Source organism: Boseongicola aestuarii (assembly GCF_900184815.1).
In the GTDB taxonomy this organism is placed as follows: Bacteria; Pseudomonadota; Alphaproteobacteria; order Rhodobacterales; family Rhodobacteraceae; genus Boseongicola; species Boseongicola aestuarii.
The window spans coordinates 1-56,806 of record NZ_FXXQ01000009.1 but is presented as its reverse complement, the minus strand read 5'-3'; the positions used below and the strand labels follow the sequence as shown (position 1 = coordinate 56,806).

52 protein-coding genes (1 of these 52 cut by a window edge) are annotated in these 56,806 nt (G+C 57.3%); 17 read left to right on the top strand and 35 right to left on the bottom strand.

Features of this window, described 5'->3' with window-relative positions; genetic code table 11:
- Positions 1–915, bottom strand: the 5' portion of a protein-coding gene (gpmI, locus tag BOA8489_RS13195) for a 2,3-bisphosphoglycerate-independent phosphoglycerate mutase (protein ID WP_093974523.1). 606 nt of this gene lie to the left of the window's left edge; the window shows 915 of its 1,521 coding nt (coding positions 1–915); its start codon is at positions 913–915; its stop codon lies off the left edge, out of view.
- A gap of 72 nt (positions 916–987) precedes the next feature.
- Entirely contained in the window at positions 988–1,986 is a 999-nt protein-coding gene (locus BOA8489_RS13190; protein ID WP_093974521.1) for a ligase-associated DNA damage response exonuclease, read from the bottom strand.
- A gap of 139 nt (positions 1,987–2,125) precedes the next feature.
- Here BOA8489_RS13190 and BOA8489_RS13185 point away from each other — a divergent pair, with 139 nt between their 5' ends.
- Genes BOA8489_RS13185 through BOA8489_RS13175 form a run of 3 tightly spaced genes read left to right on the top strand, consistent with a single transcriptional unit; the run spans position 2,126 to position 5,315 of the window.
- On the top strand, positions 2,126–3,547 hold the full coding sequence (locus BOA8489_RS13185; RefSeq protein WP_093974519.1) for a circularly permuted type 2 ATP-grasp protein: 1,422 nt from the start codon (positions 2,126–2,128) through the stop codon (positions 3,545–3,547).
- A complete protein-coding gene (locus tag BOA8489_RS13180; protein WP_093974516.1) occupies positions 3,544–4,506 on the top strand; it encodes an alpha-E domain-containing protein in 963 nt (320 codons plus the stop codon). Before BOA8489_RS13185 ends, BOA8489_RS13180 begins: the two co-directional genes overlap by 4 nt.
- Entirely contained in the window at positions 4,506–5,315 is an 810-nt protein-coding gene (locus BOA8489_RS13175; protein ID WP_093974514.1) for a transglutaminase family protein, read from the top strand. Before BOA8489_RS13180 ends, BOA8489_RS13175 begins: the two co-directional genes overlap by 1 nt.
- Before the next feature lie 352 nt (positions 5,316–5,667).
- Here BOA8489_RS13175 and BOA8489_RS13170 read toward each other — a convergent pair whose 3' ends face one another.
- The 7 genes from BOA8489_RS13170 to BOA8489_RS13140 all read right to left on the bottom strand — a co-directional run bounded on the left by BOA8489_RS13170 (position 5,668) and on the right by BOA8489_RS13140 (position 14,170).
- A complete protein-coding gene (locus BOA8489_RS13170; RefSeq protein ID WP_176440301.1) occupies positions 5,668–6,981 on the bottom strand; it encodes a M16 family metallopeptidase in 1,314 nt (437 codons plus the stop codon).
- Positions 6,978–8,321 carry a M16 family metallopeptidase gene (locus BOA8489_RS13165; protein ID WP_093974512.1) on the bottom strand — a complete coding sequence of 448 codons (1,344 nt, stop codon included), beginning with the start codon at positions 8,319–8,321 and terminating at the stop codon, positions 6,978–6,980. The genes BOA8489_RS13170 and BOA8489_RS13165 overlap by 4 nt, the downstream gene beginning before the upstream one ends.
- Positions 8,322–8,411: 90 nt before the next feature.
- Complete coding sequence (locus BOA8489_RS13160) at positions 8,412–8,927, bottom strand: DUF3035 domain-containing protein (protein WP_093974510.1); 516 nt, start codon at positions 8,925–8,927, stop codon at positions 8,412–8,414.
- Between the two features lie 30 nt (positions 8,928–8,957).
- Entirely contained in the window at positions 8,958–9,443 is a 486-nt protein-coding gene (gene lspA, locus BOA8489_RS13155; RefSeq protein ID WP_245813831.1) for a signal peptidase II, read from the bottom strand.
- Positions 9,444–9,460: 17 nt separating this feature from the next.
- Positions 9,461–11,047, bottom strand: a complete 1,587-nt coding sequence (gene purH / locus BOA8489_RS13150) for a bifunctional phosphoribosylaminoimidazolecarboxamide formyltransferase/IMP cyclohydrolase (protein WP_093974506.1) — start codon at positions 11,045–11,047, stop codon at positions 9,461–9,463.
- Positions 11,048–11,069: 22 nt separating this feature from the next.
- Positions 11,070–12,776 (bottom strand): heparinase II/III family protein, encoded by a 1,707-nt coding sequence (locus BOA8489_RS13145; RefSeq protein WP_093974791.1) that lies wholly within the window; start codon positions 12,774–12,776, stop codon positions 11,070–11,072.
- A 134-nt stretch (positions 12,777–12,910) separates the two neighbouring features.
- Positions 12,911–14,170 (bottom strand): RsmB/NOP family class I SAM-dependent RNA methyltransferase, encoded by a 1,260-nt coding sequence (locus BOA8489_RS13140; RefSeq protein WP_093974789.1) that lies wholly within the window; start codon positions 14,168–14,170, stop codon positions 12,911–12,913.
- A gap of 76 nt (positions 14,171–14,246) precedes the next feature.
- Between BOA8489_RS13140 and BOA8489_RS13135 the strand changes: the two genes are divergently transcribed.
- Complete coding sequence (locus BOA8489_RS13135) at positions 14,247–14,423, top strand: DUF1674 domain-containing protein (RefSeq protein ID WP_093974504.1); 177 nt, start codon at positions 14,247–14,249, stop codon at positions 14,421–14,423.
- 21 nt (positions 14,424–14,444) lie between these two features.
- On the opposite strand, the gene BOA8489_RS13130 is transcribed toward BOA8489_RS13135, so the two are convergent.
- Together BOA8489_RS13130 and dapB are read right to left on the bottom strand one after the other, a co-directional pair.
- A complete protein-coding gene (locus BOA8489_RS13130; RefSeq protein WP_093974502.1) occupies positions 14,445–14,816 on the bottom strand; it encodes a hypothetical protein in 372 nt (123 codons plus the stop codon).
- 52 nt (positions 14,817–14,868) lie between these two features.
- Complete coding sequence (gene dapB, locus BOA8489_RS13125) at positions 14,869–15,681, bottom strand: 4-hydroxy-tetrahydrodipicolinate reductase (protein WP_093974501.1); 813 nt, start codon at positions 15,679–15,681, stop codon at positions 14,869–14,871.
- Positions 15,682–15,775: 94 nt separating this feature from the next.
- On the opposite strand from dapB, the gene rbfA reads away from it, so the two are divergent.
- Genes rbfA through BOA8489_RS13105 form a run of 4 tightly spaced genes read left to right on the top strand, consistent with a single transcriptional unit; the run spans position 15,776 to position 18,397 of the window.
- Positions 15,776–16,174 carry a 30S ribosome-binding factor RbfA gene (gene rbfA, locus BOA8489_RS13120; RefSeq protein WP_093974499.1) on the top strand — a complete coding sequence of 133 codons (399 nt, stop codon included), beginning with the start codon at positions 15,776–15,778 and terminating at the stop codon, positions 16,172–16,174.
- Positions 16,146–16,883: a phosphodiester glycosidase family protein gene (locus tag BOA8489_RS13115; protein WP_093974497.1), complete on the top strand. Its 738-nt coding sequence runs from the start codon at positions 16,146–16,148 to the stop codon at positions 16,881–16,883. The genes rbfA and BOA8489_RS13115 overlap by 29 nt, the downstream gene beginning before the upstream one ends.
- A gap of 60 nt (positions 16,884–16,943) precedes the next feature.
- On the top strand, positions 16,944–17,849 hold the full coding sequence (gene truB / locus BOA8489_RS13110; RefSeq protein ID WP_093974495.1) for a tRNA pseudouridine(55) synthase TruB: 906 nt from the start codon (positions 16,944–16,946) through the stop codon (positions 17,847–17,849).
- Complete coding sequence (locus BOA8489_RS13105; protein ID WP_370807201.1) at positions 17,846–18,397, top strand: DUF1643 domain-containing protein; 552 nt, start codon at positions 17,846–17,848, stop codon at positions 18,395–18,397. Before truB ends, BOA8489_RS13105 begins: the two co-directional genes overlap by 4 nt.
- Here BOA8489_RS13105 and BOA8489_RS13100 read toward each other — a convergent pair.
- Positions 18,360–19,202 carry a hypothetical protein gene (locus BOA8489_RS13100; protein ID WP_141138298.1) on the bottom strand — a complete coding sequence of 281 codons (843 nt, stop codon included), beginning with the start codon at positions 19,200–19,202 and terminating at the stop codon, positions 18,360–18,362. The two genes, BOA8489_RS13105 and BOA8489_RS13100, sit on opposite strands and share 38 nt — an antisense overlap.
- A 96-nt stretch (positions 19,203–19,298) precedes the next feature.
- Positions 19,299–20,234, bottom strand: coding sequence for a calcium-binding protein (locus BOA8489_RS13095; protein WP_093974491.1), 936 nt, complete (start codon positions 20,232–20,234; stop codon positions 19,299–19,301).
- A gap of 219 nt (positions 20,235–20,453) precedes the next feature.
- Between BOA8489_RS13095 and rpsO the strand changes: the two genes are divergently transcribed.
- Entirely contained in the window at positions 20,454–20,723 is a 270-nt protein-coding gene (rpsO, locus tag BOA8489_RS13090) for a 30S ribosomal protein S15 (protein WP_093974490.1), read from the top strand.
- 76 nt (positions 20,724–20,799) lie between these two features.
- Here the strand turns inward: rpsO and BOA8489_RS13085 are convergent, their stop codons facing one another.
- From BOA8489_RS13085 to BOA8489_RS13075, 3 genes are all read right to left on the bottom strand, one after another.
- A complete protein-coding gene (locus BOA8489_RS13085; protein WP_093974489.1) occupies positions 20,800–22,458 on the bottom strand; it encodes an alpha-glucosidase in 1,659 nt (552 codons plus the stop codon).
- Between the two features lie 154 nt (positions 22,459–22,612).
- On the bottom strand, positions 22,613–23,080 hold the full coding sequence (locus tag BOA8489_RS13080) for a copper chaperone PCu(A)C (protein ID WP_093974488.1): 468 nt from the start codon (positions 23,078–23,080) through the stop codon (positions 22,613–22,615).
- Between the two features lie 93 nt (positions 23,081–23,173).
- Positions 23,174–23,938: a hypothetical protein gene (locus BOA8489_RS13075; RefSeq protein ID WP_141138297.1), complete on the bottom strand. Its 765-nt coding sequence runs from the start codon at positions 23,936–23,938 to the stop codon at positions 23,174–23,176.
- 190 nt (positions 23,939–24,128) lie between these two features.
- Here BOA8489_RS13075 and pnp point away from each other — a divergent pair, with 190 nt between their 5' ends.
- Positions 24,129–26,261, top strand: coding sequence for a polyribonucleotide nucleotidyltransferase (gene pnp, locus BOA8489_RS13070; RefSeq protein WP_093974486.1), 2,133 nt, complete (start codon positions 24,129–24,131; stop codon positions 26,259–26,261).
- 87 nt (positions 26,262–26,348) lie between these two features.
- On the opposite strand, the gene BOA8489_RS13065 is transcribed toward pnp, so the two are convergent.
- On the bottom strand, positions 26,349–26,804 hold the full coding sequence (locus BOA8489_RS13065) for a hypothetical protein (RefSeq protein ID WP_093974485.1): 456 nt from the start codon (positions 26,802–26,804) through the stop codon (positions 26,349–26,351).
- A gap of 74 nt (positions 26,805–26,878) precedes the next feature.
- Positions 26,879–27,859 carry a TraB/GumN family protein gene (locus BOA8489_RS13060; protein WP_093974484.1) on the bottom strand — a complete coding sequence of 327 codons (981 nt, stop codon included), beginning with the start codon at positions 27,857–27,859 and terminating at the stop codon, positions 26,879–26,881.
- A 266-nt stretch (positions 27,860–28,125) separates the two neighbouring features.
- Between BOA8489_RS13060 and BOA8489_RS13055 the strand changes: the two genes are divergently transcribed.
- Both BOA8489_RS13055 and groL read left to right on the top strand, forming a co-directional pair.
- Positions 28,126–28,413 (top strand): co-chaperone GroES, encoded by a 288-nt coding sequence (locus tag BOA8489_RS13055; RefSeq protein WP_093974483.1) that lies wholly within the window; start codon positions 28,126–28,128, stop codon positions 28,411–28,413.
- Between the two features lie 54 nt (positions 28,414–28,467).
- Positions 28,468–30,111 (top strand): chaperonin GroEL, encoded by a 1,644-nt coding sequence (gene groL / locus BOA8489_RS13050; protein ID WP_093974482.1) that lies wholly within the window; start codon positions 28,468–28,470, stop codon positions 30,109–30,111.
- A 151-nt stretch (positions 30,112–30,262) separates the two neighbouring features.
- Here groL and BOA8489_RS13045 read toward each other — a convergent pair whose 3' ends face one another.
- A complete protein-coding gene (locus BOA8489_RS13045; RefSeq protein WP_093974481.1) occupies positions 30,263–31,177 on the bottom strand; it encodes a glycerophosphodiester phosphodiesterase family protein in 915 nt (304 codons plus the stop codon).
- A gap of 240 nt (positions 31,178–31,417) precedes the next feature.
- On the opposite strand from BOA8489_RS13045, the gene BOA8489_RS13040 reads away from it, so the two are divergent.
- On the top strand, positions 31,418–33,100 hold the full coding sequence (locus tag BOA8489_RS13040; protein ID WP_093974480.1) for an acyl-CoA dehydrogenase family protein: 1,683 nt from the start codon (positions 31,418–31,420) through the stop codon (positions 33,098–33,100).
- Here BOA8489_RS13040 and recO read toward each other — a convergent pair.
- From recO to BOA8489_RS13015, 5 genes are all read right to left on the bottom strand, one after another.
- Complete coding sequence (gene recO, locus BOA8489_RS13035; protein ID WP_093974479.1) at positions 33,075–33,818, bottom strand: DNA repair protein RecO; 744 nt, start codon at positions 33,816–33,818, stop codon at positions 33,075–33,077. The two genes, BOA8489_RS13040 and recO, sit on opposite strands and share 26 nt — an antisense overlap.
- A 99-nt stretch (positions 33,819–33,917) precedes the next feature.
- Positions 33,918–34,250: a DUF1491 family protein gene (locus BOA8489_RS13030; protein ID WP_093974478.1), complete on the bottom strand. Its 333-nt coding sequence runs from the start codon at positions 34,248–34,250 to the stop codon at positions 33,918–33,920.
- Positions 34,250–35,170 (bottom strand): GTPase Era, encoded by a 921-nt coding sequence (gene era / locus BOA8489_RS13025; RefSeq protein WP_093974477.1) that lies wholly within the window; start codon positions 35,168–35,170, stop codon positions 34,250–34,252. Before era ends, BOA8489_RS13030 begins: the two co-directional genes overlap by 1 nt.
- A 135-nt stretch (positions 35,171–35,305) precedes the next feature.
- Entirely contained in the window at positions 35,306–35,881 is a 576-nt protein-coding gene (locus BOA8489_RS21095; protein WP_093974476.1) for a patatin-like phospholipase family protein, read from the bottom strand.
- Positions 35,882–36,473: 592 nt separating this feature from the next.
- Positions 36,474–39,869: an acyl-[ACP]--phospholipid O-acyltransferase gene (locus BOA8489_RS13015; RefSeq protein ID WP_093974475.1), complete on the bottom strand. Its 3,396-nt coding sequence runs from the start codon at positions 39,867–39,869 to the stop codon at positions 36,474–36,476.
- A 576-nt stretch (positions 39,870–40,445) separates the two neighbouring features.
- On the opposite strand from BOA8489_RS13015, the gene BOA8489_RS13010 reads away from it, so the two are divergent.
- Positions 40,446–41,132 carry an MvaI/BcnI family restriction endonuclease gene (locus BOA8489_RS13010; RefSeq protein WP_093974474.1) on the top strand — a complete coding sequence of 229 codons (687 nt, stop codon included), beginning with the start codon at positions 40,446–40,448 and terminating at the stop codon, positions 41,130–41,132.
- 627 nt (positions 41,133–41,759) lie between these two features.
- Here BOA8489_RS13010 and BOA8489_RS13005 read toward each other — a convergent pair.
- From BOA8489_RS13005 to BOA8489_RS12960, 11 genes are all read right to left on the bottom strand, one after another.
- A complete protein-coding gene (locus BOA8489_RS13005; RefSeq protein WP_093974473.1) occupies positions 41,760–42,830 on the bottom strand; it encodes an S-methyl thiohydantoin desulfurase family protein in 1,071 nt (356 codons plus the stop codon).
- Between the two features lie 8 nt (positions 42,831–42,838).
- Positions 42,839–44,374: a hydantoinase/oxoprolinase N-terminal domain-containing protein gene (locus BOA8489_RS13000; protein WP_093974472.1), complete on the bottom strand. Its 1,536-nt coding sequence runs from the start codon at positions 44,372–44,374 to the stop codon at positions 42,839–42,841.
- The gene (locus BOA8489_RS12995; RefSeq protein WP_093974471.1) at positions 44,371–45,441 is read right to left on the bottom strand and encodes an ABC transporter ATP-binding protein; all 1,071 of its coding nucleotides are present in this window, start codon (positions 45,439–45,441) and stop codon (positions 44,371–44,373) included. Before BOA8489_RS12995 ends, BOA8489_RS13000 begins: the two co-directional genes overlap by 4 nt.
- A gap of 50 nt (positions 45,442–45,491) precedes the next feature.
- Entirely contained in the window at positions 45,492–46,598 is a 1,107-nt protein-coding gene (locus BOA8489_RS12990; protein ID WP_093974470.1) for a twin-arginine translocation signal domain-containing protein, read from the bottom strand.
- 29 nt (positions 46,599–46,627) lie between these two features.
- Positions 46,628–47,434: an ABC transporter permease gene (locus BOA8489_RS12985; protein WP_093974469.1), complete on the bottom strand. Its 807-nt coding sequence runs from the start codon at positions 47,432–47,434 to the stop codon at positions 46,628–46,630.
- Positions 47,434–48,324 carry an ABC transporter permease gene (locus tag BOA8489_RS12980; protein ID WP_093974468.1) on the bottom strand — a complete coding sequence of 297 codons (891 nt, stop codon included), beginning with the start codon at positions 48,322–48,324 and terminating at the stop codon, positions 47,434–47,436. The genes BOA8489_RS12985 and BOA8489_RS12980 overlap by 1 nt, the downstream gene beginning before the upstream one ends.
- Positions 48,317–49,054 carry an aspartate/glutamate racemase family protein gene (locus BOA8489_RS12975; RefSeq protein WP_093974467.1) on the bottom strand — a complete coding sequence of 246 codons (738 nt, stop codon included), beginning with the start codon at positions 49,052–49,054 and terminating at the stop codon, positions 48,317–48,319. Before BOA8489_RS12975 ends, BOA8489_RS12980 begins: the two co-directional genes overlap by 8 nt.
- An 84-nt stretch (positions 49,055–49,138) precedes the next feature.
- The gene (locus BOA8489_RS12970; RefSeq protein WP_141138296.1) at positions 49,139–50,677 is read right to left on the bottom strand and encodes a LuxR C-terminal-related transcriptional regulator; all 1,539 of its coding nucleotides are present in this window, start codon (positions 50,675–50,677) and stop codon (positions 49,139–49,141) included.
- Positions 50,678–51,182: 505 nt separating this feature from the next.
- Entirely contained in the window at positions 51,183–52,190 is a 1,008-nt protein-coding gene (locus tag BOA8489_RS12965) for an LLM class flavin-dependent oxidoreductase (RefSeq protein ID WP_093974465.1), read from the bottom strand.
- Positions 52,191–52,386: 196 nt separating this feature from the next.
- A complete protein-coding gene (locus BOA8489_RS20480; protein WP_176440300.1) occupies positions 52,387–52,551 on the bottom strand; it encodes a hypothetical protein in 165 nt (54 codons plus the stop codon).
- 43 nt (positions 52,552–52,594) lie between these two features.
- Complete coding sequence (locus tag BOA8489_RS12960; protein ID WP_093974784.1) at positions 52,595–53,140, bottom strand: histidine phosphatase family protein; 546 nt, start codon at positions 53,138–53,140, stop codon at positions 52,595–52,597.
- An 838-nt stretch (positions 53,141–53,978) separates the two neighbouring features.
- Here BOA8489_RS12960 and BOA8489_RS20220 point away from each other — a divergent pair.
- The 3 genes from BOA8489_RS20220 (at position 53,979) to BOA8489_RS12930 (ending at position 56,413) form a co-directional block, all read left to right on the top strand.
- Positions 53,979–54,443, top strand: a complete 465-nt coding sequence (locus BOA8489_RS20220; RefSeq protein WP_141138295.1) for a hypothetical protein — start codon at positions 53,979–53,981, stop codon at positions 54,441–54,443.
- A 462-nt stretch (positions 54,444–54,905) separates the two neighbouring features.
- Positions 54,906–55,544, top strand: a complete 639-nt coding sequence (locus BOA8489_RS12940) for an ankyrin repeat domain-containing protein (RefSeq protein WP_093974461.1) — start codon at positions 54,906–54,908, stop codon at positions 55,542–55,544.
- Positions 55,545–55,963: 419 nt separating this feature from the next.
- A complete protein-coding gene (locus BOA8489_RS12930) occupies positions 55,964–56,413 on the top strand; it encodes a hypothetical protein (protein ID WP_141138294.1) in 450 nt (149 codons plus the stop codon).
- Positions 56,414–56,806: the final 393 nt, after the last annotated feature.

Genomic DNA, 56,806 nt, shown 5'->3' with positions numbered 1-56,806 from the left:
CTGCTTGGGGAAGACGGTGGTCATGAAAGCGTTGTGGGCTTCGGAATAGTCGACCATGCCGAGGCGAGCGGTCAGGTTCGGGCGCGGCCCGGTGTCGAAGGCGTCGAAGTTGGGATCGCCGATCGCGCTGAGAATTTCGCGGGCGCGGTCGGCGCGGAAGTTCAGGCACCAGAAGCCGTCGCCGTCGTGCATACCGTCGTAACCGGCAATGACTGTGGGCAGGATGAATTCGTCAACGGTATTGGCGGCGTATGAGGTTTCGATGGCCGCAATAGGAGTGTCGGACTGGACCCCCTGCCCTTTGACCATGGCATCGAAGGCTTTACTGACACGGTCCCATCGGGTGTCGCGGTCCATGGCGTAATAGCGGCCATTGACGGTGGCGATGAAGGCGTTGGTGGGGAGGTTTTCGCCAAGGGTTTTCATGTAACCGAGCGCTGATTGCGGTGGGACGTCGCGCCCGTCGGTGACGGCGTGGATCGCGACGGGGACGCCCCGGTCCGAGAGCGCTTTGGCGGAGGCGATGACATGAGTAAGGTGGCCGTGGACACCGCCGTCGGAAACCACGCCCATGAGGTGCGCGGTGCCGTTGGTTTTCAGGAGTGCGTCCGCGAAGTCCGCAATTTCCGATTTTTCGAAGAAGCTGCCGTCTTCGATGGCGAGGTCGATCTGGCCCAGATCCATCGCTACCACGCGGCCTGCGCCGATGTTGGTGTGGCCGACTTCCGAGTTACCCATCTGCCCGCTGGGCAGGCCGACGTCGGGGCCGTGGGTGATAAGCTGCGCGTTCGGGCAGGTCGCCATGATGTGGTCGAAGGTCGGCGTGTCTGCCAGCGCGGGAGCGTTTGCAGAGGTGTCGGGGTTGATTCCCCAGCCGTCGAGGATGCAAAGGACGACTGGTTTCGGGATGCTCATGCCATGACTCATTTTTCTGATTTCGGCATAGCATACAGAAAGTGGCGGGCGAGGAAAACCTGCCTCGGATATCTAAGAGTCGTCTTCTTCACCGTACTCGGTTTCAACAACGCCCGCATCATAGCCTTGGGTTTCCAGCCAGCGGCGGAATACGGAGGTGTAGCCGTGCGTGACAAAGACGCGTTCGGCTTCGGTGGCTTTGATCGCATTGTTCAGGCCGTTCCAGTCGGCGTGGTCGGACATCACGAAACCGCGGTCGGCAGAGCGGCGGCGGCGCACGCCCCGGAGTGCCATCCAACCGCTGGCGAAGGCGGTGGAGGACGGGCGGAATTTGTTCGCCCATGTGCTGTTCATCGCGGATGGGACGGTGAGGATGAAGGCGCCTGGGTGGTCGTTGGGGTTCACGTCAGGTGTGACGCGGATGGTTTCCGGCAAGGTGATGCCCTGGGCGCGCAGAACCTCGTTTGTGTTCTCGATCGCGCCGTGAGTCAGGATCGGGCCAATGTTGGTGTCGAGGCTGGCAAGAATGCGTTGAGCTTTGCCCAGCGCATAGGCGCCGCAGATCGAGAAACGCCCATCGGCCGCGTTTCTGGCCCACCATGCGTTGATCTCGGCGGCAACGGCTTTGGGGGCATCCCAGTTGAAGACGGGAAGGCCGAAGGTGCATTCCGAGATGAAAGTGTGGCATTTGACTGGTTCGAAGGGTTCGGAGACGCCATCTGAGACGACTTTGTAGTCGCCAGAGACGACCCAGACTTCTCCGCCAACTTCGACGCGGATTTGGGCGGAACCGGGAACGTGGCCTGCCGGGTGAAAGCTGACGCGGGCGTCGCCGATCTGGTGAATTTCGCCGTAGGGCGTGGTGTCGAGAGCGATGTCGCCAAGGCGGTGGCGCATAACGGGGGCGGCGGTTTCGGTGGCAAGGTAGCGGTTCATTCCGCTGCGCGCATGGTCGGCGTGGCCGTGCGTAATGAGAGCGCGATCCACGGAGCGCCATGGGTCGATATAGAAGTCTCCAGCCGGGCAATAGACACCGGATTTCGTGAAGGTCAAAACGGGAAGTTTGCTCATGAAAGGCAAGATAGCCTGTGAATTGTGCCTGAACAGCGGGCATTTGTTCAAAATAGGTCACAGGACGCGCGCAGGGACAAAGACTGACCCTTTAACTTTCCGTGCACTGTGACCATACTTGTTGGCAACAAGGGGATTAATGTTGGAAAAACCTATATATTTCAATGAAATGGGTATGGATGGTGCGGTGCGTCCACCCTATGCGGGCCTGGATACATGGGCGGCGAATATGCCCGAGGAGTTCCGCAATACCAAGCAATCCGAGGCCGAGGCTTTGTTTCGCCGGATCGGCATCACGTTTGCGGTCTATGGCGAGGGCGGCGACCCGGATCGCCTCATTCCCTTTGACATGTTTCCGCGGATTTTTGCTGCGGACGAATGGCGCAAACTGGATCTTGGCGTCAAGCAGCGTGCCAAGGCCCTGAACGCGTTCCTTCTGGACGTCTATGGACGCGGAGAGATCGTGAAGGCGGGGAAAATTCCGGGGCGTCTGGTCTATCAGAACGAAGCATATGAAAAGGCGGTCGTCGGGATCAAACCTCCGCGCGGCGTGTACAGCCATATCGTCGGCGTCGATCTGGTGCGTACCGGGCCGGATGAATTTTTCGTGCTGGAAGACAATTGCCGCACCCCGTCGGGCGTGTCTTACATGCTGGAAAACCGCGAGATCATGATGCGGATGTTCCCACAGCTTTTCCGTCAGAACCGGATTGCGCCGGTCGAGAATTATCCCGCCCTGCTGCGGCGCACGCTTGACAGCGTCGCACCCGAGAAATGCGAGGGCGCGCCGACTGTGGCGATCCTGACGCCGGGGCATTTCAATTCGGCCTATTACGAGCACAGCTTTCTGGCCGACATGATGGGTGTCGCCCTGGTCGAAGGACAGGATTTGTTCGTCAAAGGCGACTTTTGCTACATGCGCACGACGGAAGGTCCAAAGAAGGTTGATGTGATTTACCGGCGGATCGACGACGCCTATATCGACCCGCTTTGCTTCCGCCCGGATTCCATGCTGGGCGTTCCGGGGCTGATGAATGTCTATCGCTCGGGCGGTGTGGCGATTGCCAGCGCGCCTGGCGCGGGCGTTGCCGATGACAAGGCGATTTATACTTTCGTGCCCGAGATGATCCGCTTTTATCTGGGCGAGGAGCCAATCCTGAACAACGTGCCGACATGGCAGTGCGGCAAGCCTGACGACCTGAAGTACGTCCTTGAGAATCTGAAAGATCTGGTGGTGAAGGAAGTGCATGGCTCGGGTGGCTATGGGATGCTGGTCGGGCCGCGCTCGACCAAGGAGCAGATCGATATCTTTTATGCGAAAATCGTGGAAAACCCCGGAAATTACATCGCACAACCGACGCTGGCGCTGTCGACTTGTCCAACATTCGTCGAGGAAGGGATCGCGCCGCGGCATGTGGATTTGCGGCCCTATTGCCTTGTCGGTGAGAACATCGAGCTGGTGCCGGGGGGCCTGACACGCGTGGCGTTGACCGAGGGGTCTTTGGTGGTGAATTCCAGTCAGGGCGGCGGCGTCAAGGATACATGGGTGATGGCAGAATGACACTTTTAGCACGTCACGCCGAGAACCTTTTCTGGATTGGCCGTTTTGTCGAGCGGGCCGAAACCGTGGCCCGTTTGCTTGAAGTCGGATCGCGCAATTCGCTGCTTCCCAACAGTTCGGGCGGGTTTCGAAACGAATGGGAATCGGTCTTGCAGGCCAGTGGAACAGCAGGTCAGTTCGAAGCGAAATACGCCGCCGACATGCGCGAACGCAATGTCGAGAGCTTTCTGTTTTTCGACGCCGACAACCCGTCGTCGGTTGCGTCCTGTATCGGCAGCGCGCGCGAGAACGCACGGATTGTGCGCACCGCACTGACCAGTCAGACTTGGGATGCGTTGAACACCGCCTATCAGGAAATGCAGGAGCTGAAACGGACCGAGCGTTCGAAGCTTTCGACGAATGACCTTATCGACTGGACGCTGCGGACCGGCGCCTTGATCCGGGGCACGATCGAAGACACGCAGTTGCGGATCGATGGCTATGATTTCCTGAACATCGGACACTACCTTGAGCGCGCCGACAGCACCGCACGGCTTTTGGACGTGAAGTATTTTGTTTTGTTGCCGCAGGTGGATTTTGTCGGCACGGGTCTGGACAATTACCAGTGGCGCACGATCCTGCGCGCGCTGTCCGCGCACCGGGCCTTCAACTGGGCTTATGGCGGCGAGATCACGGCGGCGAAGATCGCCGATTTCCTGATCCTGAACCGTAGGGCGCCGCGCTCGCTTATTACCTGCGCCGAGGAAGCTTGCTGGCATCTGGACCGTTTGGCGCGTGGCTATGAGCAGACGACCGAGGCGCAGACGCAGGCGCGCAATCTGGTCGCCAAGCTGAGTGGGATCGGAGTCGAGGATATCTTTGACGAAGGATTGCACGAGTTCCTGACGCGTTCGATCGGTGAGATCTCGCAGCTTTCAGCGGTGATCAGCGAAGTCTATCTGATTGGGGAGGCACGCTGATGCGATTGCAGGTGAACCATCGCACGAGCTATACATTCGATCCGCCGATGCGGGGAGTCGCGCAGTCGTTGCGGCTTTGGCCATCTCTTTTCGACGGTCAGGCGGTGCTGGATTGGCATGTCGATATCGAGGGTGCGATCCGGGGTGCGAACTTTCGCGACGGCGCGGGTGATCTGATTGAAACGGCGACGTTTCTGGGATCGGTCGAGACGGTCGTGATTGATGTCAGGGGCACGGTTGAAACCACCGATCTGTCTGGCGTTCTGCGGGGGCACCGAGAGAAGGTTCCGCCGCTGGCCTATGTTCGGCGCGGGCCGTTCACCTACGCAAGCAATGCCATTCGCGAGTTGGCGCAGAAGGCCGTCGCGGGGGCGGGCAATCCTCTGGGACAGGCGCATGCACTGGCCGAGGCTGTCGGCGAGGCCATTGCCTATACTCCGGGCGAGACGGATGCCAAGACCACCGCGTCGGAAGCGTTGGAAGCCGGGCGCGGCGTGTGTCAGGACCACGCGCACACGCTGGTGGCGGCGGCGATCTGTCTGGATATCCCGGCGCGCTATGTGACGGGTTATCTTCACGCGGAAGGCGGGATTGCTGAAGCCAGCCACGCCTGGGCCGAGATTTACGTTCCCGACCTGGGATGGGTCGGGTTCGACGCGTCGAACCAAGTCTGTCCGGACGAACGCTATATTCGGCTGGGGTCAGGATTTGATTCGATTGATGCCGCGCCGATCCGGGGCGTTTCTCAGGGAAGGGGCACGGAATCCATGAGCGTCGACGTGACTGTTCTTGATGCAAATCAACAGTAGGTAATTTCTGATCGAAGGAAACCGTCTGGGGGTTTTCGGCTCACTTTCTGTTTGATCATATGATCAATAATGGGCTTTTGATTTCAAGCGCCTAGCGGCAATTTTTGGTTAGGTGACGGCGTTGCGCGCATTCCGCGTGCAGTAAAATTGCCACAAGATTTGGCGTTTTGAATAAAGGCAGGCGCAAGAAGACGCGATCTGTGTATATTGAAAGTGACAGTATTAATATCGTTCGATTGACAAAGTTTTTTCTCCCTGCTGCGCGAATTATTTGTACTGCGCGGCAACAAGTTCCTCCCTGACTGGATGGCCGTGCTTGCACGGCCTTTTTTTGTCTGTGCCCGATTGGGGTTCAGTTGATCTCTTCCAGTCCTTCCGGTTGCCCCACAACGACGAACCGCAGATTTTCCGGCTGATAGAGCCGGGCAGCGACGCGTTTGATATCGTCGAGTGTGACTGCTTCGATATTTTCGTTGCGGCTGGTGATATAATCCGGGGTCAAGTCGATGGTCTGCATACCCACAAGGATTCGCGCGATGGGGCCGTTGCCGTCAAAGCGTAGCGGATACGCGCCGGTCAGGTACGTTTTTGCCTCGTCCAGTTCCTGTTCGGTCACGCCGTTTGCGGCGATATTGGCCCATTCGTCCTTAACGACGCCAATCGCTTCGGCAACGCGATCGTTGGCTGAAGCGAACCGACCAAGCAACATATCCGCATCGTCGAAATTGACCAGATATGAGCCTATGCCATAGGTGAGACCACGCTTGACGCGGACCTCTTCAGACAGCCTTGACTGCAAACCGCCGCCGCCGAAGATCTCGTTGGCGACAAAGGCCGCGAAGAAGTCGGGATCATTGCGCGCGATACCAGGCTGGCCAAAAAAGGCGACTGATTGCGGGGTATCGAAGGGCACGATGGTCACGCCGCCGGAGATGTTCACCGCGGCGGGACCGGGAAGGGGCGCGGCTTTTTCCGGCAGGTCCCCGAGAAGGCGGTCCAGCAGGAGGCCAAGCTCGCTTGCGGAGATATCGCCCGACGCACCGACATAGACGCGTTCGCGGGCGGCGACGGCACGGAAGGCCTCGACGATATCATCGCGGGTCAGGGCGGCGACGCTTTCAAGCGAGCCGTCGCTGCTGCTGCCATAGGGGTGGTCGCCATACACCATGTCGTCAAAGGTTCGGTTGGCGATCCAGTTTGGATCGGTGAGGTCCGAGCGAATGCCGGACAATAGTTGCGCGCGGACGCGCTCGACAGCGTCTTCGTCAAAGCGCGGGTTGACCAGCGCCTGACGCAGCAACTCGACGGCCTCGTCGCGGTTTTCGGTCAGCATCCGAACCGACACGCTGAGGGCGTCGTCCTGAACGGAGAATTCGAAACTTGCCGCCAGTCCGTCGCGGGCTTCGGCAAAGGCAGCCGCGTCCAGTTCGCCCGCGCCTTCCTCGATCAGACCCGTCATCAGTTTGGTGACGCCGCGCTTGCCCTCAGGATCAAGGGAGGACCCGCCCAGAAAGCGGATTTCAAGCGAAACGAAGGGGATCGAGTTTTCCTGTACAAGCCAGGCTTCGATCCCGCCGGGCGAGGTGACTTCCTGAATTTCAACGGCGGCTTTCAGGGGCGCGGCCAAGGCGATTGTCATCATCGCTGCGAGAACAACACGGATCATTGCATCAACTCCTCGGACCCTTCGGTCATGAGCCAGCCGGTCACTGCGTTCCGGCGTTCGAATATCTTTTCGGCGGCGGCCATGATATCTTCGGCCGTGACATCGGCTAGGATTTGCGGCCAAGCCTGGATGTCCTCGATGGTCAGCCCGCTGGTCAGCCCGGCGCCATAGGTGCGCGCCAGCGACGACAGGTTGTCCTGTTCGTAAATCTCGGAGGCGCGGATCTGCACGCGGATGCGTTCAAGGTCTTCCATGTTCACACCGGCTTCCAGAAAGTCGGCCACGGCTTGATCCATGGCTGCTTCGGCTTCGGCAAGGCTGACACCTTCGCTTGGCACCACAACAAGACCGAAGGTTGTGTCGTCCAGCGAAAGGCCGCTGTAGAACGCCGCTGAGTAGATCGCGACCTGCGTTTCGAATTGCAATTTGTCGGCAAAGAAAGACGTGGTGGACGACCCGCCCAGAAGCTCGGCCAGAAGGGTCAGGGCTGCGGCTTCTTCCTGTGCACCTGCGTCGCGTTCGGGGGCGAGATAGGTGCGAACCACATAAGCCTGGCCGATGCGCGGATCAGCATAGCTGAGGCGGCGTTCGGCAAGTTGCGGTGGCTCGGTGACACGGTTGCGGGGCTTTACGTTGGGGTTCGGGGGGATCACGCCATAATACTGTTCAGCGAGGCGGCGGACCTCGTCGGGTTCGACGTCGCCTGCGACGATCAGGATCGCGTTGTTGGGGCCGTAGTGCTGTTCGTAAAAGGACACGGCGTCTTTCAACGTCAGGGCTTCTGCTTCGTGCTTCCAGCCGATGATCGGAATGCCATAGGGGTGGCTCAGGAACTGCGCGGCGCGGCGTTGTTCGCCAAAGAGCGCGCCGGGGTCGTTTTCGGTGCGCTGGTTGCGTTCTTCGATGACGACGTCGCGCTCGGTTGCGATGTCTTCTTCGACAAGGGCGAGGCCATCCATACGGCTGGCTTCCATGCGCATCATCAATTCAAGGCGGTCCGAGGCGACACGCTGGAAGTAGGCGGTATAATCATAAGACGTGAAAGCGTTGTCGCTGCCGCCGTTTCTGGCCACGGTGGCGGAAAATTCACCGGATTCCAGTTCGTCGGTGGCTTTGAACATCAGGTGTTCGAGGTAGTGCGCAATGCCGGAAACGCCGCGCGGTTCATCCGCCGAGCCGACACGATACCACATCATATGCACGACGGCGGGCGCGCGGTGGTCTTCCAGAACCACGACGTCCAGACCGTTTTCCAGTAAAAAAGACGTGACCTCGGCCGCTTTTGCAGGGCCCGCAAGGGCAACGACGAGGGGAATGATGACCGCGATGAACCGACGCATGGTCTCTCCTTTTGGTGTGTCTGACACAGAAATGAGTGCGATTGGCGGCCGCTTCAAGTTGCACCAACAGACTTGTGAGGGGCAGGCGTGTTACTGGACCGGGTCCGGCGGCACGGACGAGGTACGAATTCCCGCGCGGCGCAGGCGTTCAAGTTCGGCAAACTGGTCGAGCGACAGCGGCTCGTAGGCCTCGAAATAGGTGTTGACGTTGAACAGGCGTTCCAGCGGCAAGCCGTCGTTGTTTTGGCGAAAGCGCAGGTCAGCCGCTGCAAGCGACGCCCGTATATCGGCAGAAACGCCATAGCGGCCGGTGTAGCGGACCAGTGCGCCGTCGTTCGAGGCGCGCGACAAGACAGACGGGTTACCACCGAGCGCCGCGATGGCTTCGCCGCGCGGGTTCGGGTCGGTGCGGTTTGTTCCGCCGGGTGTGGGTGCGGGCAGCGCTGCGAGGTCCTCTGGGATCACGAGAGGTGCGGTTGGCAGCACGGCGAATTCGTCGGGGCCATCGCTGGGAGACTGCGCGATGTTCAAGAGGTTCGGCTGGCCATCATTGCCGCAGGCGGCAAGGGTCAGGACTGCGCAAATCATCAATGAACGGGTCAGCATGTTCTGGGTTCCTTGGCTCGTCAAGGTTTTCTATCCCGCTTTCGCGTCGGCGTCACGGTCCTTTGGCGGATCTCCCGCCAGAAGGATCAGGCCGATCGCGCCCACGAAGATCGAGATATCGGCGACGTTGAAGGACCATGGGTTTTCAAACCCGCAGCAGGACATATTGAGGAAGTCCGCAACCGCGCCATAGATCACCCGGTCGATGACATTGCCAATGGCGCCACCGATAACGAGGCCCGCTGAAATCTGGACCCAAGCACCGGGGCGGTCGCGGCGCATCCAGATCACGATCCACGCCGTGATGGCGAGGGCCAGCGCAATCAAAACCCAGCGCATCGCGTCCCCTGCTCCGGCAAAGAGGCCGAAGTTAATGCCTTCGTTCCATGCCATGCGCAGCGTCAGATAAGGGGGCGCGACAAGGATGGTGCCGACGGTTTTCAGGTTCAGGAACTGGACGACCCAGATCTTGATGATCTGGTCGATCACGAAAACCGCAATGGCGGTTCGGGTCATTGGAGCAAGGCTTCGCATCAATGACGGAAGTGTCGCATGCCGGTGAAGACCATCGCAAGACCTGCGTTGTCGGCCGCGGCGATGACTTCGTCGTCGCGCATTGAGCCACCCGGCTGGATGATCGCCGTTGCGCCTGCGTTTGCAGCGGCCAGAAGGCCGTCGGCGAAGGGGAAGAACGCGTCTGATGCCACGACCGAGCCGATGGCGGGGCTTTGGGCCGCGCCAATGTCTTGCCCCATGCGACCGGCTTTCAGGGCGGCGATGGTCGAACTGTCGATGCGGCTCATCTGTCCGGCACCGATGCCAACGGTACCGCCGTTTGCGGCATAGACGATCGCGTTGGATTTCACGTGCTTGGCGACGGTCCAGGCAAAGCGCAGGTCGGTCATTTCGGCGTCGGTGGGTGCGCGTTTGGTGACGACTTTGAGGTCCTCGCGCGCGACGAAGCCGTTGTCGTCGTCCTGAACCAGCCAGCCTCCAGCGACTTGACGCACTGCGAGACGCGCCGCGTGGGGATCGGGGAGGCCACCGGTGGTGAGGAGGCGAAGGTTCTTTTTGTTCGCGAAGATCGCCTTGGCCTCGTCCGTTGCGTCGGGGGCTATGACGACTTCGGTGAAGATTTGTGTGATCGCGGTGGCCGTTTCGGCGTCAAGAGTGCCGTTCAGGGCGACGATCCCGCCGAAAGCGCTGGTGCGGTCGCAGTCGAACGCGCGGCCAAAGGCCTGTGCCAGTGTTTTGCCGCGGGCGACGCCACTTGGGTTAGCGTGTTTGATGATCGCAACGGCTGGGCCATCTTCCGGGGCAAATTCCGCGACCAAGCGGAATGCGGCGTCAGTGTCGTTGATGTTGTTGTAGGAGAGTTCCTTGCCCTGATGCTGTTTGGCCGTGGCGACACCAGCGACGTCGGAACCGTCGGTGTAGAAGGCTGCCGCTTGGTGGGGGTTTTCGCCGTAGCGCAAGGGTTGAGCCAAGGTGCCGGCGAAGGCACGGCGGCGCGGTGTCGCCTCGTTCAGTGCTTCGGCCATCCATGTGGAAACGGCCGCGTCGTAGGCTCCGGTTCGCGCGTAGGCCGTCGCGGCGAGGCGCTGGCGGAAGGTGTAGGTGGTTCCGTTGTTGGCCTTCAGTTCGGCGAGGACGGCGTTGTAATCGGCCACATCGACGACCACGTTGACGAACTTGTGGTTTTTGGCAGCTGCGCGGATCATTGCTGGGCCGCCGATGTCGATGTTTTCGATGGCCGTGTCGTAGTCGGCGCCAGCAGCGACGGTTTCCTCGAACGGGTAGAGGTTCACAACGAGGAGGTCGATCGGGCCGATGCCATGTTCGTCCATCGAAGCCACATGGCCCGGGTCATCGCGCAGCGCCAGAAGGCCGCCGTGGACGGCGGGGTGCAGGGTCTTGACGCGACCGTCCATCATTTCGGGGAAACCTGTGAGGTCAGCGACATCTTTCACGTCGAGGCCCGCGGCGCGCAAAGCTTTGGCTGTACCGCCGGTTGAAACAAGCGCGACCCCTTGGGCTGCAAGGTTTTTCGCGAAATCTTCCAAACCTGTCTTGTCGGAAACCGACAACAGGGCCCGGCGTACCGGCTGCACGTCACTCATCGTTGAATTCTTCTTTTCTGTCTCAATCCACCGCCATCACGTCGTCCATCGCATAGTCGCGGATGGCCGACGGGGTCTCTTGCGCTTTGGCAAGCGACCAGTTCACGCGGGTGGCATACTCCATCGCGGCGCCAGATAGAACAATCTGTTTGGTCGCACGTGGAGAAAGTCTCGATTTTTCGAGGTAGACGCTTTGTTCAAGGGACAGAGATGCTTCGCCGTTTGCGCGGAAAACCCATATTTCACCGCTTTTTAGCGCCATCGAGACGGCTGTGCCGTTCATATCGAGAGTGGCGTCAACGTCGGGGTGCAGATGGAAGCGCACCGAGAATGGAATGCCGCGGAGTTTCGATTTGTCGAAGGCAAGGTCGAAGCGTCTGCGGTCGGAGGCGTCGAAGGCGATGAGAGTGTCTTCGCCGTTCAGGGAGCGACCATCGTCACTGAGGTGAAGCGTACGCACGTGGGTCAGGCCGTGGCTGGACAGGTAGCCGTCGTGGCCGACCACAAGGCGCGTGCCGCCGTCGACGTCATCGCGTTCGAAGCGAACTTCGCGGGGCGTGTCGACGAGGAATTCCGAGGCGTGGTCGGACATTTTCCCAGCCGAGCCGAGGCGGGACGACGACAGACCTTCGATGCCCAAGGTCGAGTGGCTGGGTGTTGCCCGGCCTGCGCGGCGCCAGCTTTTGCCGAACGTCGCGCCGGAGCCGCAGTTGACGATGACCGGGCGGCGGCCCGAGGTGAGTTCAAATGCAAGTGTCGAGGCGTGGCCATTGGCCGAAGCGTCGGCGCGTGGCGGGCGGGCGGCGTCGGCGATGACGCTGGTGCGGCCGTGGCTGATGCGCGCGTAGCCCATCGCGAGGCCTTCGTTGGGGAAGGCTTTGACACCCGAGGAGGCCAGCGAGCGGTCGAGGCGACCTTCGAGGCCGCGACCTCCGCCGTGGAAACGCGCGAGGCCGCCGTCTGCGTGGCGCAGCGCGCGCAGGACAGGGGCGACCGCTTCGATGGCAGTGATATGGGCGGCGCCGGGGGACTGGCCCATGTCTTGCAATGCGGCCGCAGCCCAGTTCAGCAGCGTGAAGACCTCAAGCAGTTCTTCGGGATTGCGGGTTGAGAGGCCACCGTCGGGGTCGATCTCGCGGGCACATTCCTGGGCAAGGGCGCGGGTGGCGTGGCCGACGTGGGCGTCCATTCCGTCAAGAGCGAGGCCAGCGTAGATCAGGCCGGTGAGGGCTTCGAAACGTGGCAGGCCGGGGGATGCGGCTTTCCAGCGACGGCTGAGGAATATCGTCTGAGCGGCGAGGGACCGGAAGTAAGCCTCGCTGACGCCGCGTTCCTGACCGTTCAGCAGGAGGATCGCGTGGTTGATCCAGCGGATCAGGCGGCGGCCGGTCAGATCGGGTGTCCAGCCGGGGCCAGCGCCGCGCCCGTTTTGCGCGATCCAGGCGTGGGTCCATGCTTGTGCGCGTTTGGTGGCGTGGTGGTCGCCGACAGCGGCCAGATCGTCGAGCCATGTGAAGCCGTGGATTTCGGATTCGAACCCTTCGTCCGGCATAGGAAGGTCCCAGATTGCCGTGTCGGGGGCTTCGACGAGGAAGCCCGCAAACAGAAAATTGCCCCCTGTTATCTGGCGGCCACGGGCAAAAGAGCCGATCGTGCGGGGTTCAGGCGTGGTGGAAAAAGCCGCTGCCGGGCGCGAGAAGGAGGCAACTCGCGCGTGCAAACGGTTCATAAAGCGCGTCTTGCGCGCGGTCCATGTCATGTCTTTGGACAACGTGGTCGCCCTGCCTCTGTCGTTCGATTTTTTCGAACTTACGCTTAAAGTTTAACCGCAAACGGACTTGCACGTCATCGAAAAATTTGGCGTCAGGCGGGTTTTCGCAGCAATGCGGTAAAGAAACCATCAATACCGCCTTGGTCCGGCCAGAAATCGGGGCGCAGGCGGAGGCCTCCGCCGGGAGCTTTCCATGCGGGGTCCACGCCTGTCGGGAGGGTGTCGGAGACGGTGATGTCCGGATGGCGTTTCAGAGCGGATTCCAGTTGGGCTTCGCCTTCTTCGGGCAAGAGCGAGCAAGTGCAATAAACCAGACGACCGCCCGGTTTCAGCCATGTGAGCGCGCGGTCGATCAGGGCTGCCTGCAACGGGAGAAGCGTTTCCAGCTCGGTGCCGTCCTTGGCGAACCCGAGGTCGGGGTGACGGCGCAGGGTGCCGGTCGCGGTGCAGGGCGCGTCAAGGAGGATTGCTTCGAAGGCGGTCTCGGGGGTCCATTCGAGCGCGTCGGCGACCACGAGATGCGCCGTCATGTCGACGCGGGCGAGGTTTTCGCGAAGGCGCACGACGCGGTTGTCCGAGATGTCGAGAGCGGTGACGTCCGCGCCGGCGTTGATCAGTTGCATGGTCTTGCCGCCGGGGGCGGCGCAGAGGTCGAGGACACGCTCGCCGGGTTTCGCGTCGAGCAGGAGAGCAGGAAGTGAGGCGCCTGCGTCCTGTACCCACCACTCGCCGGCGTCAAAGCCTTCAAGCACGGAGACCTGCCCGGCATTTGCAAGGCGCAAGTTGCCCGTCGGGAGCAGGCTCGCGCCAAGCTTTTCAGCCCAACCCGCGGGATCGCTTTTGACGGTAATATCGAGAGGTGGCGTTTGGGCGTGGGCGATTTCCATCGCAGCCACCGCGTCCTTCTTATATCTCGCGATGAGGCGTTTGCGCAGCCATTTGGCGGTCATTGGCGGGGGAAGCGCGTTCCAATCGGTTTCGGTGCGGCCAACATTGCGCAAAACCGCATTGACGAGGCCCGCCTTGCTTTTCTTGACGATCGACACGGCAGCGTTGACGGCGGCGTGGCTGGGGGCGCCCGTGACGTTGATTTCGTAAAGCGCCAGACGCATGGCGTTCAGGACAGGGTCTTCAGGCTTCATACGAAGATGCGGGCCAAGCAAACGATCCGAGCGGTTGGCCCAGCGCAGGGCCTCGGTGGCGAGCCGCAGGGCGCGGGCGCGGTCTTCGGGGGGGAGGCCCTGAAGCACTTCGTCCAGCCGATGCGGCGTGTGCAGCGGCAGATGGTCTTCCGTCACCTGCGTCATAAGCGCGACAGCGCGCCGTCTGGGTTCCAACCCTGCTTGCGTCATTCCGCCCGCCCCGACTTGTCCAAAGTTGCCGCCCGCGTATATCAAAGGAAACGCCGCAACAAGGAAGCCTTTCACCATGTCGGATGAAACCAAGCCCCTGCCCCCCGAAGCCAAGCGCGCATTGGAAGAAGCCGAAGCGCGCCGCAAGGCCGCCAAGGCCGAGGCGTTGCCCACCGAATTGGGCGGGCGCGACGGGCCGGAGCCGGTGCGCTATGGCGATTGGGAGAAGAAGGGGATTGCAGTCGACTTTTAGCCGTTCGACCGCAGGGGTGGCTTATTCGATACGAAGTGCCGCCGAGTCGCCGCGGCCCATGTCAGACGTGAACCGCACGGTGTTTCCGCGAACTTCGACAAGCTGGCAATTGTCGGGGTCGAGCGCTTTGCCGCTGAGGTAGAGGTCGCGGCAGAAAAAGCCGTTTTGCCAATCCCACTTGCCCGTCACGTCTTGACCGAACGCACGACCGACGATTTGACCGCTGTCGCTGACTTGCAGGCGAATGCCGAACCGCTTGAGGTCGCGATCCTTCACAAGCTTGACGAAGTTCGCCTCGTCTTCGACGCGCTGAAAGCCTTCGGCAAGCGCGGACGTTGCAAGCAGGCCGAAAACTGCGGCAGAGAGCGAAAGCGTTTTGAACAGGCGGCTCATTTGGTGGTTCCCCATCATGTTTCACATGATACGAAACAGGATCGGGATTGGATCAATTCAATCCGAGAACATCCAGCATATCGTACTCGCCAGGGTCCCTCCCCTGCCCCCAAAGCGCGGCTCTTAGAGCGCCTCGGGCGAAAATGCTTCGGTCCGTCGCGATGTGACGCAAGACGATCCGCTCGCCCGGCGCGGCGAAAATCACGTCGTGTTCGCCCGCGATATCGCCACCGCGAATGGCGTGGAAACCGATGTTCCCGCGCTTGCGGGCGCCTGAGATCCCGTCGCGACCCCGGTCCGACACGTCCTCAAGCGCGACACCGCGCCCGGCGGCGGCGGCTTCGCCCAGCATCAGGGCCGTGCCTGAAGGCGCATCAACCTTGTGGTGATGATGGGCTTCGACGATCTCGATGTCGAAATCCTCATCGAGAGCCTCGGCCACTTTTTTCGTCAGGAGCGTGAGCAAGTTTACTCCAAGGGTCATGTTTCCAGCGCGGATGATCGTGGCGTGGCGCGCCGCCGCGGCGATTTTGGCAAGCTCGGCCTCGTCCATGCCGGTGGTGCCGATGACATGCACGATGCGCGCCTGCGCGGCGATTGCGGCATGGGCGACGGTGGCGACGGGTGCGGTGAAATCGATCACCGCCTGCGCGCTGGCAAAGGCCTCAAGCGGATCATCGCCAACCGTGATACCCATTTCAGCGCCGCCCATCGCGACACCGATATCCTGACCGATCCAGGCATGGCCCGGACGTTCGAGAACGCCGATCAGGCGCATTGCGTCGCTGTCGCTGACAGCCTTGATCAGCGTCTGCCCCATGCGGCCCGCCGCGCCAGTGATCACAATTCCGGGTAGATCGTGCATCGTTGTGTCTCCTTTGTCGCCCTTCCATACGACCTAGAGCCGCGCGAGAAAAGCGCGGCTTGCGAGACGCCGCGCGAACGACTAGATCCGACGCATGGCAAAGCCTCGTTACAATGACGGTTCAGGACCGACCCAACGCCAGCTTCGGGTGGCGGAACTGGTGCGTCGTCGGTTGAGCGATGTGCTCAATCAGGGCGACATTCATGACCCTGATCTGGGGCGCATGTCGATCACCGTGGGCGAAGTGCGGTGTTCGACCGATCTGAAGGTCGCCACGGCCTATATCCTGCCGCTTGGCGGTGGGGACCGTGAGGCCGCGTTGCTGGCGTTGCGCAAGAACCGCTCGGAAATTCGCCGCGTCGTCGCGAAGGGGCTGTCCCTGAAGTTTGCGCCCGAAATCCGCTTTGAGATCGACGAAACCTTTGACCGGCTGGACGACACGCGCCGGATTTTTGCAGATGACAATGTTCGCCGCGATCTGGACAGCGATTAGTCTGGCGCTTTTGACGGCGGGCGCGGCATCGGCTGGCGGGTGTGGCACCGTCGACTTTGAGGGCACATCTTTCAGCGTTTGCGAAGCGACCCCCGGCGATGACATCCGGCTTTATCTGCGTGACGAAGCGGGCGATATTCTGGGCACATTCGACCGTCTGGGGGCCGAGGCCGCACGCGAGGGGCGTGAGATCGTCTTTGCGATGAACGGCGGCATGTACCACGCCGATCGCCGCCCGGTCGGGCTTTATGTCGAGGACGGTGTCGAAGAAGCCGGACTGGTGACACGCGCGGGACCTGGAAATTTCGGGCTGCTTCCGAATGGTGTGCTGTGTATCCAAGGCGACGCGGTTCTGGTGATGGAAAGCCGCGCTTTCGAGGCGGCGGCGCCGGAGTGTGCCTTTGCCTCGCAATCGGGACCGATGCTGGTGATCGACGGCGCATTGCATCCGCGCTTTTTGCCCGACAGCACGTCACAGTTCATTCGCAATGGCGTTGGTGTGCGCGGGGATGGCGCCTTTTTTGCGGTTATTTCGGATACCCCCGTGACGTTCCACCATTTCGCGCGGTTTTTTCGCGATGTGCTGGAGACGCCGAACGCGCTGTTCATGGACGGCAAGGTTTCGCGGCTTTTTGCGCCTGATTTCGGGCGCCGCGATATCGGGTTTCCGTTCGGGCCGATGCTGGCGGTGACGCGCGCCGCTGATTGACGCCCCAGCCCGCAGGCGGTAGCAGGCGTTTTTTGACGGATACCAAAGGCGGAACCTGACGTGGCGCGACGCAAAAAGGGACGGGATATCTCGGGATGGGTCGTTGTGGACAAGCCTGCCGGCATGTCATCGACCAATGCCGTAGGCAAGGTGCGCTGGGCGTTCAACGCCAACAAGGCGGGACATGCCGGCACGTTGGATCCGGAAGCGACGGGCATTCTGGCGGTGGCTTTGGGCGAGGCCACAAAGACAGTGCCATTTGTGACCGACGCCCAGAAAGCTTATGAATTCACGGTCAAATTCGGTGAGGCGACCAACACGGACGACACCGAGGGCGAGGTCATTGTGACTTCGGACACACGGCCAAGCGACGCCGAGATCGAAGCCGCTTTGCCCGCATTTGTCGGAGAGATCATGCAGGTCCCCCCACAGTTCTCAGCGGTCAAAATCGATGGGCAGCGGGCCTACGCGATGGCGCGCGCGGGCGAGGAAGTCGACATCGCGGCACGTCCGCTTTTTGTCGAGCGACTTGAGATGATCGCGCGGGCAGACGCTGACCACGCGACCTTTGAGATGGAGTGCGGCAAGGGCGGATATGTGCGCTCGATCGCGCGCGATCTGGGTGCGGCGCTGGGGTGTTTCGGGCATGTGCTGACATTGCGGCGCATCTGGTCGGGGCCTTTTACGCTGGAGGACGCCGTGCCGCTGGACCGGATCAACGACATGGCCCGCACGCAGGAACTGGACGAGGTCCTGTTGCCGCTTGAAGTCGGTTTGGCCGATCTGCCCGAATGCCGGGTATCCGCGGAAGGTGCCACGCGCCTTGCAAACGGCAATCCCGGCACGGTGATTTCAAGTGAAGCGGACTTCGGCGAAATGGCCTGGGCGTCGTTTCAGGGACGGCCCGTAGCTGTCGGGGTGTATCGGTCGGGCGAATTGGCTCCGACGCGCGTTTTCCGGTTGTGAGTCTGATCGTCCGCAGGCATTCGCACGCCGGCACCCGAAGCAGTGCCGTCTACTCCCCTTGCGAGAAGTATCGCTACGCGCTGACGCGGGAATGGGACGCGGGCGGGCGGCGGTTGGTGTTCGTGATGCTCAATCCCTCGAAGGCGACAGAACTGGCCAATGACCCGACGGTCGAGCGCTGCGAACGGCGCGCGCGCCGGCTTGGTTATGGTGCGATGCGGGTCTGCAATATTTTTGCCTGGCGCGAGACACATCCCGATTTGCTTAAAAAAGCGCGTGATCCGAACGGTCCCGACAACGATACGCAACTTCAGGAAGCGGCAATCTGGGCAGATGATGTCCTTTGTGCCTGGGGTGTGCATGGCGCGTATCTGGCGCGCGGTGCGGTGGTGGCTGGCACCATGGCAAGTCATGATGCGACGCTCTTGTGCCTTGGACAAACCAAGGACGGGCATCCGCGCCATCCGCTTTATGTCAGCTATGCGCAGGAACCGATCCCGTGGTCCCCGCCTATGCAGCCACGATCTGCTGAGAGGCGACAAGTTTGATGTTGCGCGGGCCTGCATCCACAGCGCCCACCAGAATGGCGGCGACATGTCCGTCGACAAGCACAAGCGCATCCGAGCCGTCCGGTGTCGACGAGATGGATACAGCTGTTTTGGCGAGGCGATCCTGGGGGACGAAGACTTCGATACATTCCCTGGCGGTGTCGAAATTGTGGAAGGCAAGTGGCCTTGCGTCAGGTCCGTTTTCAGGATTTGACAGATCGCGCCGCGCGTCGATTTTGAATGCCGCTTCCTCGTAGGAGATTTCGCTTTCATCGACGTCCAGAAGGTCCGACAGGAGATAGGTCTGCGGCCCGTTGCGCGGGTGAACAAAGCGCACGAAGACGCCCGCCAAAGGTATGACATCCAGTCCTTCGAAGAAAACCGTCAGTGTTTCTGCGCCGTCCGTGAACATCATCGCGGCCATTCCCGGTGCGCGCCAGTGGGCGAAATCAATGTCGGGATACCGCAGATCGACCTCGCAGATATCAAGGTTCGGCCGAAAATCGGGTATGAGGAATTCCGCCACATCCGGCAGTACGGAGTGAACGACCGGGGTCATACCATCTTCGGGTGAAACCCCAGTTTCTTTTGCGCCGCGATCTGTGGTGTGACGGTCGGGATCAGAAGCCCCTTCCCCGCCCGCATCCATGCGCATCTCGCGCGGCGCGATTAAATCCGGGTCATCGTGCGATACCACTGCTAGTCCGGGCTGATTGCGCCATTCAAGACGCCTTCGACGCGCACGCAAGATGGCCAGAATGACCACAAAACACATCCATCCCAGTATCCAAAATTCCGTCTGCACGGCGCACCCCGACATTGATCATCGCGGTCACATTCGCAAACCGGCCTTACCATAACCTTTCTCGCGGCAGGCGAAGTGCAGAGAATTTTCTTTAAATCAGACTGTGGGCGCGAGGCTTGGGGTGCGCAGGTCGACATCGGTTGGCAGCACAACGCCGCCGGTGGTGCCCATGTCGATCAGCATCAGGACGTTGTCATTAAGTCCAACCTGATAGGTGATCTCGCCGCCGATATCGACCGCGGTCACGGTCACCTCAGGGTCGGTCAGAACCACCGGATCGTAGTACAGCACAAGTTGATCCACGGCTGGATCAAAGTCATGCACCGTGGGAGGGTTGCCTGTCGCCCAGATGCCCGACACAAAAGTGTCGGATGCGCCGTCTGCGCGCGTCGTCGCGAACTCGCCCCAAGCATCGTCGCCCGCGCCCATGACGATGAAATCCTCGCCCTCCCAGCCTTCAAGGCGGTCGCTCTCATCCGCATCGGTGGCGGGCGCATTGAGGTAATTGCCGGCGAGGCCGATCAACGTGTCGTTTCCGGGGCCGCCCTCAAGCTCGTCGACGCCAAGGTTGCCGGTCAGGAAATCCTTGCCCGGACCGCCCCTCAGAGTGTCATTGCCGCCGTCACCTTGCAGAAAATCGGCGTTTAGCGCGCCTTCGAGCAGGTCATTGCCAGCACCGCCGCGCAACTCGTCATCGCCTGCCCCCCCTCGCAGAAAGTCGTTGCCAGTGCCTCCGCCGAGGGTATCGTCGCCGTCTCCACCAAAAAGTGAGTCATCGCCGGTTTCGCCGTAGACTTCGTCGTCATCGGCGTTTCCATCCAGATAGTCGTTGCCGATGCCACCGTTTATCGTGTCGTTGCCTGCGCGTGCGAAGATCACGTCGTCGAACGGCGTTCCGATCAGAAGGTCCGGCCCAGGCGTGCCTTCGTCAGTGAGGTCCGGTTCGTCGGTTTCAAGGCCACCGCCCGAACCGCCGCCGCCAACCAGCGATGCCAACAGTCCCACGCCAAGTATCGCGAGAAGTATTTCCATTATTTGTGCCTGTTCTGACCGTTTCGACCAGCATTTGTTGCGTCCGATTATCCATGCAAAACGGTATCCGCTCAAGCCCTTGCAGAAAACGCTTTGCAAATTCCTCGGGACGCTCTATACGCCCGGCTTTGCGCCATCATTTGTGTGGCCGAACCCTCCAAGGGCCCTGCTGGACGACATCCCGGCTTGCGCCATCACTCAAACCTCAAGGAGACCCCGATGTCGATTACTGCTGAAGAAAAAGCAAAAGTGATGAAAGAATTCGGCGCCAAAGAAGGCGACACTGGTTCGCCCGAAGTTCAGGTTGCCATTCTTTCCAGCCGCATCGCCACTCTGACCGAGCACTTCAAGACCCACAAGAAAGACAACCACGGCCGCCGTGGACTTTTGAAGATGGTCGCGACGCGCCGGAAGCTTCTGGACTATGTAAAGGCCAAGGATGAGGCCCGTTATCAGGACCTGATCCAACGTCTGGGTCTGCGCCGCTAAGCGCCTCGACCAACTGGAATTACTAAAACGGCGCGAGGGAAACCCTCGCGCCGTTTTTGTTTGTTTGGCCCGTCCCCTAGTCCGAAACCACCAGCACTTCGAACGGCTTGAGGGTCATGCGGCCCGAAAGGCGTTCCCGCAAGGCGTAGTTCGAAAGAACACACGTCCCGAAGCAGGCCATCTCTTCGGGGACGTCAAAGTCGATTGTTTCGCGCGTGAAATTCGCCAAGACGGCAAGGCGTTTGCCGTCAAGCTCTCGGGTGAAGGCGAAGACCGAAGGATGGGTTTCGGCATGGGGGGTGTAGCGGCCGTGGACGATCAGGGGTTTCGTTTTGCGCAGGGCAATCAAGCGGCGGTAATAGTCGAAAATGCCATCCGGGTCGGCACGGTCGGCGGCGACGTTGATGTCGGTGTGGTTCGGGTTGGTTTCGATCCAGGGCGTGCCTGAGGTGAAACCGGCATGCGATTCTGCGCTCCAATGCATCGGGGTGCGGGCGTTGTCGCGACCGTTGGTGTTGGCGCCGGCAATGAAGTCGGCGGGCGCGACGCCTTCCGCCAATGCGTCTGCGTAGTGTCCGAGGGTCTCGATGTCGCGGAACTGTTCGATCCGTTCAAAGTGCACGTTGGTCATGCCAATTTCCTCGCCCTGATAGACGAACGGTGTGCCTTTCATCAGGTGCACCACCGTTGCCAGCATCTTTGCCGACTGCACGCGGAACGTCCCATCGTCGCCATACCGCGAGACCTGACGCGGCAGGTCATGGTTCGACAGGAACAGCGAATTCCAGCCGTCATCTGCAAGCGTTTCCTGCCAGTCGTTCAGCACGCGTTTGAAGGCGACAAGATCGAAAGGGCGCGGTTTCCATTTGCCGTGGACCGGATCCCAGCCTTCCATGATGTGCTTGAACTGAAACACCATATCGAGCTCCGCCCTTTCGCGACCGCAGTAAAGAAGCGCCGTGTCACGGCTGACAGACCAGCTTTCGCCGACAGTGACCACATCGCGGCCCGCCAGCGTTTCGCGGTGCATTTCCTGCAGGAAACCGTGCAGATAGGGCCCTTCCTCGAAAATCCCGGCGTCGACGTCTTTGCCGATCAGGCTGATGACGTCCATGCGAAACCCGGCGATGCCCCGGTCCAGCCACCAGTTCATCATGTCGTAGATCTCGCGGCGCAGCTTGGGGTTTTGCCAGTTCAGGCCAGGCTGCGCCGCACTGAAATAGCCGAGGTAGTATTGGCCGATTTCAGGCACAAAGTGCCAAGCCGAGCCACCAAAACAGGCACGATGGTCAGAGGGGGGCCCGCCATCGGGCGCAGGGTCGCGCCAGATGTAATAGTCGTGCGTCGGGGCCGATTTCGATGTCTTTGCGGCTTTGAACCATGTGTGTTCGTCCGAGGAGTGATTGACGACAAGGTCCATCACGATGCCGATGCCGCGCGCTCTTGCTTCGGCGAGCATATGGTCGAAATCCTGAAGCGTGCCGAATTCGGGCGCGATGGCACGGTAATCGGCGATATCATAGCCGTTGTCGGCCATGGGCGAGGCATAGACGGGCGATAGCCAGATGAAACCGACGCCGAGATCATGCAGGTGGTCGAGTTTCGAAGTGATGCCGGGGATATCGCCGATGCCGTCGCCGTTGCTGTCACAAAAGCTGCGGGGGTAGATCTGATAGCCGGTGGCGGCCTGCCACCATTTGGTGTCAGCGGCATGCTGCGTGGCGGTTTCGGGCATGTGCGGCCTCCAATCGATCAGGGGTGCGTTTTGCGCGCCGGGACTCGAGTGATCCGAGTGGTAGTGCAGGACAGATGCCGGGTCCATTGGACTTGAAACGACAAACGGCGGCTTTGTTTCCAAAACCGCCGCGTGAAATGCTTGTCATGCGACCTTAGTTGGTCTTGTCGCTGGCTTCGCGGGCCATGCCCACAATGCCTTTTTCGCTGACCACGAACGTCACGGGCACTTCGCCCGCGCGGTCAAATATCAGGGTTGCTTCGACGATGGCACCGTAGGGCAGATCGCCGGGTTGGAGGCCCATGACCATCACGTGAAAGCCACCGGGCGCAAAGGCGACCATGCGTTCAGCGGGGACTTCGACCGCATCGACGTGCAGCATGCGCATCACGCCGTCTTCCTCGCGACTTTCGTGGATCATCGCCATGTGGCCTTCGATCTTGACGTCGACCAGAAGGTCATCTTCGACGCCGGTGTTCATGATCATCATGTACCCACCCGCGGCGCGTGCGTTTTCAAAGGCTTTCACCATTACAGGGTCTTCGATCTTGATGGTCGACATACCGTCAGCGAAGGCGGAGGTTGCCATGAGCATGGCGGCGACTGTGAGGATTCTGCGCATTTTCTGAACACCCGATATTAAATATTAACTTTTGAATATTTAGTGGTTCGACTTGATCCTTTCCAGCGCGTTCAGACCATCGGGATTGAGGCTTTATGTCGCTGCGCGGGGCTTCGGCGCGCGCAGAAAGATCATCCCCGCAGCAAAAAGCGCAAAGCCAAGAGAGACAGCCGTCAGCCACGCTGTAAGTCCCTGTGCAGGCGGTTCGGGCGGGGTCAGGGTCAGCTTGCCGCCGTCAGGCAAGGACACCTTCTGATCGGCCACCTCGACATGATCGACGGACTCGCGAACGCGTAATTCCAAAACGCTGCGGCCCGTAAGCGGCAGATCGATCACCAACTCGGCAAGGCCGTCCACCTTCCAGGCGAAATATCCGAGATACCCTTCAAGGGTCTCAAGCGTCATGTCCTGCACGGTTTCCGGCGATGTACAGATCGCGATGGACAGTTCCGCGTCATAAGGCACGACGAATTCGGGCAGACTATCGGGGTCGTGCACCATCATCGAAATCGCCTCGAAAGGTGTCGCTTGCCCCGCGAGACTGACGGTGGTGGCGGCGAAGATTTTATCCGCCAGCGGGAAGGTCCCGTCATAAAGGCGCGGCACGTCGACGGTTCCGTCGGCCCCCAGAAGTCCTTCGGCACCGGTGCCGAACACGGGTTCGAAGTCTGTCGCTGCCATCTTGAAGTATAGAGCCACGGACTCGGCCCGCCGATCCACGATCAGCGTCGCGTCGGCCGCATCTGCAGGAGCGGCGAGGGCTGCGGCAATAACCATGCCTGACAGGCTTTTTAGCGTCTGCATCATGCGGATATAGATGGTCGCCCGCCGCGAAATGTCGAGCCTTCGGGTCGGCACAATAGGCGGCAACCCCGGTTGTCTGTGGAAAACCCATTTCCAAAGGCGTTTTTTTCCTGTAAGCGCGCACAATCTGAGACGTGACGCACTGACCCCGGCGCATGACATGATGAGAGGGGTCGGCGGCAATGGGGCCGCCATTTAATCGGGCACTCGGACCGCCGAGACAGGCCCAGACAGGAAACGATACATGTTTAACGAAGTTAAGAAATCCATTCAGTGGGGCGAAGAGACGCTGACACTGGAAACGGGCAAGGTTGCGCGTCAGGCAGACGGTTCGGTTATCGCCACATATGGTGAGACTTCCGTGATGGCCAACGTGACGTTTGCCAAAAGCCAAAAACCGGGTCAGGACTTTTTCCCCCTGACCGTGCACTACGGCGAAAAATACTATGCCGCCGGTAAAATTCCGGGTGGTTTCTTCAAGCGCGAAGCCCGCCCCACCGAAAAAGAAACGCTGACATCGCGTCTGATCGACCGTCCGATCCGCCCGCTGTTCGTCCCCGGCTTCAAGAACGAAGTTCTGGTGATCTGCACGGTGCTTTCGCACGATCTGGTCAACGATCCTGACATTGTTGCAATGATTGCAGCCTCGGCTGCGCTGACGATTTCCGGCGCACCGTTCATGGGCCCGATCGGTGCTGCACGTGTTGGTTTCGAGGACGGCGAATACGTTTTGAATCCGACCGTCGACGACATGCACGAGTTGAAGAACAACCCCGAGCAGCGTCTCGATCTGGTTGTTGCAGGCACGAAAGACGCCGTGATGATGGTGGAATCCGAAGCATATGAGCTTTCGGAAGCTGAAATGTTGGGGGCTGTTACGTTCGCGCACGAGCAAATGCAGCCGGTCATCGACCTGATCATCGATCTGGCTGAAGATGCCGCAAAAGAGCCGTTCGAGTTTGCTGCACCTGATTACAGCGAACTTTACGCAGCGGTTAAAGCCGCCGGCGAAGAGCAGATGCGCGCCGCATATGCGATCACAGACAAGCAGGAGCGCACGACGGCAGTTGGCGCAGCCCGCGAAGCGATCAAGGCGACATTGACGGAAGAGCAGCTTGAGGACGAAAATCTCGGGTCGGCTTTGAAGAAGCTGGAATCGGCTGTTCTGCGCGGTGACGTTGTGAAGCATGGTCGTCGTATCGACGGTCGCGCAACGGACGAAATCCGCGATATCGTGGCCGAAACTGGAATTCTGCCACGGACGCACGGCTCTGCACTGTTCACACGCGGTGAAACACAAGGTCTGGTCGTGACGACGCTGGGAACTGGCGACGACGAGCAAATGATCGACGCGCTTTCGGGCACGTATCGTTCAAACTTCATGCTGCACTATAACTTCCCGCCCTATTCGGTCGGTGAAGTGGGTCGCTTTGGCTTTACGGGCCGTCGCGAGATCGGTCACGGCAAGCTGGCTTGGCGTGCGCTTCAGGCGGTTCTGCCTGCGGCAACCGACTTCCCTTACACGGTGCGGGTTGTCTCCGAGATCACTGAATCAAACGGGTCGTCTTCGATGGCGTCGGTTTGTGGCGGCTCTTTGTCGATGATGGACGCGGGCGTTCCGCTGAAGTCGCCGGTTGCCGGTGTGGCTATGGGTCTGGTTCTGGAAGATGACGGATCATATGCGATCCTGTCGGACATTCTGGGCGACGAAGACCACCTTGGCGACATGGACTTCAAAGTGGCGGGTACCGAAAACGGCATCACGTCGCTGCAAATGGACATCAAGGTTGCAGGCATCACGCCAGAGATCATGGAAAAGGCCCTCGCGCAGGCGCGCACAGGCCGGATGCATATTCTTGGTGAGATGAACAAGGCACTGTCCGAAACGTCAGAGTTCAGCGTTCACGCGCCACGCATCGAGACGATGCAGATCCCAACCGACAAGATCCGGGAAGTCATCGGATCGGGCGGCAAGGTCATCCGCGAGATCGTCGAAGTTTCGGGCGCGAAGGTCGACATCAACGACGAAGGCATCATCAAGATCGCCTCGCCGAACGGTGACGCGATCAAGAAGGCCTATGACATGATCTATTCGATCGTGGCCGAGCCGGAAGAAGGTCAGATCTACAAGGGTAAGGTCGTGAAGATCGTCGATTTTGGCGCCTTCGTGAACTTCTTTGGCAAGCGTGACGGACTTGTGCACGTCAGCCAGATCGAGAACCGTCGCCTGAACCATCCTTCGGACGTTCTGAAGGAAGGTCAGGAGGTTTGGGTCAAGCTTCTGGGCTTTGACGACCGCGGCAAGGTGCGCCTTTCGATGAAGGTTGTCGATCAGGAAACGGGCGAAGAAGCCAAAGCGGAAGAAGACGCAGAGTAAGCCCTCCCGCTTCCAAACACATCAGCGCCGCCCTTCGGGGCGGCGTATTTGTTTATGCGCAGCGAAGGTCAGCATAGAGCCCAAAACTCACTGATCGACTTTCCAATGCTTCGCCAATTCGCGGGCAACATGGCTTCCGCTCGGATGATAGATATGAGCATCCAGATATGCCCATGCAGCCACAATTGCCTTTTTCTGATCTTCGGTTAGAAGCGCATCCACTTCACGATCGATGGGCCAGGACTCCAATTGCATTGAGAGGTTGTCGACGGCATCATCGCTTTTTCCTGAACGTCGAAGCATTATCATTTTGAACAAGCGCGGTAGCAGGTAAGCCTTTGTCCGAGGGGGACAAATTATTGCTCCTTCCATTCCGTCTACCATCTGAGAATAAGTCGCTTCTTCCCAATTCAAACTATTAAAAACATCGACTTCCTTATCGCAGTGCGAACCTTGATAGGTCGTCAATGGGTCAGGTCGTTCTAACAAAGCAAACGCATCGTAAAGCTGTTTAAGCGCAATATCGCGTTCTATGGTTTCCATGGGAAAAGACTACTTGCATGGGTTTGATACTCAAGACGCAAACGTCCGCAAAGTCCGCAAAGCGGAAGTCCAACTCAAAACGGCTCGACGGAATACCCTGCCCGCTCAAGCGCACGCAGAACGCCGGTTTCGCCTGACAGATGCGCGGCACCGACCGCAATCACTGCATCCTTGCCTTCGACCATCTGGTGGATCAACGGTTCCCAATCCTGATTGCGTTCAACCAGCAGCGATGTGTTCACTTCGTCGAACAGCTCCTGCCCGTTTTCGATACCGGCGCGGTCCACCATGATGCGTCCGAATTCCCAGCCTTCACGCGTGCGGCCATCGAAATAGGCTTCGATCAGGGTCGATGTGTTGGCGTTACCATCGTCGGTCGTGTTCAGCGTCAACCGAAGCCCATCCATCTGATCCTCGAAGGGGGCATCGGCAAAGATGCGGATTACGGTTTCGACGTCATCCAGCGAACTGATGGGAATTTCCTGCTCAAGTGCGACGTCTTCCAACTGCCGGTCGAGGCCCTTTGCACCGGTTTGCACAAGCGCCAGCGCACAGGGTGGAATGGCCAGCGTCAGGTTCATGTACCAAGGCTGGAACTGTGCTGCGACAAAGGCCGGTATGCCCAGTGCGGCGAGTTGTTCCTCGGCCTTGGTCCATTCCTCGTCCGTTAGGAGGTCGATCAGCGTCGGCCCTTCGGTTATGAAGAACAATTCAGGTCGGCTTGCGGCCATCGCGGCGAGCCCGGCTTCGTCTTGAGATGTTGCCTCAAGGATCAGAAGGTCCGCTTCGCGCAGGAACGGATTGATGCGTTCGGCCAGCGTGTTCAGCCGCGCATCCGGCACATGGAGCGTGCCCGCGACCACGACGCTTGATCCATCCTTTTCGGCACGCCAGAGATTGCCCAACGGGAAAGCGTGCGGCGCGACAAGGGAATCAAGCCGGGCGCGTTCTTGCGGCGTGAGGGTTTCGATGAGATCGGTCGTGCCGCAGGTCTGGGCGAAGGCCCCGAGCGGCAAGAGCGCAAGCGTGAGCGCGGTTAAGAAACGTCGTATCATCAGATCGTTCGTCCTGTTGTGTCTGGGCCGGCGCCATGATGGCCGGGATATCGGGCGGAAGAAAGGCCGGATTAGGTTTGGATGTTGGGTCTTGCGCGCCCAATCACAAAGCTGGGACGGCAAATCCGCAAATTTGAAAAGAACAATGAAAAATTCGCGTGGGAGTCTGGTTGACAGGCTTCGGGGTCTTCCTTATCTCCCATTCGTTAGCACTCACCAGAGACGAGTGCTAACGCAAAGAATAACTGAACCAAGGAGCGTTCAACATGGCATTTACTCCGCTGCACGACCGCGTACTGGTCCGCCGCGTAGAAAGCGACGAAAAGACCAAAGGTGGTCTTATCATCCCTGAAAGCGCAAAAGAGAAACCTTCCGAAGGCGAGATCATCTCGGTTGGCGAAGGCGCACGCAAGGACTCGGGCGAGCTGATCGCACCGGCCGTTAAAGCAGGCGACAAAATTCTCTTTGGCAAGTGGTCCGGCACAGAAATCACACTGGACGGCGAAGAGCTTCTCATCATGAAGGAAAGCGACATCCTCGGCATCATCGCCTGAGGCACGTCTCTTCCATCATTCAATTGAAATTTCAGACAACCAGGAGCAATCAACATGGCTGCTAAGGACGTCAAATTTAATACCGACGCGCGCAACCGCATGCTTAAGGGCGTAAACATCCTTGCGGATGCCGTTAAGGTCACTCTCGGCCCCAAGGGTCGTAACGTCGTTATCGAAAAATCCTTCGGTGCACCCCGCATCACCAAAGACGGTGTAACGGTCGCGAAGGAAATCGAACTTGAGGACAAGTTCGAGAACATGGGCGCGCAGATGGTCAAAGAAGTGGCCAGCCGCACCAATGACGAAGCCGGCGACGGCACAACAACTGCAACAGTACTTGCTCAGGCCATCGTCAAAGAAGGCATGAAGTCGGTTGCAGCCGGCATGAACCCGATGGACCTCAAGCGCGGTATCGACCTGGCGGTTGCCAACGTCGTGGCGCACATCAAAGCCGCAGCACGTGACGTGAACGACAGTGCAGAAGTTGCACAAGTTGGCACGATCTCGGCTAACGGCGAAGCTGCCATCGGTCAGCAGATCGCAGACGCGATGCAGAAAGTCGGCAACGACGGCGTTATCACCGTTGAAGAAAACAAAGGCCTCGAGACCGAAACTGAAGTCGTTGAAGGCATGCAGTTCGACCGTGGCTACCTGTCGCCATACTTCGTCACAAACCCAGACAAGATGGTCACCGAGCTGGAAGACGCGATCATCCTGCTTCACGAGAAGAAACTCTCTTCGCTGCAGCCAATGGTTCCGCTTCTCGAGTCGGTTATCCAGTCGCAAAAGCCACTTCTCATCATCGCAGAAGACGTCGAAGGCGAGGCTCTGGCCACGCTCGTCGTCAACAAACTGCGCGGTGGTCTGAAGATCGCAGCGGTCAAGGCACCTGGATTCGGTGATCGTCGCAAGGCCATGCTGCAGGACATCGCGATCCTGACAGGTGGTCAGGTGATTTCGGAAGACCTCGGCATGAAGCTTGAGTCGGTCACGATGGACATGCTTGGTTCCGCCAAGCGCGTCACCATCACCAAAGATGAGACAACCATCATCGACGGTGCTGGCGAAAAGGCCGAAATCGAAGCCCGTGTTTCCCAGATCCGTCAGCAGATCGAAGAGACAACGTCGGACTACGACCGTGAGAAGCTTCAGGAACGTGTTGCAAAACTGGCTGGCGGCGTTGCCGTTATCCGTGTAGGTGGCATGACCGAAATCGAAGTGAAAGAGCGCAAAGACCGCGTTGACGATGCACTGAACGCGACACGTGCCGCTGTTCAGGAAGGTATCGTTGTCGGTGGTGGTGTTGCTCTGGTTCAGGGCGCCAAGTCGCTTGACGGCCTCACCGGTGAAAACAGCGACCAGAACGCTGGTATCGCCATCGTGCGCAAGGCTCTGGAAGCTCCGCTTCGTCAGATTGCCGAGAACGCCGGCGTCGACGGCGCTGTCGTGGCCGGCAAGGTCCGTGAAAGCAGTGACCTGTCGTTCGGCTTCAACGCACAGACCGAAGAGTACGGCGACCTGTTCAAGTTCGGCGTCATCGACCCGGCCAAGGTTGTCCGCACAGCTCTGGAAGACGCAGCCTCTATTGCTGGTCTCCTGATCACGACGGAAGCCATGGTTGCCGACAAGCCCGCCAAAGAAGGCGCAGGCGCAGGCGGTGGCATGCCCGACATGGGCGGCATGGGCGGCATGATGTAAGACGCCTCGCCCGGCTTGCCGGGCGGAGCGGATACATCCGCAAAAACACGAAAGGGGTCGCCTTCGGGCGGCCCCTTTTTTTAGTGACATCGGACTGGTTTCCGTCCTCAACGCGCACCAACTCATGCAGAGGTGAATACAACCGCAAGTCTCAGCGTCCCATTAGCCTCAGAACCGCTTCCGGCGCGTCAGTCACGACCGACAGGTCCGCCTCCAGAACCGCCAGCCACGGCTGCGGATCGTCGCGTTCAATCAACGCGAAGTCCTCACGCGATGCCCATCCCGAGACGGCCACGCGCAAACCGAGATTGCCGGCCTGTGCGATGAATTCCGGACTCAGTCGGCTGCTCTTTATCGAGACCATCCGCAGATACGGGTCGAGTTGTCTTGAAACGTCTTCCAGCTCCTTGAGATAGTCGCCAGACTGCACAAGAGCCAGTCCGACAGCAATCTCTGCCGTTTCCGCCAAAATGCGCAGCTTGCTCTGTTCCGATCCGGAATAATGCAGCTCGTACAGCAAGAGGTTCTGCGTATCTTGGCGCTGGAGGGTGCCGGAAAGACTCTCAATTTCATAAGCTTTCAGACCCAATGCAATCAGCGCCCGGCCATCGACCAGGTCAAGAGCTTCGCTCAGTGTAGGAACCCCATAGGCGCCGAAACCTGGAAAACCCACGACCCGAAGGTCCCGAATTTCTTCCAATGTGTAGTCTCGAACATAGTCCTTGCCGCCACGCTGTGCTCGGGTCGGTCCGCCTGGCGGACCCTTTGGAAACACGTCTTCGACGTCTGTCATTCGGTTCAGCGTCGAATCATGCATCAGCACGTACTTTCCGTCCGCTGTCAGTTGCGGATTGATATGAACCATGTCGATGCCTGACTTTATGGCGCCCTCTATCCACTCAAGGGTGTTTTCAGGATAGCCCTCAATGGTGGCGCTTCTATGTGCCATCACAATCGGGGGCTGGTCGCGTGCAAATCTGGCATCCACCGTGTTTTGGGCGGCTAAAGGAAATGCCCACGCAAGCAGTGCGAATGCAGTGATCGCCAAATCAGACCGACCAGGCATATGACCTCCAATCCCCTAGAATTCACTCCAAAGTCATCAGGCATCTCACAAGCGACCCGTACAATGAGACCATAGCTCAGCCGCGCGCGTTTGATCCGAGTCAAGGAAACCGATCTTAATGAGAGCGCAAAGTTCACGCGCGACATTTTCGTAAATATTATTCACCATTCAAGAAATCTTCTTGCGTGATGGCGCGCTTGTCTCTAAACCTTCGCAGGTGCAGAAAGAGGAAATGTTGCAATGCCGCATGATGGGTCCGGACCAATGACTGAAACGCTTGTTCTGAATGAATTGCTGACGCTGACGCAAGCCGCAGTCGAAGCCGTAGATCCCCTTCTGCAAAGGGCCAAAGATGTTGTGCGCGCGCAGGTTTCGGACGGCGAGCGCGTCAGTGCCACCCTGATTGAGCAAAACCAGACCGCTGCACATGGTCTTGCCTGGGTTGCAACTTATGCCGAATCTCTACGTCAGATGCAGAACTGGGCCGAGGCTCTGAACGCGACAGGCAAGTTCGGCGAGTTGGAGCAGTTGATCCACCAGATTACCTTCGGCGAATACCTCTGGCAGCTTTACGGTGGCATTCCGATGAGCCAGGGCGAAATCGTACGTCTGCAGGACCTTGGGCTGAGCCAGGAGGACCAAGGCGCGCTGATGACCCCTGCGGTCATGACCCTCACGCAGACCGGCAACACGCAGGCCGCTCGGTTGCGTCTTGTCGAAATCATGCGCGAGCGCACCGCCGAGATCACAGTCGGCGCGACGGGTCTTGATGAAGAACTTGAGATGATCCGCGAGCAATTCCGCCGCTTTGCCAAGGAACGCGTCGAGCCGGATGCCCATGACTGGCATCTGAAGGACGAGTTGATCCCGATGGAAATCATCAACGAACTGGCCGAAATGGGTGTGTTCGGCCTGACAATCCCCGAGGAATATGGCGGATTCGGTCTTTCGAAGGCCTCGATGTGTGTCGTCTCGGAAGAATTATCGCGCGGTTATATCGGCGTTGGCTCGCTTGGCACCCGCTCGGAAATCGCCGCCGAACTGATTATCTGCGGCGGCACCGAGGCGCAAAAGCAAAAGTGGTTGCCCGGCCTCGCGTCCGGAGAAATCCTGCCAACGGCTGTCTTCACCGAGCCCAACACCGGTTCAGACCTTGGTGCGTTGCGCACGAAGGCCACCAAAGACGGTGAGAACTGGACGATCACCGGCAACAAGACTTGGATCACCCACGCCGCGCGCACTCATGTGATGACAGTTCTGGCGCGCTCGGTGCCCGATACGAACGATCACCGCGGGCTTTCGATGTTTCTAGCCGAGAAGACTCCCGGCACGGATGAGGTTCCCTTCCCGGATGCGGGCCTTTCCGGTGGTGAGATCGAGGTGCTGGGTTATCGCGGCATGAAGGAATACACCGTCAACTTCGATGGCTTCGAAGTGAAAGGCGAGAATCTGCTTGGCGACAGCGAAGGTCAGGGCTTCAAGCAGTTGATGCAGACCTTCGAAAGCGCGCGCATTCAGACGGCGGCCCGCGCCATTGGTGTGGCGCAGTCGGCGCTCGATGTGTCGATGCAATACGCTGAAGACCGCAAACAATTCGGAAAGTCGCTGATCGAGTTCCCTCGTGTGGCGTCAAAGCTGGCGATGATGGCCGTGGAAATCATGGTCGCACGCCAGCTTACCTATTTCTCGGCCGCCGAGAAGGACAACGACCGGCGCTGCGATCTCGAAGCCGGCATGGCCAAGCTGCTGGGCGCGCGCGTGGCCTGGGCAGCTGCCGACAACGGCTTGCAAATTCACGGCGGCAACGGCTTCGCGCTTGAATACAAGATCAGCCGTATTCTGTGTGATGCGCGCATTCTAAATATCTTTGAAGGGGCCGCAGAAATTCAGGCGCAGGTTATTGCCCGCCGCCTTCTCGCCTAAGCCCACGCGCGATCAAATCGACAAACCGCTGCCGCGCCGCCGGCAGCGGGCGATCCCCCAAGGTGGGCGCGAAATGCTGCCCCAGAAAGTGACCCGTCACGGTCAGACCTTCCAAGACGTCTGCGTCGCTGCCCTCGCCCTGCCCCACCAACGCAGGCGACAAGGGCAACATCCGGTCCGCCCATTGGCCTGCACCGGCACGCGAAACCGCACGGCCCGATTTCGGCGACACGAACACCAGATTGTCCGACCGATCCGTGACCGCACAACGCCCTAAATCCAGACCGAACCCCAGATCGTCTAACAAAGCCAGCTCCCACCTGAGATACCCTAGTTTCCAGAAGTCCCCGTCCCCGATCATATCCAGCACGGACAACGTGCGCTGATACAACGTCGGATGCGCCTCGCGCTCGGGTAAGACGAAGGCCAGCAAAGACGTCACCGCATTCAAAGCCGCCAAAGTATCGCGTGCCCCCATCAGGTCCGCGCGACTGCGCAGGGGTTCGACCGCGAACGCACCCAAATGCTCCTCAAGGCGCGCCCGCCACGCCAGATCCAGCTGCGCGCCCGGCTGTAGAATGGGCGCGATCTTTCGGCTGGTGCCGCCACGCACCACCCCCGCATGCCGCCCCCGGCTCTCGGTAAAAACATCAATGATCGCGGATGTTTCGCCGTGCTTGCGCACGGCCAGAAGCACACCCTCTTCGCGCCAGTCCATCGCTGAAGTATCTCTCAGCGGCTCGGCCACTTCCAGCCTTCTTCTGTTTGCAAAATATCCCGGGGGGAGGCGCCGAAAGGCGGCGATGGGGCAGAGCCCCTATTCCAACCCCGGCTCATCCAGCAGATGCCGCCCCTGCTTGTCCTCAACCTCGATGACCCAGAGATCCCGGTCGAATGAACGTTGCTTTTCGACGCTGAGGTCAACGTCCGCCTCATCACCCTCTATATGCACAACCCATTGCCGTTCGCCCGTCATGATGTCGAATGACCGGTGATAACAGCAGGCTTTCCCATCCAGCGTATTCAGCTTCACCATCACCGCCCCGGCGGTATGGTCGCCACGCGCCACGACAAAGGCCGGAATGTCAGCCAGACGACAGCGCGTCAGATAGGCCGCGACCCAGATCTCCGATGTCAGCCGCGCAGCCATCAGTTCCCGTCCGAAAAATCGAGTCCCATCTCGGAATAGCGCTCTTTTTCTTCCAGCCAGTTCGGCCGCACTTTCACCTGCAGGAACAGATGCACCTTGCGCCCCAGAAACTCGGATATCTCTTCGCGGGCCAGCTTGCCGACCGTCTTGATCGTCTCGCCCTTCTTCCCAAGCAAAATACCCTTATGTCCATCGCGCATGACATAGATGATCTGGTCGATCTTCACCGATCCGTCCGGGCGCTCTTCCCAGCCTTCGGTTTCGACCGTCAGCTGATAGGGCAATTCCTGATGGAGCCGCAGCGTCAGTTTCTCGCGCGTCATTTCAGCGGCGATCATTCGCAAGGGCAAGTCCGCGATCTGATCTTCAGGGTAAAGCAGCGGTCCTTCCGGGATCGAGGTCGCCAGCCATTTCTTCAGGTCCTCAACGCCATAGCCCTTTTCAGCCGAAATCATGAAGGTCTCGGTGAAGGGGAACTTAGCGTTCATCTTTTCGGTCAATTTCAGCAGCACCGAGGCTTCGACGCGGTCGATCTTATTGATTGCCAGCGCAACAGGAGCCTGACCGACTCGGTCGCCGATGCTCTCCAGAATCGCCTCGACACCATCGGTGATCCCGCGATGCGCTTCAATCATCAGCACGACAACGTCGGCGTCCGCAGCGCCGCTCCAGGCGGCGGCGACCATCGCGCGGTCCAGGCGGCGGCGCGGGCGAAAGAGACCCGGCGTATCCACAAAGATGATCTGCGCACTCCCTTCCATCGCGACACCGCGAATCCGCGCGCGCGTGGTCTGAACTTTGTGCGTCACGATCGAGACCTTCGCCCCGACCATACGGTTCAAAAGCGTCGATTTCCCGGCGTTCGGTTCACCAATGAGGGCCACAAACCCGGCGCGTGTGTTTGATGTGTTGTCTGTCATGCGACTGCCAGTAGTTGATTCGCAGGGCAAGAGCCAGAAGAGACCATATTTAGCGGGACGGATCGCCAAAACAACAAGCCCGCCACAGAGACTCCTTGATCCGGGCCTGCGAGCGCCCTTCCCGACAGGCAGCGTTCAAGTTGTATTTATGGGATTCGCGCCATGGGACTCATTCGGTATCTCTTTCGACTGGTCAAGGTGGTGCCGGACCCGGACGAACGAAGATTGCGCAAATCCGCGCGTCAGGATCGCCCGGTATCCCGCCCCTCGCCCATGCCTTCGCCACAAGTTGCTCTCCCGCAAAAGCCAGCAGTCGTGCAGCCGATCCCGCAACCTGCAAACCGCAGCGTGCCGTCGCCGATGGGCCAGAGCGCGGCATCCGCGCGGCACGTGGCACCCGACCCTGCCGCCGGACAGAACGTCACGCTGCCTTATTGCCGCTATCCCAAACGCGATGAACGCGCCGAGCGCGCGCGGATTGTCTATCACCACGCCTGCACGCCCGGCCCCACGATCTTGAAGGGCAAGTGCTATGTCATCGATGGTGAGGCCTGAGGCATATGCAGCGCCAAGCAAGGCTCCGATAGAACAGCCAGCTATGAAGTCTGGCTTTATGCCCATCTGGTCGAACGCCTCAAGTACCACGATGTGAGCCAGTCCGCGCGCTGCTCCACCGCCAAGTGCAAGTCCTATTGTGGGCCGAGATGTCATGGCGGTAGAACTTTCAGGTCAGCAATTGTGCTCGGTTCAGAAATTAACTGGAAGACGATAGCCTTCCCGCCAGTGAAAAAGGGATCACCTGTCAGGTTTTGCCCATACTCGTTTCAAAAAGTCGAACCCGTGAACGTAGGTGTGTCGGTCGACACTACCTTTTGGAAACCTAGAAGATCGCGAACCTATCACTTCAGCCTCGCCCAACTGCGGCAAGTTTTGTGGGAACATCGGTGCAATAGCTTGAATTAAACTATGTATCAGATGCTTGGAGTTGAATTATGGCTGTGTACGCAGTCCTGAGCGAACCAGTCTGGGGTCTGATATCCCTGTTAAACAGGGAAAGAACAGGGAAATTTGGGGATTTCGGGCGGAATTGACCTAACACGGATGGATTCGCGCATATAAATCAGATGTTTACGCGCAAATTCCCTACTCAAGTTAACACGGAAGATAATTCAGACATCAGGGAAAGAAATTACAGTTAATAGGGAAAGAGGGCTGGTTTTGAATTAGCGGTTTGGTAACAGGCGAAGCTACGCATCCGCCCTGCCACGCTAAACCAAGTTTCTTCATACCAGCCCATTGATGGTTACTCCGCGGCGAGGACGTTTAGTGTAGCGTAGTCCAGCTTTCCGGTCCCCAGCAACGGAAGGCAATCCAACACCCGAATGTCGCGTGGTATGGCGAGTTCTGCCACGCCGTTTGCTTTGCCCCATGCCCGTAAATCATCGGCGTTGGCGGCTTTTTCAGTAGTGAACAGAACTAACTGCTCACCTTTGCGGGGATCAGGTCGCGACACAACCGCGCTCTCGGCGTCGGGCCAGACAGCGGCAACGTAACCTTCAACCGCCGGAAGCGACACCATCTCACCGCCAATTTTGGTGAAACGTTTCACCCGGCCGCGGATGGCTAGAAATCCTTCATGGTTGATTGTTACGATGTCTCCGGTGTCATGCCAACCATCCTTGGGGGGCTGTAGAACACCAGGCGCGTCTGCCTTTAAGTAGCCGGCCATAATGTTCGGGCCTCGGACAAAAATGCGCCCACCTTCCTCAATACCTGGCACTGTTTCCAGTCGCGCTTCGATACCGGGCAACAAGCGACCGACGGTGCCCGCTTGAAAATGCATTGGTGTGTTGACCGCGATAACGGGGCCGGCTTCTGTGGCGCCATAACCTTCCAAAATACGCAGCCCAAACTTTTCGGAATAGGCCTTTCGGGTTTCGTCCCTTACCCGCTCGGCGCCAGCAAATATGTAGCGCAGAGAGTAGAAATCATAGCTGTGCGCCATTCGCGCATAGCCCGCCAGAAAAGTATCTGTGCCAAAGAGAATTGTGGCGTTGGAGTCGTATACCAGAGCCGGAACAATGCGATAATGGAGGGGGTTAGGGTAGAGAACTGTTCTCACGCCGCTAAACAGAGGCAGCAACGTGCCACCGGTCAGCCCGAAGCTGTGAAAGATCGGCAACGCGTTCAAGACTTTGTCAGATGCCGTAAAGTCGATCCTTGCCGCTAGCTGGCGGCAGTTGGACAAAAGATTGCGGTGTGTCAAAACCACCCCTTTGGGCAATCCTTCGGACCCGCTTGTGAAAAGGATCACGGCTGCAGCATCCGGTGAAAGGCTCTGGTTACGATGATTGCGTCGAGCGAATTTTCCGGCGACAGAAGCTATGATTTTGTCGACAAAGCCGATTTGTGCACCAACGTCTTCCAACCAAACAAACCCAATACCTTCGCTTTCCAAAGCGCTAACAACATCCCCCAAGCCTGCTTGGTCAATAAAGGCCCTTGCTGTGACAATGGTGCGCAATTCCGCGGCAGCACAGGCAGCCTTAATGTTGGCTAGGCCCGCGGTGTAGTTCAGCATCGCTGGAACGCGCCCGATTGCCTGCATAGCAAAGAAAGAGGCGACTAGACCGTTGACGTTTGGCATCAATAGTCCCACGGCCTCTCCTTTTTTTGTGAGAGCTGACAATGGCTTGGCGAGCGCCAAAGAAGAGGTAACCAGTCTAGAGTAACTCATCGGTTGACGTTTGATGTCTTCCAGTATCAATGCCTTGCCGCCAAAAATGTGCTTTGCCTCTAGTAGCGCACTGAACAGTGTTCGATCGGTGTCGGAGGTATCGAAGATCATTTGGCTCATTTCGTCATATAGACGATGACCGATAATTGCTCGACGTCCGCGCGCGGTCATCTCTCCTTCGACGTCAAAGCGACGCGGTTCCAAAATGGTTAGTGAGATCTTTGGAAAACTGCGTTGACGGACCTTGCCCCGGAGCCGCGAAAATGGTGTGTACTGTGCCCCGTCAATGCGGACGGGAATGATTGGTGCGTTTGCTTTCGAGGCAATCAGCCCAGGGCCGTCAAAGACCTTCATTAACGCGCCAGTAACAGTGATGCGGCCTTCGGGAAAGATGACCAGAGTCCGTCCGCCACGCACAGCTTTCACCATGGCCTTCGTCGCCATTGGGTTGGTTGGATCAACCGGAAAGGCCTCGAATATCGGGAGAAAAGGCTTGATCCACCAAGCTTTTGCTATTTCAGCGTTCAATGCAAATATCGGCTTTCCGGGCAGGAATGCCCCAAGAAGCAAGCCATCCAGAAATGAAACATGGTTCACAACAACAACAGCGGGTTCACCGGGTTTCGGCATGTTTTCCAAACCAGTAACTTCAACACGGTACAGCAGCTTCAAGAGTCCACGAACCATCGACTTGAAAACGATTTCTGGGAGCAACCAGCACGAGATAAAAGCAACTGCCAGCGTGGACAAACCAAGTACGCCTATGATGTTTTGCACGCTCATCCCCCAGTTCACCAACAGTACGGAAACAATAGTTATCCCAACAACAATCAGGGCACTGACAATGTTATTGGCGGCGATTGTACGCGATCGTTCTTCGGGGGCACTGCGCGTTTGAAGTATCGCATAGAGCGGAACAACGAACATTCCTCCAGCAAAACCGATCCCAAAAAGGTCGATCATTATGCGCCAACTGCCGGGAGAAGCAATGAAGCCATAAATACCATTGTCCGCCGATAGCCCTTGGTGACCCCTAGTCGATAGCCACAGGTCTATCATGAATGCTGCGAGCCCAAATGCGGCAGCAGGCACAAAACGCGCCGACACTTTTCCCGCAAGCAGTTTGCCAACTGTCAGCGAGCCGAGTGCAACGCTGACTGAGAAGATGATCAAAAATAGAGTGGTGACCTCTTGCTGCCCACGCAGTACGCCGCTGACGAGCGGTGTAAGCTCAGACAGTAAGATTGCACCTACGGCAAAAAACCAACCGATACCGAGGATCGAAAGCCAAACGCTGCGGTTATGGCGGGCTCCTTTGATAATGCGCCAGGTGCTTGCAACGATATTCAGATCTACTTTTAACTTTGGAGCTGCTGCAGGCGCGCTCGGCACCGCTAGACTTGCAAGAAAACCTACCAATGCCAGACCTGTAGCGACTAACCCTGCGATCCATGGAGCCATTAATCCTGCAAGCAATTGCCCAGCCAGTATGGCAACAAACGTGCCTGCCTCGACTAGTCCGGTGCCGCCCATAACTTCGTCTTCATGCAAATGTTGGGGAAGGATTGCATATTTTATAGGACCGAAAAAAGTTGACTGCAGGCCCATTAAAAACAACGACGCAAGTAAGATAGGAATCGACTGCAAGTAGAATCCGCCCAAAGCCAGCGCCATTATGCCAACTTCAGCTCCCTTGGCTAATCGCATCAACTTAGCTTTGTCATAGGCGTCCGAGATTTGTCCGGCCAAAGCCGAAAAGAGAAAATAGGGAAGAATAAACAGCCCTGTCGCGATTGTTGCCAACAAAACTGCCTTGTCGGGTTCCGCGGCATAGATTCCAAAACTGGCAAGGAACAGCATGGAGAACTTTAAAAGGTTGTCGTTAAATGCACCAAGAAACTGTACGATAAATAGTGGTGCGAAGCGGCGTTTTGTGAGTAATGAAAATTCGGGCGAAGCCATTTTTTTTCCTATTTCTTTTATACTTAGATTAAATTGACTAATCTTGCTAACTATTCATGTTGGGCCAAACTTGACGGTTCAGTTTGTTGCCCCCGATGAAGCAAAATGTTTGATGACTTAGCGAAGCCTGCATCCGCCTGCGAACTGGAAGTCTGCGGAACTGCGGACGCCGCCAAAGCCGGGAAGAAGGCAGGCAGAAAAGGTACTGACAAGAGCATCGCGCGTGACCCGCATTTCTTTGTTTGAAGATGATTTGCCGGGGTGATGGTCCCCAGCGCACCCAGCCAGCGCAACCGCAGCTCCAAGTGCCACCGTAACAACAGCGCACCTAAATGAACTGCTGTGCTTGGAACGTGCCTGATCTGAGCCTTCCTGCTTTAGTTCTGAACTCGCGCCACTTGCGTTCTGCTTGGTAAAAAATCCGCTCATCTTAACTTCCCATCCGATTTGTGAACATTGTTCATAAATGTAGATTGCATGATTCTGCGCGTCAGTCAACAAAAATGAACATTGTTCATATATTGACGAGAGTCAGCTGTCAGGACGGGTGACACTAAGTTTCGGGGCACTGTCACAGTGTCCTATACGCTCGAAGCGGAACTCGACATAACTCCAAATGGCAAAGCTGATCCTGACTATCTTGGCTGGGAGATCAAACAGTGCGGCGTTCGTTACTTCATCAAGTTTGCACCGAAAAGTGTGGTCACACTTATGACTCCTGAGCCTACAGCCGGGTTTTATCGGGAAGCCGAGCCGGAAGCTTTTGTCCGCCGCTTTGGGTATCCGGATCAGTCTGGAATAGCCCTCATTATCGTGGAACGGGTTCAGATCGCTCCGGGCAAACTGACGATCAGTCTCAATGCCAAACGGACGCAAAAGCTTGTAGGCGCTGAGCTGGAGTGTGATCCAGATGACCTCATGCTCGAGCTTCCGTTCACTGAGCGTCGCAGAGGCGTTGAGATGAAGATCATTGTTGGTGACGGGCCGGCGAATGTTGATCAGGTGCTCGTCGAGAATGTTGCGCTTGCCAATCGATGGTATCGGCAGCTCAAAGACGGTCTGAGCTACGAAGCTATTGCTTTGGAAGCTGGCACCTCCAAGCGCCGGGTTCAGCAACTTGTCGATCTGGCATTCCTGGCACCTGACATTGTTCGTGAAATTGTGAATGGCACGCAGCCTCTGGGACTGACGTCCGACTGGTGCCTGCGTCATGAGCTTCCAGCCGAGTGGCAATCGCAGCGCCAGCGCATCGCAACCCTCTGAACACACCACTTCGCGTATCGCGGAAATCGCCAGTCCAGACACTTGGTGGATTACGCGCCGAATTTGTTCTGAGCAGGAGTCTGGCGCAGCGACCCAACCCTACAACCCACCGAAACTGCGGCACTATGTGGCGCAACGTCACGTATCGCAGGTTTGGTGGAACTGCCTGGCTGTGCACGCAGTCCCGGGCGAACCAGTCTCGGGTCGAAATTCCCTGATTAACAGGGAAAGAACAGGGAAAAACTGCGATTTTGGACGCATTTGGCTTCACTCAGCTCTATTAGCACATATAATTCAGAGACTTACGCGCGAATTCCCTACTCAAATTAACAGGGAATTAAATTCCGGTATCAGGGAAAGAAATCGGCGGAACAGGGAAAGAATTTCGAGAAGCAGGGACGCGCGTGTCCAGCCGAATTCGCGATAGCGCGAACGAAGTTATCACCTGGCCAAAGACTGCTTGGTATCTTGAGCGGTCATTGGTGCATAACGCAGCCAACGGTGGTTCTGAGCCTAAAGTTACGGATTCTGCGCAACCTTTGCATGTCCGAAACACGCGCTAAGCCGAAGTTTTTGCTCCGAAAGGAAGCCCGTTGGACTTCTTAATCCGTCTCAATTTGGGGAACTTCACTCTAGGGCGCGATATGCCTCTGACATTCCAAAAGCTTCTGGTCCGAATTGTTTGAGAGCGGCTTCGGATCGCATGATTGGCGGAACCCGAACCGCCATCACTTTGACCCGTTGCCCATAGCGCAACGTTTCGTTGGTAATCGGCATAGCGGTCTCTGCGTCGAGAATTGAGATAATATCTGGCACAATCGCCAACACTTCTCCGTCAACACGGGCGATGAGGTTTTCGTTCTGAAATTCGATGATGCAACGGCCACTTGGATTGTCGATGGAGACACTGCCCAAAGTGAATCCTTCGCTTGTGCGTCTGTCTACATCGGTGATCTTTCCATCAAAGATAACGCGGGCGACTGCATAGCTTGTCGTCGCCAGAAAGGTGAACAACTCGTCTATTGGGTCGAGTTTGCGAGAACGGGAATTCCGGATAATTTCTCCGATCCGCCGTGCGAGTGTAAGGGTGTGCTTGACTGCACTGCGTTTTACTTCCGCCCCGCTCATAGGGTAATTCGCAAAATATGCGGTTCCCCCAAAACGGATTGTAATACCACGAGCTATCCATTCCATGCGATGGTTGTCATCGGTCATCACCAACGACGTGTCACCCTTTTCGTCAGAAATTCCCAAAGGGCACCCTTTGACGCCTTCAATAGCGAAGGTTTCCATCTGCAATTCTGGAAAAGCCCGCCCCTGGCCATCGGCATCGACCACCGGAATCCCCAAACGTGCGCCAACAAACAGCGGGATCGTCGAATTAATACCGCCAACTTCGGTCGGCATTGTTGCATCTGCCTGCCGCCCGAGCTCTTTTTCTACGACTCGCAGAGCGCGAATAGGCTCTTCACCTGAAGGAATCTTCTCAAGCAACACAGTGGGCGCGCCCATCATCGCCGTTGGGATAATTAGCTTGGCATCGTCCAACCCGTCGGGATCAATAATTTCGATCTTCCGGCCTGCGGCCAGCTCTTGTTTGACCATCAGCCCTCCTATGTAGGGATCGCCACCGCCGCCTGCACCCAAAAAGGCGGCACCAGTACACAAGTCGTCAACATCTTCAAATCTCAGTTCCATGTTGCTTCCTAAATTGGCAGATCGCCTACGGCTTTGACCCGAAGTCGTGTTGGATTGCCGGGCAAATAGCTGATCGGCACTTGTTCCACCTCGATGATTTCGACACTGGCTGCGGTGGCTCCTGCGCCGATCGCCTTGTCCTTGGCCTCCTGTCGGGCGTCGTCCAGCACTGATCCCCGCGTGGCCTCATTTAGGGTTACCACGCGTTCGACCTCGCCTGAGACTTGCGCGATGGCCGCTCCGACTGCATTGGCAACAGACGAATATTCGGGTCGAAGCACCTCCGACACCGACTGGACCGGCCAATCTACAAGGATGGAACCGCCCCCTACAACCAACAGAGGTAAATCTGCGGCCTCAGTTTTCATCCGCTCGACATTCACATCCAGCATTTGGCGCATTGATGCACGGGCGGCCTTAATTGTTGCCTTGTCTGCCTGCACCAGTGATCTGTCACCGATGCTAGCCCACCCGCCAGCGACGGCGATATCGGTGGCTGTCAATGTGTCACCGCCAAAACATTGGGCACGATTGGTCAACTCGTAACCAACCGATTCCGGTCCGACCCGTCGCCCTTCGTCGCGCACAAGGCTTCCGCCACCGAGGCCGACAGCCAAGACGTCTGGCATGCGGAAGTTCGTCTTGACCCCGCCGACATCGACAAAGTTGGTAGACTGACGAGGAAAACCATTGCGCAGCATGCCGATATCAGAAGTCGTGCCGCCGATATCCACTACCATCGCGTCCTGAATGCCAGCCAGATAGACCGCGCCGCGCATGGAATTGGTTGGCCCCGAGGCAAAGGTCAGAACCGGGTAGCGCTGCACATCATCGGCCCGCATCAATGTCCCGTCATTTTGGCTGATGAAGAGCGGCACATCTAAGCCAAGCTCGTGCAGGGCGCGACGAAAGGCCTGCACGACATGGTCAGACAATTGGGATAGTGCGGCGTTGATGATCGTAGAATTCTCCCGCGGCAAAAGGCCGAACTGACCCAACTCGCAAGACAGTGACACTGCAATATCAGGAACCTCGTTTCGCACGATCTCTGCAGTGCGCCGTTCCATCTCGCCGTTCATGGGCGAGAATACCGAGGTGATCGCCACCGTCTGGATGCTGCTTTGGCGAAATGCACGCGCGGCCTTTAAGACGGCCATTTCATCCAGCGGTGCGATTTCACGTCCGTCAAACTCGTACCCACCACCAACCAGATAAGCATTGCGGCCAACCTCGTTGATCAGGTCATCTGGCCAGTCAGTAAGCGGCGGAATGGCCGAGGTGGCGGGAAGCGCGAGACGAATAATTCCAACTGGCAGCAAGGACTTGCGCTGAATAACAGCATTGGTGAATTGAGTAGTACCAATCATCACACAGTCAACGTCCGTGCGATCAACACGAGCATCCGAAATGGCCTGTGTAATTGCCGCGACGATCCCGGAATAGACATCCGCCGTGGTCGGGGTCTTGCACCAGCCACGGACGCCATTGGCCCCCAAGACGACGGCATCGGTATTGGTGCCGCCGACATCCACCCCGATTTTCATGGCATCACCACGCCACTTTCAGCATCCCAAAACACAGCAACTTCGTCTGTCATATCAAGCCGGGGAAGGTCGGGACGGTTGGCAATTTCGACCATCAAATCTTGGTCAGCGATCTGAATACGATACCGTACGACCGAACCTTGATAGATCGTTTCGGAAACGGTCCCGGTCAGTTTTGGCTGTTCGTCTGCGTCAAGCGCATGCAACCGGATCATTTCGGGGCGCACAAGCAATGCGACATCCTGATCCTGAGAAACCGAGTTGTTTTGCGTAAGTCGCCCGGTAACCGTAGCGTTGCCAATGCGGATGGAACAGACCGCGCCATCAACTGCTGAAACTATGCCGTTTAACAAATTTGATTCACCGATGAATTCGGCGATAAACCGCGAGGCGGGTTGTTCATATATCTCGACCGGAGTGCCTATTTGCAGCACGCGGCCCTGATCCATAACGGCAATCCGGTCTGACATTGTCAGCGCCTCGGACTGGTCATGGGTAACATATATTGTTGTGATGCCGACAGATCTTTGGATGTTTTTGATCCAGAATTTCATCTCTTCGCGCATCTTCTTGTCAAGCGCGGATAAAGGCTCATCCAGAAGCAATATCTCGGGTTCGATCACCAGAACGCGCGCCAGCGCTACGCGCTGTTTCTGACCACCGGAAAGTTCGCGCTCGTACCTGCCTTCAAAGCCGGTCATCCCGACCTCGGCCAAAGCGGCATCGACCTTTTGCTTGATTTCGCCCCGGGGCAATTTGCGTTCAACAAGACCGAAGGCGATGTTGTCGAATACGGTCATATGCGGAAAAATGGCATAATTCTGGAAAACAATCCCAATGTCGCGGGCCTCAGGCGGAAGGGCTGTCACATCCCGCCCGTTGACGTGGATAGTGCCCGTGGTCGGTTTCACGAATCCTGCCAACATGCGCAGCGTCGTGGATTTGCCACAGCCAGAGGGCCCGAGCAGAGAGAAAAACTCGCCTTGTTCGATTTGCAGATCCAAGTCTGCAACGGCAACCGAATTGCCGAAGTGTTTTGAGATCGTGCTGAATTCTACGTAGGACATCGGGTTTCCTTGGAGTGTGGCCGGGAACGAACGCCCCCGGCCATTGCTTTTCAAAGACCGAAGATCTGGTTCAGCCTGTCGGTGATGTCTGCCTTGTTTTCCACAAAGAAATCCCAATCCGGAACCCAATAGGCAGAGACAGCGTCAGCCGTATTGGTAGCCCCTTCGGCGGCAAGCGCTGAAGGCATAGCAGCCTTTCCATTGGTCGGACGCCACAGGAATTCTTCCCCAAACGGCTCAAGGAAATCTGGCGACAGGGTGCGGTTCAACAAGGCAAGGGCCAGCTTTTTCTGCATCGGATCAGCATACCGGCTGATCGTTTTGGTCTGTGTCAGGATTGGCTTGCTGTCCCACTCCCAGACATCGACTGGCGCTCCTTGCTTTTTCAGCGTCAAAGCCTCGCCTTCGATGTGCACGGCAATATCAACCTCACCGCGCTCCAACAATGAGAGCATATTAAAGGTGAACTCGCTGATCTTCATCGGCATGGCACCCTCAAGGGCAGTGAAGGCGGCTTCCATATCGTACTGGTCCTTACCGAACTCTTGGGCTGTCGCCATGAAAAACGCGTGCATCAAGCCGTTTTCCGTGGCGTAGGTACCCCGCTTGTTGACAAAACGCTCGGCAAAGAAGTCACGGAAGTTGCTCACCGGCGCGCCACGGTCGGTACGATATGCGTAGACATAAGGCTGATAGGCCCAGGTCACGCCTGCGCCACTCGCAAAGGCGAAGTCCCAGCAATCAGCGGCGTTGGGGACATTGGCCTTGATCTCGTCCGTTGTTAGGAAAAAGTCGCCAGCAGCATTGGTCTGCATCAGGTTCGGCAGGTTCCAGTTCGCAATGTCATATACCGGATCGTTGGCACCTTGGGTTACAAATTTTGGGAACCAGGGGAATGAGCTGTCCCAGTTCAACTTGCAATTGAAGTCCTTCTCGAACTCGTCGGTCAGCGCTTTGCGCACAAATTCTTCCCAGCCGCCGCCCCACTCCGCGACATTCAACGTCGCACCACCAGCGTCAAAGACACCGCCATCATAGACAACGTCCTGTGCCCAGGCATGGTTGATATAGAACATGTTAGGAATGGTCGCAGCCGCGCCCAACGCTGCCCCACCTTTCAAAATGGATCGTCTGCTGTGTTTCTTATGAATGGTCATCTGTCTTACTCCCGTGGTTGGTATTGGAATTAGCCGTCCTGCCGTTCCAGCAAGCGGCGGATGTTCACCAGCCGGTTCGTAAGGAGAACCGAGGCGATAACGAGGGTGATGGCAAAGATGCCTGCGGCGGCGGCATCGGGCTCGAATTTGTAGCGCAGCGAATTATACATCGCGATTGGCAGTGGTTCAGAGTTCGGCGCCGACAGGAACAGCGACACCTCGAACTGGCCAAAGCTGACGATGAAGGCAAAGATTGAACCCGCTTGAATACCCTGCGCGATGTTGGGAAATGTGATTTTGCGAAAAGCCCGCATGGGCGATGCGCCGAGGCTTCGCGCGGCCTCCTCCAGTGAGACATCAAAAGTCGCCAAAGATGCACCGACGGTGCCGATCACGTATGGTGTGGAGTACAGAATATGCCCGATCCATAAGCCCCAGATCGTGCGCGAGATACCCATTCCGCTGGCGATGAAAAATGCGTAGAGGGCAAACCCGACGACGACACCCGGCAGGACCACCGGCGACAGAAAGAACGCCCGCAATGCGGCACGCCCAACAAAGCGAGAGCGCGCAAGAAACAGGGCGGCGGCAGTACCTAAGATGGTCGAAACCACCATGGTCATCAGAGCAAGCTTGAATGAAAAGAAGAATGCCGACAGGTATTTCTCGGAGTTGAGGAAAGAGATGACCCACCGGAGCGACAACCCTTTGGGTGGGAATGTCAGAAATTCGCCTGTTGTCAGCCCCGCAAGAACTACAACAAGGATCGGAAACAGCAGATAGCAAAAGCCGAGGATCGCAAGCACTAGCATTGGCAAGGGGATTTTGCGTTCCATCAGGCAAGCCCACCTGAGCCACGGTTCCCAAGTTTGAGGTAGACGGCCACAGCCGTAGCACTGATCAGGAACAGGATCACGGCAATGGTTGCGCCGAACTGAAAGCGCGCGCTTTCCGCGACCTGCTGGTAAATGTGGATCGGCAAGACCCCGACGCGGAACCCACCCATAAGCGCGGGTACAATGTAGGATGAGATCGACAAGGCGAAGACCAGCAGGGAACCCGAGAGGATACCCGGCATTGAGGCAGGCAACGTTACCCGCATGAAAGCGCGACGCCGGGAAGCGCCAAGCGAACGCGCAGCTTCTTCTAGGCTGGGAGGAATGCCCTTAATCACCCCAACAAGCGTCAGGATCATGAACGGCAGCGCGAACTGGACAAGGCCGAAAACCACGCCGCGAAAGTTATACATCAGGGCGACTGGGCCATCTGTAAGGCCCATGCCTTGTAAAATCTGGTTGATCAGACCGTTGTCGCCTAAGATCACCATCATCCCATACAGGCGAATGACCATATCCAGTTGCATCGACGCTAAAACGAGGATCAGCAGGAACGTATTGCGTGCCGGATTTTCGGTTTTGGCTATGACGAATGCCATCGGGTAGGCGACGACCAGTGTGATAAGCGAAACGATGCTCGCCAAGAGGACTGACCGTCCCGCCGCCATCAAATAATTGGAGCGTGAGAAAAAGCGGATGTAATTGTCCAACGTAAGATCGGTCACGACGGCGACCTGTCCGACCCTCGCCGGGTTGAAAGAGGTTGCGAAGAGCAACCCGACCGGGATCACAAAAAACAACATGAAAAACGCGACCAAAGGGACGACCAACAACCATTTGAATTGATGCTGAGAAAGGCCGCTTGCTCTGACTACCAAGGCCTTAGTCATCCCTTTGGCCTCTCATCATGGCGTCTAGGGCAGTCCATCCTTCAAATCCGACTATGGGTTTTGAATCCGGGTAAGGGTAGATTGATTTGTCGTTTTTATGCCCGCTTTGAATTGCCTTGTGTGCAAATTCGATGGCATTCGGCAAAGGGTCGATGACACTTATTCCGTCAAGTGCGGCACTGACCTCATCCGCAAACCCAAGCATCCCTGTACAGCCAAAGACGATGGATGTTGCTCCACCGCTGACGGCTTTCTTTGATCCATTGATGGTCCCGGCGAGTGCCGTTTCACGGTCAGTTTCAAGGGCAAGCACAGGAACGCCAATACCGATCGTTTCGCTCAACATGTCCGCCATCCCATATTTGCGTGCCAGATCCGCAAAGGCACGCTCTTGACGCTGCAAGACAGTGATCACGGCAAATCGCGCGCCTGCTGCTCGCATTGCAGCCTCTCCGCATCCGATCACCGGGATCGAGACCGCTTCGCGCGCAGCATCAAGACCGGGGTCAAGCATACAATCAATAACGACGGCCTGTGCGCCGTCCGCCTCGGCCATGATCGCGGCATCAATAACACCAGGAGCGGCCAAAACCTCGTCAACTGCGGATTCAATCGAAGCCGGGCCTTTCGAGATTTGCGCATTCGTCACTTTGCACCCATCCGGTGCGGGCAAAGTAGCGGCGCGAAAGCCCTCAGTTACGATTGGCGTGATGACATGGACCCAACCCAAAAACGAATCCCCCCTGATACGGTTGGTTTGCTCGGTCTAAGCCTGATTATTGAATGCGTCTGATGCGACTACCCAATCGGGTAGTTAGTCGCTAATAATGCCGAGCTGTCTCGCCTGATTGACCGCCCGCGCACGATTGTCGACGCGCAACTCGCCATAAATTTGCTTGAGATGATATTTCACTGTGTTGGTTGATACGCCCATGACGCGGCCGATTTCCTTGTTGGAGTAGCCCCGTGCCAAAAGCTGCAAATAACGTCTATTGAAAAGGACTTTCTGGTTGCCAGACGGCCCTACCGCCAACGGGTCTGACCCCGACGACCAGTGGTGCATGATTTCCGACAACTGGCGACGTTGCACCGTATTGATTGGAACCTTCACGTATTCGCCATCCAAAACAGACTGCACTGCGGGACGCAGTGGTAAACCCTCATCCAGGATAAAGCGCCTAAAGGGTTGGTTACCAAGCAAACGGATTGCAGACAAAAGCGCGCTGGTCGCATCACCCCGCGAATTCAACTGCAAAAAAGCCTGCGCGCGGATCACTCTCAACTTGGCCAGCGACAACAGTTGCCCGCCGCGAATTGCAGTTTCTTCAGCCAGTTCCACAAAATCAAGCGCGCGCTTGGGGCGGCGGGCGCGGACCAGCCAGCGTGCGATTGCGACGTTCGTGGTCCCATGACGCAGTCCCCAATCCTTTTCTGGCTGATCTGCGTCGAGCTTGCTTGGATCGAGCCCAATGCTCTGCATTTCCTTGTTGGCTGTTTCGATCTCATCGCTGAGCGTTAGCGCGCGAATGCGCTCGACGGCCATCAGTCGCGCCAAACGCGGCATCTGACGATCGCGGGCCGCTGCATCCGCATGGGCGAGTTCCGTCAGGGCGCCTGGCAGACCGGCCCGCACATAGGCAAGTCGAGCCCGAACACGGTAAGTTGCCGCAAGAATATCCAACCATGCGTCTGTGTGCTCAATGCTTGTAAAGGCATCGTCCAGCAATGATTGGGCGACGCCCATCTCATTCATCTCATAATAAACTTCGGACTTCAAAGCCTGACATATTGCACGCAGACCCTGCGGATCACCTGTTAGTTGGTCCAGGCTTGCTTCCATGTCATCATATTGGGCAATCGCGCCGCTTAGATCACCGCGCATCATACGGATTTGACCAAGATGCGTATGCATGTGCAAAGACCCAAATTGCGCATCTCCTAGCCGATATAGCCGGATTGCGTTCTCTGCATGATCCTGTGCGCGGTCAAATTCTCCGCGGTGAAGGGCCGCGGTAGATAAATGATTGAACGTTAACGCCTGCCCAACAAGATCATCCGCCGGCAAGGTGGACAACAATTGAGTGAGCCGAGTGGAGTCTTCTTCCGTCAAAGCGCGATCTTCGTAGACCCTGACGTGAGCATCAACTAGCAGCATGTCCGGTGCAAGAAAATCAATACTTGAGGCATTTTTATCGGTCGCCACTTCCAAAATATTTAGTCGTTCCCGTGCTCCAATCGGATCGCCGATCTTTGCAAGAAGGAACGCAGAGGCAAGAGCTGCCTGCGGAAATTCTCCAATGCGAGCGGTATCAACGGCAACTTTGTCAGTGACCAGCGTTGCTGGCGCCTTCATGTAACTGCGCCAATCGTTAACTTCTTCAATCTGCCCCGAAGTTGAGATTTTCCGCTCCAATTTCTCTATTTTTCTTCCTTTGATGATACCCTCGCTCAATAAGAAATCAACGACAGCGTCTTCGCGCTGCTAGAAGGGTTTTGTTACGTTGACTCGACGATCAGCGCAGCGAAGGACTGCTTTGAATGGTGACGTTTTGAACGGGAAGTTTGTTCTAGAGCAAGTTGTGCCCTCTGCGCAAAACCGGCGGCTTTTTGAAGAATAATGGAATTTTCGAGTGCGGGGCTTGACCAGATCCAGCACATCCGGATCGCAAAAGAACGGCGCTGATCACCATGGGAATTTCTATGCTTACTTTTTCTATCTGGCATGCCGAAGCCCTTTTCTCCGAATGGGACCCAGATGTTTTTGACTTGGCTTGCGTGGGGTAAGTTGCTCCCGGTCCCAGGGAGTCTGAACCTACATTCGGCGATCAGGATGCAAACGCTTCCAGTGCGATGAAAGACTACGCTACCTTTGAGGCTTCTGCGATATCGGAGAGCGCTTCTGCCGCTATTTCAAAGGACCGCAGCCGCGCAGCATGATTGTGGATCATTCCTGTCACCATCAATTCTTCCGGCTGATATCGTGCAACCAAGGCTGCAAGTTCGCGACGGACTGTTTTTGGGCTGCCCGTCGCAGAACAGGAAAGTGACTGCTTCACCTGCGCCATGACCGCCGCCGGGATTTCCGCTGACAGATCACCAGTCGGAAGAGGAAGCTTGCCAGGACGCCCCGTCCGCAATCGCGCGAAAGCAAGCATCTGAGATGACCGCAGATACCAAGCCTCTTCATCGGTTTTAGCGGCACATACACCCGCAGCCATCATGAAGTACGGCTTGGCCAGCCAACGGGATGGACGGAATGTTGTTCGATAGGTCGCGATGGCATTCTCAAGCATCGCAGGCGCAAAATGGGAGGCGAACGCATAAGGTAACCCAAAGTGGGCAGCGAGTTGCGCACCGTAAAGGCTGGAGCCGAGTATCCAGAGCGGGACATGGGTGCCTTGCCCGGGGATCGCCTTGATCCGCATCTCTTCAGACGCATCGTCGAAATATCCCAACAGCTCCACCACATCCTGCGGAAAGCTATCATTGGCTTCCATATGCCTTCTGAGGGCGTGCGCCGTCGCCCCGTCCGTACCAGGAGCGCGACCAAGACCAAGATCAATTCTCCCCGGATAGAGCGTTTCAAGCGTGCCGAACTGTTCTGCGATTACCAGAGGCGCGTGGTTAGGCAACATGATGCCACCAGCGCCGACGCGAATAGTCTTTGTGCCCCCAGCAACGTGCCCAATGACGACAGAAGTTGCAGCACTGGCGATGCCCGGCATGTTGTGATGCTCTGCTAGCCAATAACGGTAATAGCCGTTTGCTTCGGCGTGGCGCGCAAGGTCGAGTGTATTGCGCAATGCATCAGCAGCCGACCCTCCCTCCGGTACCGGCGACAAGTCGAGCAGAGAGAATTTGTACAATACCTATCTCCATGTTTGGACAGAGCCTACCTAGGCCAATCTTGTTCACACGGTAATGGCTTCCTTTAACGGCGCCAATTTTAACTTTTGTGGCCAAAAAATAGTATCGGTAATGTGCAGTTGTGCTCGGCCGCGCACAAGAAACCTGACAAACAAGGCATGCACTAGCAGCCTCTCGCTCTTTCACCACAGGCCGCTATTGGTCTGGCTTGTAGTTCTGCCCAGAGACGAAGCCGAGATAGAACGCTGAAATTGAGGCCAGTGCCGCAGCCCACATCATGTCTCCTGCCGAGTAGATGAAGAGACACACTAGAGCGACGTTGCCGTACAAAGCCAGCTTATCGGGGATCTTGTTGGGCATTTTCATCTTTCCTACTGTCCGTTCCATCGCCTGTGGGGTGACCTCAGCGAGGGGCGAACTCTATCACTTCGCAGTTCTTAGGTTGGATTCCTGTCAGTGCGCGAATGAAGTTACCGTGCGTGACAATTGCAGTTGAATGGACCTGTTCACGCTTGAGAAACTCAGCAAATCCGTCCGCTCTTGCCTGTAACGCCTCATGAGGTTCGACGGAGATGCCTCTGTGGTCTTTCTCTCCGTCATGCCACCAGCACTCATCTAGATGATCAAAATTAAGATGAGGGTGGTCTCTGGCAAGCACGTGAGGCGGACTACCAACATCGCAGCTGTTGCAGAGTTGTTCTCGCACCAGTGCGTTGATCTGAAATGGCAACTGGTTTCCAAAAATCAAATGGGCCGTTTGGAGTGTTCTGGTAAAAGGTGAAACGATGACACTAACAAGGTTAAGTTGACTGACTTCAGTTCGAGCGCGCCGGGCCTGAGACTCTCCAAGCGCCGTAATCGGTGCATCGAAGATCATAGGATCCGGCTCATTTGGATCGTAAACCGCATTGAAGGCCGATTGAGCGTGTCGAATAAGATAAATCGTCACTTTGAATACGTCCAAATCCTGGGAATTGTAGAGTTGCTGTTCAACGAGTTTTCAATCTAGGCCATTCACCGCTTCGACTCCATAGCGTGCCAAACGGCCAGAGCGGTCATTGGTGCGAGGTGCAGCGAATGACGGCTTGGAGCCCACAGCGGACCGTCAATTCGGAATTTACTGTGGTCGTCCGCAGAACCTAGAAATCATCTGTTAGGTCATTCACTGGCAGACGCGGACCATTGCGCTACCGCTCTTGCTAAGGCCGACTGAGTAGCTGTACCGCACGTCGCCAATGAACAACTCGATGCTTCCGCTGAAGACAGGCAGTGGTATCCTATCTCCACTACTTGCAAAGATTGTGGCAGGCGACGGACCCTCATTCACCAACGCCCACGCAGACGGCGCGTTGGGTATAGTGTTACTTGACGTTAGCGGGATGCGCTGGCGTGTCTCACTCAGGCGGTACACAAAGCATTCCATATCTTTTGTCAGTGCCAGGATTGCTGCATCGGTAGCTGAGGCTGTCGAAGTTGCTGTGCCAATTGCCGTCGCAACAACCAGTACACGAGCCAATATTTTCAATCGTTGAGGCATGGTACCTTTGCTCCTTTTCCCGTCCATGTCAGCCCGAAGTATTGCAGGCGACGGGGCCAACAAAGATATTAGCCACGTGTCTCCGGGCTGTGATTGACGAATGTCAATGCTGGACCGTCTGGGCCAAGTAATCTCAAGCGTCGTCCAAAGTCGCCTGAAAGAAGAATGCGCGGCGGGAGTTCCTGAGGCCTGCAACACGCGGGGTTTTGGGTGAGCGATACCTGATTGGTCATGCCGGAGGAGAAATCAATTGACTTTTGCATATCTTTTGGCAGCTCTAATTTCCGCCTCGACGTTTACGGTTCCCTCAAGCGAACTCTCCGAAAAAAGTGCTCTTCACTTTCGCGATGGCCGTCCAAACCACGGCGTACTACGTGTGGCAAGTTCCAATGTTTCCGACCAAATCCAAACGAAAGTAGTTGTACTTAAGAGAACGCGGCGCGGTGACGAAATGGAAGTCAGGTACCGAATTGAGTTCAGCCGGGTTCCGAGAAACAATAAATACAAGATGTATCTCTTATCTGGCTACATGCACAGCAACGGTCTTCCTGAGGTAGACCTTTCAAAAACGTTTGGGATTGGCACACCAAGCGACGAAGGAAAGTTATCTATGGAGTTTGGCTTCATCCTAGACAGAGGTGAATGGACTCGGATTAAGCTGCGTTCTCTTGATGGGACAATTGAGAAAACCGTGCGATTTACGCTGTTCAAATAGTCCGAACCCGAAGACGCAAACTCCCTTAGATCATAGCAGGAAGCTCTGTATTGGTGACGACGTCTATCTGTGGAGCTGACGTTCATACGCACTTGGAGCGCAGCTCAGCAGCGAAGGACCGCTTTGTCCGCACAGCAGACGTTCAACTGGCGTTCTCATGCCGCCCTGCAGCGAATGACCGGATTGTCCCGCTTAGCAGTCGTTGGCGCCTCCTGCAGCGAACGGCTGCTCTGAGCCCAAAGCGGACGGACATGATCGTTTCCAGGCGGATGAACACGGGGCTCGTCTTGAAGTGCTTGGACATGTCGGGCTGCATCATAGAGACCCCGGGAAGGCTCCCTGCCGCACTCAGGCCGGTATCCTCAAACCTGACCCTACGAAGAACTATCCACGAGAATCTTTGATTCATCGATTACGAGTGGTGTAGGGTTGGAAAATCACAGAATAAGGAGAGGCTTCAACATGTCAGACGAGGGCATCGGCGCAGAAGAAACCACCCTGATCCATGCAGCGATCACAGGAGATTCCGGCGCTGTGAAGGGCGCCCTGGTTTTAGAAGATGTTAACGCCTCGGACACCGACGGCTGGACGGCGCTGCATATTGCGTCCCGTAACGGAAACGCCGAGATCGTGCATCTCCTCCTGTCCCATCCAACGATAGACGTTAACGTCAAGAACAGATGGAAGAGCACCCCCTTGATGATAGCGGCGGGGAGCGGAAACCTCGATATCGTAGACCTACTCCTGAAACATCCAAGGATTCAGGTAGATGCTCAGGCGGAATACTACGGCCGCACCGCGCTTATTGAAGCCGCTCTCAAGGGCCATCTTCCTGTAGCGAAGACGCTTGTGGCGCATGGCGCGAATGTCAACGCTACGGACAAAACCGGCCGGAATTCAGCCCTCGTCGAAGCGATCAAGAACCATCACGTAAACGTCGCAACCTATATTCTTCGGTCGGGGCTTGTGGATTTCTCAAGCCATGACCTCAGGCTTCAGGCGCTCATCTGGGCGGGCAACCGGGGCGGTGATGTTCTGCGTGCCGAACTCGACGCCGCCATCAGCAACTTCTTCCGTCGCCGGCAGCGTGCAGCATCCTGAGTCCTTTGGCGAAAGTCTGTCAGAGACATCTAGAATACGTCGGCCGGCAATCGGCCTTCAATGACCAACAATAAGTTTGTTTGTCGGCAATCTCGGCGATTGCCTAAGATTCCCGAATCTGATCGGGACGGGTTGAATTCGACGCGCGCATCGCGCCCTGAACGGTTTCTGGGGCAGAAAAATCTCTCAAATTCCCGATGGAACGAACTTCGCGTTTGTCCGCATAGTAGTCATTGGTGCATCCTGCAGCGAATGGCAGCTTCGAGCCCAAAAGTGCCAATTGCTGCAATCTGCTCAAACGACAGTTTTGGGCGGACAGATAGAAGCACGTTTATTGCCAACCTTCTAAAAGATAAGGGCGAAAATGTTTGCTGTGTTTCTTCCTGAGTTGTGTACAGTCTTTTCGACGGCTCGAAGATTTGCCGGCCGAAGCTGAAGTGTCGGAGTCAACAAAAGGTCAGATTTTTCAGAGCCTCGCAAAAGCTATAAATCGGTCTGCCCTAATCGTCCCGGTATTCTTGTATGCCCTTGCCTACAGCGACCTAGCGCAGGCCCCGGGGGGGGCAGATGTATTACTCTTTCTGATATTTATAGGTATTCCGTTATCAATTATTTTCTATGGTTACGTCATCGTCAATTTGATCGCAGCTTCAGCGTGGTCGTATCAGGGATCGGTGAAAGTTGCATGGGTCCTTAATTGGGTGGGTCTGTTTATTTGGTTTCTTTTGGTCGTTTCAGTTTTAACCGGTTATCCATTGGGTGAAACTACGTATCCGAATGGACTCTGGGTTTTTGTCTTCGGCTGGCTGATCTTAATGATCATCAATATAGTCGCGCTTTTTCAGAAGAAACGGGATCCGAACAATTAGCTGCAAAAATTCGCGCCGGCCTTGTTAGCAAGAGATCCCGATATGCGCTGCTCCGTAGGAAGGGCATACACTGATTGCTTAAGTTTCGAAGGAAAGCCGGCACAATGCTGAATTACATTTCCTGAGCACTGACTAACTTACTCTTACTTTTGCAAGAGCGATAAGTTTATGTTTTGGCTTCCGACCTTCACGCATTGCAATGGCGATGGATGGCAGCTTCGTCCGCAAAGCAGTCATTGCTGCACGCCGCAGCGAATGACTGCTTTGCAGATGGGGTGGATGGCTCCTGCTCCATCGGCGTCGCGATGCGTCATAGTGCAGTTGTCAGAACTGTGAGAGAGGAGCCACCCCATGCAAGTTACCACCATCGGCCTCGATTTGGCCAAGAATGTC

What these genes read in the sequence shown, in the direction of transcription:
- BOA8489_RS13190 (WP_093974521.1), bottom strand. Translation starts at nt 1,986, where the DNA reads ATGAGCAAACTTCCCGTTTTGACCTTCACGAAATCCGGTGTCTATTGC.
- BOA8489_RS13185 (WP_093974519.1), top strand. Translation starts at nt 2,126, where the DNA reads ATGTTGGAAAAACCTATATATTTCAATGAAATGGGTATGGATGGTGCG.
- BOA8489_RS13180 (WP_093974516.1), top strand. Translation starts at nt 3,544, where the DNA reads ATGACACTTTTAGCACGTCACGCCGAGAACCTTTTCTGGATTGGCCGT.
- BOA8489_RS13175 (WP_093974514.1), top strand. Translation starts at nt 4,506, where the DNA reads ATGCGATTGCAGGTGAACCATCGCACGAGCTATACATTCGATCCGCCG.
- BOA8489_RS13170 (WP_176440301.1), bottom strand. Translation starts at nt 6,981, where the DNA reads ATGATCCGTGTTGTTCTCGCAGCGATGATGACAATCGCCTTGGCCGCG.
- BOA8489_RS13165 (WP_093974512.1), bottom strand. Translation starts at nt 8,321, where the DNA reads ATGCGTCGGTTCATCGCGGTCATCATTCCCCTCGTCGTTGCCCTTGCG.
- BOA8489_RS13160 (WP_093974510.1), bottom strand. Translation starts at nt 8,927, where the DNA reads ATGCTGACCCGTTCATTGATGATTTGCGCAGTCCTGACCCTTGCCGCC.
- lspA (WP_245813831.1), bottom strand. Translation starts at nt 9,443, where the DNA reads ATGACCCGAACCGCCATTGCGGTTTTCGTGATCGACCAGATCATCAAG.
- purH (WP_093974506.1), bottom strand. Translation starts at nt 11,047, where the DNA reads ATGAGTGACGTGCAGCCGGTACGCCGGGCCCTGTTGTCGGTTTCCGAC.
- BOA8489_RS13145 (WP_093974791.1), bottom strand. Translation starts at nt 12,776, where the DNA reads ATGAACCGTTTGCACGCGCGAGTTGCCTCCTTCTCGCGCCCGGCAGCG.
- BOA8489_RS13140 (WP_093974789.1), bottom strand. Translation starts at nt 14,170, where the DNA reads ATGACGCAAGCAGGGTTGGAACCCAGACGGCGCGCTGTCGCGCTTATG.
- BOA8489_RS13135 (WP_093974504.1), top strand. Translation starts at nt 14,247, where the DNA reads ATGTCGGATGAAACCAAGCCCCTGCCCCCCGAAGCCAAGCGCGCATTG.
- BOA8489_RS13130 (WP_093974502.1), bottom strand. Translation starts at nt 14,816, where the DNA reads ATGAGCCGCCTGTTCAAAACGCTTTCGCTCTCTGCCGCAGTTTTCGGC.
- dapB (WP_093974501.1), bottom strand. Translation starts at nt 15,681, where the DNA reads ATGCACGATCTACCCGGAATTGTGATCACTGGCGCGGCGGGCCGCATG.
- rbfA (WP_093974499.1), top strand. Translation starts at nt 15,776, where the DNA reads ATGGCAAAGCCTCGTTACAATGACGGTTCAGGACCGACCCAACGCCAG.
- BOA8489_RS13115 (WP_093974497.1), top strand. Translation starts at nt 16,146, where the DNA reads ATGTTCGCCGCGATCTGGACAGCGATTAGTCTGGCGCTTTTGACGGCG.
- BOA8489_RS13095 (WP_093974491.1), bottom strand. Translation starts at nt 20,234, where the DNA reads ATGGAAATACTTCTCGCGATACTTGGCGTGGGACTGTTGGCATCGCTG.
- rpsO (WP_093974490.1), top strand. Translation starts at nt 20,454, where the DNA reads ATGTCGATTACTGCTGAAGAAAAAGCAAAAGTGATGAAAGAATTCGGC.
- BOA8489_RS13085 (WP_093974489.1), bottom strand. Translation starts at nt 22,458, where the DNA reads ATGCCCGAAACCGCCACGCAGCATGCCGCTGACACCAAATGGTGGCAG.
- BOA8489_RS13080 (WP_093974488.1), bottom strand. Translation starts at nt 23,080, where the DNA reads ATGCGCAGAATCCTCACAGTCGCCGCCATGCTCATGGCAACCTCCGCC.
- pnp (WP_093974486.1), top strand. Translation starts at nt 24,129, where the DNA reads ATGTTTAACGAAGTTAAGAAATCCATTCAGTGGGGCGAAGAGACGCTG.
- BOA8489_RS13065 (WP_093974485.1), bottom strand. Translation starts at nt 26,804, where the DNA reads ATGGAAACCATAGAACGCGATATTGCGCTTAAACAGCTTTACGATGCG.
- BOA8489_RS13060 (WP_093974484.1), bottom strand. Translation starts at nt 27,859, where the DNA reads ATGATACGACGTTTCTTAACCGCGCTCACGCTTGCGCTCTTGCCGCTC.
- BOA8489_RS13055 (WP_093974483.1), top strand. Translation starts at nt 28,126, where the DNA reads ATGGCATTTACTCCGCTGCACGACCGCGTACTGGTCCGCCGCGTAGAA.
- groL (WP_093974482.1), top strand. Translation starts at nt 28,468, where the DNA reads ATGGCTGCTAAGGACGTCAAATTTAATACCGACGCGCGCAACCGCATG.
- BOA8489_RS13045 (WP_093974481.1), bottom strand. Translation starts at nt 31,177, where the DNA reads ATGCCTGGTCGGTCTGATTTGGCGATCACTGCATTCGCACTGCTTGCG.
- BOA8489_RS13040 (WP_093974480.1), top strand. Translation starts at nt 31,418, where the DNA reads ATGCCGCATGATGGGTCCGGACCAATGACTGAAACGCTTGTTCTGAAT.
- recO (WP_093974479.1), bottom strand. Translation starts at nt 33,818, where the DNA reads ATGGACTGGCGCGAAGAGGGTGTGCTTCTGGCCGTGCGCAAGCACGGC.
- BOA8489_RS13030 (WP_093974478.1), bottom strand. Translation starts at nt 34,250, where the DNA reads ATGGCTGCGCGGCTGACATCGGAGATCTGGGTCGCGGCCTATCTGACG.
- era (WP_093974477.1), bottom strand. Translation starts at nt 35,170, where the DNA reads ATGACAGACAACACATCAAACACACGCGCCGGGTTTGTGGCCCTCATT.
- BOA8489_RS21095 (WP_093974476.1), bottom strand. Translation starts at nt 35,881, where the DNA reads ATGACATCTCGGCCCACAATAGGACTTGCACTTGGCGGTGGAGCAGCG.
- BOA8489_RS13015 (WP_093974475.1), bottom strand. Translation starts at nt 39,869, where the DNA reads ATGGCTTCGCCCGAATTTTCATTACTCACAAAACGCCGCTTCGCACCA.
- BOA8489_RS13005 (WP_093974473.1), bottom strand. Translation starts at nt 42,830, where the DNA reads ATGGAACTGAGATTTGAAGATGTTGACGACTTGTGTACTGGTGCCGCC.
- BOA8489_RS13000 (WP_093974472.1), bottom strand. Translation starts at nt 44,374, where the DNA reads ATGAAAATCGGGGTGGATGTCGGCGGCACCAATACCGATGCCGTCGTC.
- BOA8489_RS12995 (WP_093974471.1), bottom strand. Translation starts at nt 45,441, where the DNA reads ATGTCCTACGTAGAATTCAGCACGATCTCAAAACACTTCGGCAATTCG.
- BOA8489_RS12990 (WP_093974470.1), bottom strand. Translation starts at nt 46,598, where the DNA reads ATGACCATTCATAAGAAACACAGCAGACGATCCATTTTGAAAGGTGGG.
- BOA8489_RS12985 (WP_093974469.1), bottom strand. Translation starts at nt 47,434, where the DNA reads ATGGAACGCAAAATCCCCTTGCCAATGCTAGTGCTTGCGATCCTCGGC.
- BOA8489_RS12980 (WP_093974468.1), bottom strand. Translation starts at nt 48,324, where the DNA reads ATGACTAAGGCCTTGGTAGTCAGAGCAAGCGGCCTTTCTCAGCATCAA.
- BOA8489_RS12970 (WP_141138296.1), bottom strand. Translation starts at nt 50,677, where the DNA reads ATGAAGGCGCCAGCAACGCTGGTCACTGACAAAGTTGCCGTTGATACC.
- BOA8489_RS20480 (WP_176440300.1), bottom strand. Translation starts at nt 52,551, where the DNA reads ATGCCCAACAAGATCCCCGATAAGCTGGCTTTGTACGGCAACGTCGCT.
- BOA8489_RS12940 (WP_093974461.1), top strand. Translation starts at nt 54,906, where the DNA reads ATGTCAGACGAGGGCATCGGCGCAGAAGAAACCACCCTGATCCATGCA.